The sequence below is a fragment of the Bacillus sp. HY001 genome (genome assembly GCF_007558965.1).
Lineage (GTDB): Bacteria > Bacillota > Bacilli > Bacillales > Bacillaceae_G > Bacillus_A > Bacillus_A mobilis.
Map to the genome: position 1 here is coordinate 55,636 of NZ_VLTE01000045.1, position 40,895 is coordinate 96,530.

The window sequence follows — 40,895 nt, forward strand, 5'->3', positions numbered from 1 at the left end:
TCCATTTTCTTTTCACCCACACAATAATAAATAGGATTGGGATGTATACATAAATGAGCCAAAAACTAACCTTCGATGCATTACTAATAAAGTTATTAATATCGTGTCTGTTTGTTAAAAGTTGTGAAACAATGAGAGTGATAAAGAAAAAAGCGATTAAAACACCTCTTTGTTTTACACGGAATATTTCATGTGTTGCTCTTGTTGCTGCCCATAAGGGAAGGATAAAACTTGTAATGATAACAAGTGCATAGCCTGAGATTGCAATATATTCTAGCCTTTCTATGAAGGGTAATTGAATGACTTGGGTCATAGAAAGCTGCGACCATATTGTTTTTAGCAATTGTTTTTCACTAAAAAATGCAAAGGCTAAAAGGGTGCTAAATAAATATAGAAGATTTGAAAATAGTGCCCCGTATTGAGCGTATTTATGAGATTGCTTCGGATTTTTCACAAACGGATAAATCATGAGATACACTTCAAATCCTGTCATGCTATATATGGAAAGATGAGCGGATTTTAAAATATCTGAAAAAGAATGTGTGAATATAGGCAGTAAATTCTCCCAATGTGAGTATTTCAAAACGAATAAGCTTAAAAATAAATATCCTAGTGTACCACCAACAGAGATGACGCAAATACCAGTAATGACACGAAATCCAGAAGAAATAATGTAATAGCTAACTAAGCACAAAAAGAGTGTTAACATAAAGGTGGAAGCAGTTGGGAACATCCATACTTGAATAATTTCAACATACGTTCGAATGACGGAAATACTGAGAGTTAAAAAATAAGCTGCAAAAATGATATTAAAGACGTTCCCTATCCATTTTCCGAACGTTTGTCGTTGTAAATCAATTAAATTTCCGTTTGTTTCTTTTAATAAAAAATACATCATCCATATAAGGAGATGGATACAGAGTCCTGTGATTAGAACACCCATCCATCCGTCGTATCCAGCGGCCTTAGCGGTGATTCGAGCGAAGCCGAGAACGCCAGCTCCAAACTGTGCACCGTGAATTAAGAAGAAAACAAAGACAGGAGATATTTGATATTTTTCTTGAACTTTACTCATCAATGCACCTCATTCCTTAATCATCAAAATCCGATCTGTGTTTTGTTGAAATCCCTTTTGCTGATTTTTTTACATGTTGTGGCCTTGCTTGTACATCCCTTGTATCAATCATCGTTAAAGGAAAACGAATCCAAGAGTCCTTAACCGATTGTTGTCTCGTCGGATAAAACAAAGCGTACGGCTTGCGTAAGGAAGTAAGTCTAAATAGATGAGTAAATAAGAAGATAAATCCAAGAGAAATCCCGAACAATCCGCCTATTTCTGCAAACATAAGAAACGGGAATCGTAGTAATCGAACAGCATTACCCATTTTATAAATAGGTGTAATAAAGGAAGCGAGTGCTGATAAGGCAACGATAATTAATAAAATATTACTCGTTAAACCAGCTTGTACAGATGCCTGTCCGATTACGATACCGCCTACAATACCGAGCGTTTGACCAACTTTCATCGGTAACCTTGCGCCAGCCTCTCTTAATAAGTCGATTGCAAGTTCTAAAAAGAGTGCTTCAATTAAAGGTGGGAACGGTACTTGTGCCCTTGATAAAATCAAAGTTTCAAGTAAATCACTTGGAATAAGTTCATAATGATAATTTAAAACTGCAACGTATAACGGTGTAGCACAGATTGAAAATAGAACGGCGATTAACCTTAAAATCCTTGAAAATGTAGCATATAGCCAAGAGACGTTATAGTCTTCTGGTGAAATGAAAAAATCGAAATAGGATACAGGCGTTAGTAGAACGCTTGGAGAACCATCCACAAAAATAGCAATTTTCCCATCAATAAGTGCTTTTGTAACTCTATCAGTACGTTCTGTATTGATATAGAGAGGGAAAATTGACTTTTCACCCATTAATTCTTGTATATAAGCACTATCATTAATTTGATCATACTCAAGAGCACGTAATGACTCCTCGAGAAAATCCACATTATCTTTTTCAGCGAGGTTGTCTAAATACATCATGACAACTTTTGTTTTTGAAAACTCGCCGACAATCATTTCTTTTGTTTGTAAATCCAAAACAGGAAGACGTTTTCGAACTAAATTAATATTTGTATCAATGTCTTCTACGAAACCTTCTTGAGGACCGATAACAGTCGATTCGTTTAAAGGAGGAGTTGGTGCACGATAATTATCAATCGCGATGTTTGCAAGCATACATTTTTGATCTTGCTGGTTCAATTGAATAATCGCATGTCCTTTTAACACCATATCCTCAATTTTTTGTAAATCGTTCGTGATTGTAATGCCGCTCATCGGAATATGTTCTTTCAGCTCTTCTAGTGAAGCGTTAGGTCGTTCTAAAAGAGTAGGCATTAAATATTTTTGCAATTTCTCTCCATCAAGCGAAGGGCGATAGTAAGAAATCCAATAGGGCATCGTTTCATCATCAGATGTATGGTAATTAACAAAATCACTAGACTTTTTGAGCTTCTCTATTAAATCTTGTAGAGAATGAATACGGTCTTTTCCTGGTTTCGTAAAATCATAAATACTATTATTTCCAGAGCCTTGTTGTTGATCTTGCTCCAAGTTATCTTGTTTAGAGTTTTGCTGCTGATTTTGATCCGAGTTACCTTGTTTAGAGCTTTGCTGTTGATTTTGATCCGAGTTATCTTGTTTAGAGTTTTGCTGTTGATTTTGATCCGAGTTACCTTGTTTAGAGCTTTGCTGTTGATTTTGATCCGAGTTATCTTGTTTAGAGTTTTGCTGTTGATTTTGATCCGAGTTATCTTGTTTAGAGTTTTGCTGCTGATTTTGATCCGAGTTACCTTGTTTAGAGCTTTGCTGCTGATTTTGATCCGAGTTACCTTGTTTAGAGCTTTGTTGTTGATTTTGATCCGAGTTATCTTGTTTAGAGTTTTGTTGCTGATTCTGATCCGAGTCATCTTGTTTAGAGTGTTGTTGTTGATTCTGATCCGAGTCGTCTTGTTTAGAATGTTGTTGTTGATTCTGATTCGAGTCGTCTTGTTTAGAATGTTGCTGTTGCTGCTGACCCGAGTCGTCTTGTTTAGAGTGTTGTTGTTGATTCTGATCTGAGTCGTCTTGCTTAGAGTGTTGTTGTTGTTGATCCTGATTCGAGTGGTCTTGTTTAGAACTTTGCTGCTGATTCTGATCTGAGTCGTTTTGTTTAGAGTGTTGTTGTTGATCCTGAGAAGAATCCTTGTTTTCCTCTTTTTTTTGCGCGCCATTGCTAACTTTATTATGTTTCATACTTCTAGTTTGTTCTTTGTTATCATCCTCTGGATTGTTAGGTTGTTGCTCCAAGTTATCTGTTTCGTTTTTCTTTGTTGTATTTGATTTTTTTTTCTTACGTAGCCAATTCCAAATCATATGTATTCCCTCTTTGATTGTGTAATATAGTGCTATTTTGTGGCTAATTTTGTATATTATTCATTTATTTATGAAAAGAAGAAGGAGTTTGGTTTGCATAGAAAAAAACATGTAGTAAGCAGTTCATACTATAACGGGAAGAGGGAGAGTCTGTGCAAATTGTAAAAAAAGAGAAGTTTGTTTTAAGGGAGTTTACGTTTGAAAATGGTAGGGAAATTCCTGTTCAAATGGGGTATGAGACGTATGGTACTTTAAATAGAGAAAGGTCAAATGTGATTTTGGTATGCCATTATTTTAGTGCAACGAGTCACGCAGCAGGAAAATATACAGCGCATGATGAGGATTCTGGTTGGTGGGATGGTTTAATTGGACCTGGAAAAGCAATTGATACAAATAAATACTTTGTTATATGTACTGATAATCTTTGTAATGTGCAGGTGAAAAATCCTTATGTGTTTACAACAGGACCGAAATCAATTGATCCGAAAACTGGAGATGAATATGCGATGGATTTTCCGGTTTTTACATTTCTTGATGTAGCTCGTATGCAATATGAGTTAATAAAAGATATGGGAATCGCAAGGCTACATGCTGTAATGGGACCGTCAGCTGGCGGGATGATTGCGCAGCAATGGGCTGTTCATTATCCTCATATGGTAGAGCGGATGATTGGTGTTATTACGAACCCACAAAATCCAATTATTACGTCAGTAAATGTAGCGCAAAATGCTATTGAGGCCATTCAACTAGATCAAAGTTGGAGGGGCGGAAAATATGGAGAAGAGCAGCCAATGAAGGGGCTTCATTTGGCAAATAGAATGATGTTTATGAACGCGTTTGATGAGCATTTTTATGAAACAACATTCCCTCGTAATAGTATAGAAGTAGACCCTTATGAAAAGGTTTCTACATTGACGTCATTTGAGAAAGAAATAAATAAAGTGACATATAGAGGTATAGAGTTAGTAGATGCAAATTCATGGATATACACGGCGAAAGCAGTTTTATTACATGATATTGCGCATGGATTTTCGTCTTTAGAAGAGGCACTGTCTCATATAGAAGCAAATGTACTTATGATTCCGTGTAAACAAGATTTGCTTCAGCCGTCACGTTATAATTATAAAATGGTTGACATGTTGCAAAAACAAGGGAAGTATGCGGAAGTATATGAGATAGAAAGTATAAATGGGCATATGGCGGGAGCATTTGATATTCATTTATTTGAAAAAAAGGTTTATGAGTTTTTAAATCGGAAAGTATCTAGTTTTGTGTAGAAAATAAATGGTATGAAAAAGGTGCAATGTATGTGGTAGGCACCTTTTTTTACATGATTTGTAGACGGAAAATATATGTGGCAATTGCTATACCGAAGAACGCTATACTAAGTAATAGAAATAAGAATGATATTTCTTGTGGCGATTTTATCTTTTTATTATTTTTCATACTAAGAGCAATAATTGCAGCGATTAAGAAAATGATGCCGGTAATGAAAAGAAAAAGTGTCATTTTCATTGGCTCCTTTCATAAAACAAGTATATTGAGAATACAATGCACGAGTTATGTTTGTAAAGAATAAGTTTTGCGAGAAAATTGAGAAATAAATTTTGCATTCTTTGCGTTCTTTCTTTCGCATGCTAAAATTGATTAGACATGCTTTTTAAGGAAGAGACTAAAGGTTTTATTGTATATAAGGAGGAACGAAATATGACAGAAGTTAAAACAATCACTACAGAAGAAGTGCAAGAACGTTTAGAAAATGGTGAAACGTTATTTTTAGTAGACGTAAGGGAAGATGAAGAAGTAGCAGCAGGGAAAATTCCAGAAGCTGTACATATTAAAATGGGTGATATCCCAAATAAAGTAGATTTCTTTGATAAAGAGAATGAATATATCTTTATTTGTCGCTCGGGAATGCGCAGTGAAAATGTATGCCACTATTTAAATGAGCAAGGATTTAAAACAATGAACATGGTTGGCGGCATGCTTCAATATGAAGGTGAAACGAAATAAGTAGCTTAAAAAAACTTGAAACGTGTTTGTTTCAAGTTTTTTTATTTTGCATACAGTGTACAAAAGGGGGATAGGTAAATGGGGATTAACTTGCGGAAAGTAAAAATTATTAATAATACAGGGGCTGTTAATGTCGGCGATTGTTATGATATCTCACCTTTAGCTGTAGCAAAAATATATGCAGGTGCTGGAGGATCGAGTGCGGCTATTTTTTTAAATGGGAAAAGACAGCCAGAAGCAGTGATTCGAACATCAGTGTTTCTTCCGCCATTAGCAACGAGTACACGTACATTAGGTTCATAGAGGAAAGGTAGAGTGTGATTATGCCTGCTCATATAAAAGAATTTGTTATTGTGAATAACACTGGTAATATATTTACCGGTGATAATTTGAGTGATACTTCATTTACTGCTACGAAATCGTATAGTGGTTCAATGGGGTGTACTTGGATTGATGTTGTTACAGTAATAGGAACGGAGACGAAGCTTTGTTTACAGCCTGGAGACTCGGTGACGACAACCTATACAAGGGGAACTCCTGCCGGTACTGTAACAGGAGCAAATATGGGGCAAAGTGTAAATGCATCGAGCATAGCACAAGCTGTCCCTAATACAGATAATATGGATTCAATTGCTGGACTCCCTTAAGAAATTAAGGGGTTTTTTATTATTTAAAATAAAAATAGTCTTTGAGTTTGTTTTTGAAAATACATATTAAGAAGAAGAGGTTTGTTTCATGTGAAAAAGATGGTTTGTAGGTGGTGAAAGTGTGAAAGAGCGTGATAAGAAAAGGCAACAACATTCGTTAAACTCTAATTTTCGAATTTCACCAAATCTTATTGGACCTACCTTTCCTCCCGTTCCAACGGGATTTACTGGCATTGGGATAACTGGTCCAACCGGTCCCCAAGGTCCAACAGGCCCTCAAGGACCAAGAGGATTACAAGGTCCGATGGGGGAGATGGGACCGACAGGACCTCAAGGAGTGCAAGGAATTCAAGGACCAGCTGGACAAATGGGGGCAACAGGACCAGAAGGACAGCAGGGACCACAAGGATTGAGGGGACCACAAGGAGAAACAGGAGTGACAGGACCGGGGGGAGTGCAAGGGTTACAAGGTCCAATTGGTCCAACCGGAGCGACTGGGGCACAAGGAGTACAGGGGATACAAGGATTACAGGGACCGATTGGAGCTACTGGACCAGAGGGAGCTCAAGGAATTCAAGGTGTGCAAGGATTACCTGGAGTAACTGGTCCACAAGGTATACAAGGAGTGCAGGGGATACAAGGCCCACAAGGACCGAGTGGAAGTACTGGTCCAACAGGAGCAACTGGTCAAGGGGTTACAGGTTCAACTGGCATAACAGGTCCAACAGGAATCACTGGCCCATCAGGAGGACCTCCTGGTCCGACGGGGCCAACTGGTGCGACAGGACCGGGTGGTGGACCGAGTGGAAGTACAGGAGCGACGGGAGCAACGGGAACTACAGGGGCAACAGGAAGTACAGGTGTAACTGGAGCAGCGGGAACTACAGGTCCAACTGGAAGCACAGGAGCACAGGGCTTGCAAGGAATACAAGGAGTTCAAGGGCCGATTGGACCAACCGGTCCAGAAGGTCCTCAAGGTATTCAAGGTATTCCTGGTCCGACGGGAGTAACTGGTGAGCAAGGGATCCAAGGGGTTCAGGGGATTCAAGGGATAACAGGTGCAACTGGAGATCAAGGTCCGCAAGGTATCCAGGGATCTATTGGACCTCAAGGTGTAACAGGAGCAACAGGTGATCAAGGTCCACAAGGAATACAAGGGGTACCAGGTCCAACAGGAGAAACAGGACCACAAGGAGTGCAAGGAATACAAGGGCCGATGGGAGATATAGGACCAACAGGACCAGAAGGACCAGAAGGACTTCAAGGTCCACAAGGAATCCAAGGTGTGCCAGGACCAGCTGGAGCAACAGGTCCAGAGGGCCCACAAGGAATCCAAGGAATTCAAGGGCCAGTAGGAGCGACAGGACCAGAAGGCCCGCAAGGAATTCAGGGAATACAAGGGATACAAGGTGTAACAGGAGCAACAGGAGCACAAGGAGCAACTGGAATTCAAGGGGTTCAAGGTACTCAAGGGGCAACAGGTCCAGAGGGTCCACAAGGAGTGCAAGGTACTCAAGGGGCGATAGGTCCAACAGGTCCAATGGGAGTGCAGGGAGTGCAAGGTATTCAAGGAATCCAAGGTCCGACGGGTGCGCAAGGAGTGCAAGGACCGCAGGGAATACAAGGGATCCAAGGTCCAACAGGAGTAACAGGGGATACGGGTGTAACCGGAGCGACAGGGGAAGGAACTACAGGACCGACAGGAGTAACAGGTCCAACCGGGATAACAGGTCCTTCTGGAGGACCAGCAGGACCGAGTGGTCCAACGGGGCCATCAGGTCCGACTGGAGTGACAGGTCCATCCGGTGGACCACCTGGACCAACAGGAGCAACAGGAGTGACAGGAGCAACTGGAGATACTGGGGCTACAGGCTTAACAGGAGTGACAGGAGCGACCGGAGAAACAGGGGCAACAGGGGTTACGGGTTTACAAGGCCCGCAAGGAATACAAGGAGTGCAAGGGATCCAAGGTCCAACAGGCGCGCAAGGAGTGCAAGGGCCTCAAGGGATACAAGGAGTAACTGGGGCGACAGGAGATCAAGGTCCACAGGGAATCCAAGGTCCCCAAGGAATTCAAGGTCCAACAGGTCCCCAAGGAATTCAAGGTGCACAAGGTCCCCAAGGGATACAAGGAGAAACCGGAGCCACGGGAGCACAAGGTCCACAGGGAATTCAAGGGATACAAGGAGTGCAGGGTCCGACAGGTCCACAAGGTCCAACTGGAATACAAGGTGTTCAAGGTGACATAGGTCCAACAGGTCCGCAAGGCGTGCAAGGGTTACAAGGTCCGATTGGTCCAACAGGGGGCACTGGGGCAACCGGAGTACAAGGCCCGCAAGGAATACAAGGTCCAACTGGAGTTACGGGAGCAACCGGAGCGACAGGTCCCCAAGGAATTCAAGGTCCAACAGGCCCGACTGGAGCGGGAGTAACCGGGGCTACAGGGGCAACGGGTGTGACCGGGGTTAGTACAACTGCAACATACTCATTTGCGAATAACACATCAGGAACTGCTATTTCTGTTCTATTAGGTGGTACGAATGTACCGTTACCGAACAATCAAAATATTGGTCCAGGGATCACTGTTAATGGTACGAATACTGTATTTACAGTTGCAAATGCCGGGAACTATTATATAGCTTATACAATTAATATAACGGCAGCTTTACTCGTAAGTTCACGTATAACTGTAAATGGGGTTCAACTTGCAGGAACCGTTAATTCACCAGCAGTAGCCACAGGTTCATTTAATGCGACAATAATTGCTAATTTGCCTGCTGGAGCTGCTATTAGTTTGCAGTTATTTGGATTACTTGCAATAGCTACATTATCTACGACAACGCCAGGAGCTACTTTAACTATTATTAGATTAAGTTAATAAGAAGAGAACCTTGGAGCTTTTATGCTTCAAGGTTTTTTGTCCCCACTGATTAGAATTTCACTTTATCTCGTTATTTGTAGGCGGTCTAATTGGTTAGGAAAGTTTTACTTTATTCACTTGAGCAAAAACATCGCAGTTCGAAAATATATTATAATAGAATGAAAAGAGAGAAATTTGGCAGAAAGGGAGGGTGGCGATGCAGGAGATGGTTACAGATTTTTTTGAACGCCCACTTCAAGATTTGCGCATATCTGTCATTGATCGTTGCAATTTTAGATGTACATATTGTATGCCAGCGGAAGTTTTTGGGCCAGATTATGCTTTTTTGAAAGATGAGTTTTTATTGACGTTTGATGAAATTGAGCGTTTGGCAAAACTATTTGTTAGCATCGGTGTACGAAAAATTAGACTTACTGGTGGCGAGCCGCTGCTTCGTAAAGATTTAACAAAGCTTATTGCACGTCTCGTGAAAATTGACGGGCTAGTAGATATAGGGTTAACGACAAATGCGATTCATTTAACGAAACAAGCAAAAGTATTAAAAGAAGCTGGATTACATAGAGTAAATGTTAGTTTAGATGCAATAGATGATGATGTATTTAAGGGCATTAATGGCCGGAATATTAATACGAAACCTGTTATAAAGGGAATTATGGCTGCAAAAGAGGCCGGGCTTGATGTAAAGGTAAACATGGTTGTGAAAAAAGGGATGAACGACCATCAAGTACTTCCGATGGCTGCCTATTTTAAAGAACAAGGAATCACGCTTAGGTTTATTGAGTTTATGGATGTTGGTAGTACAAATGGATGGAACTTTGATCAAGTCGTTACAAAGCAAGAATTAATTGAAATGATTCATAGCGTGTATCCGCTTGAGCCGGCTGAAGTGCATTATTTCGGTGAAGTTGCGAAGCGATATCGTTACGTTGGAACAAATGTCGAAGTCGGTTTTATTACTTCTGTTTCTGAATCGTTTTGTTCCTCTTGTACGAGAGCGAGAATTTCGGCAGATGGAAAGTTTTATACTTGCTTATTTGCGACCGAAGGATTGGATATAAGGGAACTTCTTAGAGGGAATCTTTCGGATGATGAGTTAGTAAGTGTTATACAAGATGTATGGATGAATAGAAAAGATAGATATTCGGATGAACGGACAGAAGAAAGTGCAAAAAATCGTCCGAAAATTGAAATGTCTTATATAGGAGGATAAGAAAGGGGGCTATCGTATGCAGGAGCGATATTCAAGACAGATATTATTTGCTGGTGTTGGAGAAGAAGGACAGAAAAAAATTAGAGAGAAACATGTGCTTATTATTGGGGCTGGAGCTCTTGGTGCAGCAAATGCAGAAGCGATTGTGAGAGCAGGTGTTGGAAAAATAACAATTGCAGATCGTGATTATGTAGAATGGAGCAATTTACAAAGGCAACAATTATATACAGAAGAAGATGCAAAGCAGTATAAACCAAAGGCGGTAGCAGCAGCAGAACATTTAAAGGCGATTAATTCTGAGGTGGAAATAAATCCAGTTGTTACAGATGTAACGGTGCAAGAAATGGAAGAGCTAGTGAATGATGTAGATTTAATATTAGATGCGACAGATAATTTTGAAACGCGTCTTCTTATTAATGATATTTCACAAAAGTATAATATTCCGTGGATATATGGTGGTTGTGTAGGAAGTTACGGGGTAACGTATACAATTTTACCAGGAAAAACACCGTGTTTCCGCTGTTTAATGGAGCATCCGGCGAGCGGAGCAACATGTGATACGGCTGGCATTATACAACCGGCAGTACAATTAGTAGTTGCACATCAAATAACGGAAGCGCTGAAAATATTAGTAGAAGACTATGGAGCACTTCGCGAAACGATGTTATCGTTTGATCTTTGGAATAATCAACAGATGGCATTTAAAGTGAATAGGCAGAAAAAAGACACGTGTTTATCTTGTGGGAGATTACGTACATATCCGAGTTTAACATTTGAAGCACAAACGAAAACAGAAGTGTTATGTGGTCGGAATACAGTACAAATCCGTCCAGGTACGCGGAATGAATTTAATTTAGAGGAAATTAAAAAGCGCTTACAAAGAAGTGTGGATGTAAAAGCTACTCCGTATTTATTATCATTTCCGGTAGAGGAATTTCGTTTTGTTTTATTTACAGATGGCAGGGCATTTATTCATGGAACGAATGATATCAATGTGGCAAAACGTTTATATGCAAGATATATAGGTTGAATCTAAAGGAAACCCTTTAGATTCAACAGAGAGAAGATTAAGATTTTCTCGTATAATCTCCACTTTTTCCACCTGTTTTTTCAAGTAAGTACGTTTCGCCAATAATCATACCTTTATCAACAGCTTTACACATATCGTACACAGTAAGAGCAGTAGCGGAAGCTGCTGTTAAAGCTTCCATTTCAACACCGGTGCTACCTTCTGTCTTAACTTTTACTTCAATAAGTAATCGATATTGTTCTTCGGATTGTTTCCAATCGAAAGAAACGTCAACACCTTTTAATAATAAAGGATGGCACATTGGGATAATATCAGAAGTACGTTTCGCAGCCATAATACCTGCGATTTGTGCAACTGCTAATACATCACCTTTCCCGATTTCATTGTGAGAGATTTTATCGTAAATTTCTTTTGTAACGACAATGCTAGAGCACGCAATTGCAGTTCGAACGGTTGTTTTTTTGTCACTTATATCAACCATCTTCGCGCGTCCTTGGTCATTAAAGTGTGTGAATGAAGACATGGAATTCCTCCTTGAAGTAATTTCTATTTAATATATAAAGTTTAATCGAGATAAAAAAAATTGCAAATATGAGGTGAGAAACGATGGTAGAAAAACGAATTCCGATTCAAGTTGCTGAGGCAGTGGAGAGAGTAATGGAATATGCGAAGAATGGTGAAGTAGAAGAAGTTTCTATTACGGAAAGTTACGGGAGAATTCTTGGAGAGGATGTTGTCTCTGATCATGACGTTCCTCATTTTGATCGTTCTCCTTACGATGGTTTCGCAATTCGGGCAGAAGATACGAAAGAAGCAAATCAAGAGAATTCGATTGAGTTTGAAGTAATAGGAGAAATTGGGGCGGGATTTGTTTTTACAGGAGCAGTAGGGGCATTTCAGGCGGTTCGTATTATGACAGGAGCAGCTATTCCAGAGGGTTGTAATGCAGTCGTAATGCTAGAGCTGACAGAAGGTTTTGAGAAGAACGGAAAAGCATATATGAAGTTAAAGCGTCCTTTTCATAGTGGTGACAACGTGTCATTTAAAGGGGAAGATATAAAACAAAATCAAGTTCTCGTTAAGAAAGGTGTTGCAATTAATCCAGGTGTTGCGGCCTTATTAGCGACGTTTGGATATAATACTGTGAAGGTTGTAAAACAGCCTGTTGTTGGTATTGTGACGACAGGAAGTGAACTGTTAGAAGTACATGAGTCGTTACAGCCGGGGAAAATTAGAAATAGTAACTCGTATATGATTGCCGCTCAAATTATGAAAGCTGGAGGGAAAGTTCGTTATTATGGCCAACTTGCCGACGAGTTAGATTCATGTTTTACAGCCGTTCAATCAGCAATGAATGAGGTTGATATTTTAATTACGACAGGCGGTGTGTCGGTAGGAGATTATGACTACTTGCCGGCCATTTATGAAAGATTACAAGCGAATGTACTCTTTAATAAAATAGCGATGAGACCAGGTAGTGTAACGACAGTAGCTGAAGTTGATGGGAAGTTACTTTTCGGTTTATCAGGAAATCCTTCAGCTTGCTATGTAGGCTTTGAACTATTTGTGCATCCGGTTATAAAAACATATTTGTATGCGAAGGAGCCTCACGTATATAGAGCTGATGCCATTTTACAAAAAGATTTTCCAAAGCCAAATCCGTTTACTCGTTTTGTAAGAGCAAACGTGACAATCGTGGACGGGGCATTACAAGCGATGCCGGTTGGTTTAGATAAATCAAGTGCGGTATCTTCACTTGCTGATGCGAATGCTTTTATTGTGTTGCCTGGAGGAACGAGAGGATTTGAGGCAGGAATGAAAGTATCGGTATTATTGTTAGAGCACGCCGAGGGATGTGATTGGCCATGGGCAAAGCCCCTTCAATCTTACAAATAGTAGGGTATCAAAATAGCGGGAAAACAACGCTTGTTGAGAAAATAGTGCATGCGTTAGCTGAACGGAAAATGAAAGCTGCTACCATTAAACATCACGGGCACGGAGGTTTTCCAGAAGTAGCGCAAAAAGATAGTGAAAGGCACCGAAAGGCGGGTGCGGTTGTCAGTAGTGTAGAAGGTGCGGGATTACTTTCGCTGTCGTCATTAAAAGAGGAATGGTCCTTGCGAGAAATTATTCGCTTATATGAGTTTTTTGAAGTGGATACAATTTTAATAGAGGGCTATAAAAAAGAGAGCTATCCGAAAGTAGTGTTACTTCGTTCTGCCGAAGACGTTGAACTTTTACATAAAGTAGAAAATATAGTAGCGGTTATTACGTGGCATGATGCTCCCGCAAACTTACGAGAAGAATATAAAGTATTTCATATAACAGAAGAAGAGTTGTATATAGACTGGTTTGTACAAACGGTAAGGAGTCCGCAATGACAAATACTTATTATGAAGTAATTGATACCGAAATCTCAATTGAAGAGGTAGCGAAAAAAGTAATTCGCCGTGAATGCGGTGCCGTTACAACATTTATTGGAACGGTTAGAGAGTTTACGAAAGGGCGTCGTACATTATACTTAGAATACGTCGCTTATAAAACGATGGCAGAAAAGATGCTAGAGAAAATTGGCTTAGAAGTGAAAGCGAAGTGGCCAGGTACACACGTTGCGATTACACATCGCATCGGTACACTGCAAATTTCTGATATCGCGGTTGTTGTTGCTGTTTCAACACCGCATCGTAAAGCGGCTTATGAAGCGAATGAATATATTATGGAACGCATAAAACAAATTGTTCCAATTTGGAAAAAGGAGTTTTGGGAAGATGGAGACTCTTGGATTGGTGATCAATTAGAAAAAACGCCATATCCGGCGGGAGAGCCTGGGAAGGAGCTATAAGTATGATTCGAGTATTGTTATTTGCGCACTTGCAAGAGGAAGCAGGAACAAGTGAATTACAAATAGAGAAAGAAAATATTACGGTTGCAGAGTTAAAAGATGTTGTTGCTAAAGAATATAATGTGCCAGTGACAGAACCAATTATGGTTGCGATAAATGAAGAATATGCAAATGAAGATGACAAGATTCAATCTGGTGATATTGTTGCACTTATCCCACCGGTGAGCGGTGGTTAATATTGGATTTATTAAAACGACTTTCCTACATAGGGGAAGTCGTTTTTTTATGGCATTTTTGCGAACACTAATTTATAGAAAAAGGAGGGTATTATGAAAAAAATATGTGTAGTTATTACAATGATATGTTCGGTCTTTTTCTCTTCTCCAAGTGATTCTTTTGCGAAAGAATCAAGGGAACAGCTTTTAGAAAGTGCATTATCGAATAGGTACTATTCAATTATCAGACAAGTGACAGAAGATCAATATGAATGTGCTTCAGTTATAAATATAAAGCGTCTTGGCAAGAAAGATGAGTTCGTTCCTAGATTTGAAATTACGCTACAATTTCTCACATTCCAAGGTGCACATAATCCGCCAAATGATAAAGTTACACTTACTTTGGAAGATCATTTAGATCACGTAAAGATAAAGAAGGTGGAGCGAGAAAAGAATGTTTCTGGTGATGTTGCAGAAAAGGTTTGTGAACGCGAAAAAGAAAAAATAAAAGCTCACTCTAATGATTCAGAGTAATAATCCATGACATTTAGTAAAGAAAGGTAATGAGCGATGGACATACTTTTAGCGATTTTACCGGCTCTATTTTGGGGAAGTATTGTGCTATTTAACGTGAAACTGGGTGGAGGACCGTATAGTCAAACGCTCGGTACGACGCTTGGCGCACTTATTTTCTCGATTGTTGTTTATATTTTTGTGAAGCCAGTATTAACTCCTACTGTTATTGGAGTTGGGATTGTGTCAGGTTTATTTTGGGCACTTGGACAGGCGAATCAATTAAAAAGTATTGATTTAATGGGCGTTTCGAGAACAATGCCCATTTCGACAGGACTGCAATTAGTTGCGACGACTTTATTTGGAGTCATCGTATTTCATGAGTGGTCCACGACAATATCAGTCGTCCTTGGCGTTTTGGCACTCGTTTGTATTATTATCGGTGTTATTTTAACATCACTTCAAAGTGAGGAAGAAAAGAGTGCAGAGCAAGCGGGAAATTTTAAAAGAGGTATTATCATTTTATTGATTTCAACAGTCGGTTATTTAGTTTATGTAGTAGTAATTAGACTATTTAATGTAGATGGTTGGTCAGCTTTATTGCCACAAGCAGTTGGTATGGTGTTAGGAGGCATTTTGCTTACGTTCAAACATCATCCATTTAATAAATATGCGATACGAAATATTATTCCAGGATTAATTTGGGCAGCTGGAAATATGTTTTTATTCATTTCACAGCCGCGTGTTGGAGTGGCAACAAGTTTCTCGCTATCACAAATGGGAATTATTATTTCAACGCTTGGCGGGATTCTTATATTAGGTGAAAAGAAAACAAAACGCCAATTAATGGGAATTGTTGCCGGTATCGTTTTTATTATTGCAGCCGGAATTATGTTAGGTGTTGCAAAAAGTTAAAGGGGGTATGGAAATGTATAGTGATTTAGCAGGGAAAGTTGTCGTTATTACAGGATCGGCAACTGGTCTTGGAAGAGCGATGGGAGTAAGGTTTGCTAAGGAGAAAGCAAAAGTGGTTATTAACTATCGCTCACGAGAGTCAGAAGCGCATGATGTATTAGAAGAAATTAAAAAAGTAGGCGGAGAAGCGATTGCTGTAAAAGGAGATGTCACGAATGAATCTGATGTTGTGAATCTCATTCAATCTGCTGTGAAAGAGTTTGGTACACTTGACGTTATGATTAATAATGCAGGGATAGAAAATGCGGTACCATCGCATGAAATGCCGCTCGAAGATTGGAATAAAGTAATCAATACAAATTTAACAGGTGCTTTTTTGGGAAGCCGTGAGGCGATTAAATATTTTGTAGAACATGATATTAAAGGGTCTGTCATTAATATGTCGAGTGTTCATGAGAAAATTCCGTGGCCGCTATTTGTGCATTATGCGGCCAGTAAGGGTGGTATTAAACTGATGACAGAAACGTTAGCATTAGAATATGCACCAAAAGGTATTCGAGTAAATAATATTGGGCCAGGTGCAATAAATACGCCAATTAATGCAGAGAAGTTTGCTGATCCTAAAAAACGTGCTGACGTAGAAAGTATGATACCGATGGGTTATATCGGAAAACCGGAAGAAATTGCAGCTGTTGCAACGTGGCTCGCTTCATCAGAGGCAAGTTACGTAACTGGAATTACGTTATTTGCAGATGGTGGAATGACGTTATATCCATCGTTCCAAGCAGGACGTGGGTAATAGAAAAGGACAAAGAGTTTTAGCTCTTTGTCCTTTTTTCTGCAAAAAAAAAATAGCGGTCGGCTATTTTAAATTTAATGATTAATTGTATCTTGAAGATATTCTGTTGCTTGATGTTCAGAAACATTTTGTACGAGTGCAACTTCGCTAATCATCATTTTTCGGGCATTATCTAGCATTTGTTTTTCGCTCGCATTTAAAGCTCTCTCTTTATTACGGCGAAGTAAATCACGAACAACCTCTGCACTATCTTGCAGATTGCCGTTTTTCATTTTTTCCATATTCATTGTATATCTTTGTTTCCAGGAAAGTGATGTATCTGATTCCCCGTTTTGAAATTCAAGAAGTATATCATCTAACGTACCTTTATCTACGATATAACGAATACCTGATTTTTGTAATTGATCCATAGGAAGCATTACTTGCATATCTTTACTAATGATACGTATCACACAATATTGACGTATTGTTCCTAATATTTCTTTCTCTTCAATGGCTTCGATGACTCCTGCGCCGTTCATTGGATAAACGATTTTATCACCAATTTGAAACAAATCATCCACCTCCATATGTGGTAACCATCTTTAATGATAACATAAGTGAATAAAAATGTCAAATTTTATATAATACCATAATAATTATACCTGAGTCAATAAGTAAAAACTCTTTTTTTTTATATATTTTTTTGCTCTTACTTATCTATGATTTTTTTAGAAAAATAGTACAGGTGAAGAAAGAAGGCATATCCACTTATTTTTAAGCATAAAATGTAAAATCGCTAATACAATATACCTAAATCCGTTCTTTGCAAAGGAGGGAGAGAAGGTGGGGCGCACAATAAAAATTGATATTACAAATAAAGTTGTAGCTAAATTTAGACCAGATTGTTTGGAATTATATACGAGTAAATTTATGATAGGTAAGTTTTATGTCTATACTGAAGGTAAACAATATGTGTTAGAAGACGGATATATATATGAAGACGGAAAATTTTATCGCATCATAGATACGCACCGTGGCAATAATCAAGCGGCGGAGGGCTGCGATCTAGGATGGTGTTAACATGATTCGTGTGAAAGTGTTTGATGAAAGTCACGAAAAAGACTTAGAAGACGCTGTAAATGTGTTTTTGAAAAAGATTGATGATAGTAAATTTGTAGATATTAAGTACCAAGTTGGTGTTTCCATTAACGATGATGAGAACCAAATTTATTGTTTTTCAGCAATGATCGTTTATAAAGCATAAAAAAGAGCTGGGTGAGCCAGCTCTTTTTTATGCTTTATGTTGGGACAACGTGTGTCGGTAATACGTTCATAATAGATTGGGGTGTACCTAATTTCTTTGTCGTTAAAAGAGGCTCCCCAGTCTCATGGTTTTGGGCATCTGTACACATACCGAGGTGATAACGATCACCTAAAAATGGATCAATATAAAAACCGTTTTTGAATACTTTATCATTCGGATGTTTTTCGTGATGAATATCAGAGCAGTTAATGCAATAGAACATAGCTTTCATCCCCTTTTTATTTTTGTTTGAAAAAAGTGAGTCGGTAGTCATTTCGCTCCTAAGGAAATGTTGAGGAGAAGAGAAATAACTACCTACTCAAATGGTGGGCATATTCCTTCTGATTTTTTATATCTCGCGTAGTGTCCCCGAGGGAAGGAGGAGAGACGAAATACGCATGATATACGTAAGGCTCTTCTTTCAAGATGAATGATGGAGTTTCATGTTGAGAGAAGTTTTTATTTTTTGTTGCCTTTGTGAGTATCTTATGAAGGAATGCTGAGAGGGTGTTTGTCCTGTTGAAAAAATGTTGAGAATTTCTCAACAGTAAAAAGAATTAGCGTTGACATGAAACTAAAAGGTGTTATATTATCTAAATGTAACCAAAAGGTGTTATATTTTATCGCCGAATAAAGGAGAATGAGAATGGAACAACAAAATACATTAAATGATATTAAACAAACAATCGTTTTCAACGCGTCTATTCAAAAAGTATGGAATGTAGTATCAACTGCAGATGGAATCGCGTCATGGTTTATGCCAAATGATTTCGCATTAGAGGTAGGACATGAATTTCATGTGCAATCACCATTTGGACCATCACCATGTAAAGTGTTAGAAATCGATGAGCCAAACCACCTATCTTTCTCATGGGATACAGATGGCTGGGTCGTTTCATTTAATTTGAAAGACCTAGGAGATAATAAAACAGAATTTACGTTAATTCACGGCGGCTGGAAACATCCTGATGAAATCCTTCCAAAACCAAATGCGAAGAGCTCTATTATTCACGAAAGAATGAGCGGCGGCTGGGTAGCGATTGTAAATGAAAAACTGAAAAAGGTTGTCGAAGGCTAAGTGTCCTCATCGGCAGCGAAATACGATGTATTTCAAGCAATTGCTGATCCAACCCGCCGAGAAGTAATACGGTTATTAAGTGATAAAGAGTTACCGATTTCCAAAATAACGGATCATTTTCCGATGAGTCGTACTGCGGTTGTAAAGCACCTTCATATTCTTTCAGAAGCGAATTTAGTAAGCGGAAGAAAGAGCGGAAGAGAGAAGATATATCGCTTGCATCCGGAACCATTAGAGGAATTACAACAATGGCTCTCGTATTATGAACGTTTTTGGGATAATAAATTGTCCATGCTGAAACATATTGTGGAGAATGAAGAATAAAAGAGGATGACCATTTTGGTCATCCTCTTTATTATTGCTCACTTGTTTGTGTAGCTGGCTTTAATAAAAGCCAAGCTATAATTAATGTAAATACTGCTAATACGAAAGTACTCATATAAATGACGTGTACACTTGATGCTAATGCCTCTTGTGATTCGGTTACTACATTTGCTGTAGTTCCTCCGTGCCCGCCACCAGATACAAGATCAAGGTTTTTAATGCCACGTGCGTGAATCATCGTATTGAAGATTGTTCCAAAGATTGCAGCACCTAATGTTTGACTAAATGTATTAATAAATGTGTTTAAACCAACGGCTGTTCCGCGTGTATGAGCTGGTACGGCTGCTTGAATTGTTACCATGTAAATCGGTGTCACAAGCCCCATTCCTAACCCGAATAATCCGACTGCTACATAAATAAGGAACGATGGTGAATTTGTTGATAATGTAAATAATAAGAACGTAGCGACTGATAAAATGCTAGCTCCAAGTAAAATGATTTGTTTCGTTTTTAATTTGCCCACTAAGTTACCTGAGAACATGGCACCGAATGTCCACATAACAGGAATCGGCATTAAAATGAGTCCGGCTTCTGTCGCATTTTTTCCTAATACACCTTGGCTCCAGATTGGAAGGTATACTGTAATACTAATAATCATGGCACCGGCAATGAGAGTTAGTATGTTTATCGTAGATAATGTACGGTTAGAGAAAAGTGCTAACGGAATTAATGGTTCCGGAGATTTTTTCTCGATGAATAAGAAAAGAATGAATGAAACGACGGCGAAGATTAATAGGCCGATAATTGTTATGTCTCCCCAGTTTTGCTTACTGCTACCTGTTAATAATGCGTATAGTAAAGCGATTGTGCTTAATGAAAAGACTGTAGCACCAAGGTAGTCGATATGTTGCTTAGATGACTTAATAGATTCTTTGTAATAAATGGCGATCATTAAGCAAGCGATAATTCCGAATGGAACGTTTAAGAAGAAAATATAACGCCAAGAAAGAGAATCGACTAAAAATCCGCCGACTAACGGCCCGATAACGCCAGATACACCCCAAACGGCACTCATCCAGCCTTGTGCTTTCGCGCGGTCTCTTGCTTCGCTATATAAGTCGCCGATAATCGTCATTGTGATCGGCATAACAGCACCAGCACCAATACCTTGAAGAGCGCGGAAGAAGATTAATTGTTCCATTGATGTAACGACTCCGCAAAGTGCAGAACCAATTAAGAAGATTGTAGCTCCGATAAGTAAAACTTTTTTACGGCCGAATAAATCAGCGAGCTTTCCGTATATTGGAGTCGAAACAGCTGTTGCAAGCATATAAATTGCATATACCCAACTAACAAGTTCGACGCCTGACAAATCACTCGTTATACGAGGGATTGCTGTACTAACAATCGTTCCTTCTACCGCAGAAAGAAACGTCATTAGCATTAAAGACATCATGACTTTTTTTCTCATATTTTTTCCCCTTACCCTTTTTCAAATATTCAACAATATAAAATATAAAGGTACTAAGGTATATAAAGCAACAAAAAAGCAATGGGAAGTTAGGTGGAGCGTATATTTGTCGCTTCTTGTCGGTAAGTCGATATATTTGAAAAATCGCCGATATAAGTCGCAGAATCGCTGATATATTTGAGAAATCGCCGATATAAGTTGTAGAATCGTCGATATAACTTCATGTACCTATAAAAAAAGAAACAGGAATTCCTGTTTCTTTTTTTAATACTTCATTTTCGCGTTTTCTCCAGCTGTAGTCCCGGCAATTCTACCAGTAACGAGAGCAGATGTAATGTTATATCCGCCAGTATAACCGTGGATATCAAGAACTTCTCCGCAGAAATATACGCCGTTCGTGAATTTAGAAGACATTTCTTTCGGGTTAATTTCTTTAACGGATACACCGCCGCCAGTAACGAATGCTTTTTCAATTGACTGCGTACCATGTACATTCACAGTAAACTCTTTAAAGTCTTTCACAAGTGCACGAATCTTCTCGTGAGAAACTTGTCCAGCTTGTTCACTACCGTCAATTTCATTTTTTTCTAATAAGAATAGGAAGTAACGTTCAGGTACATAACCTTTTAAAACGTTTTTAATGCCTTTTTTCGGATCTTCTTTCATTTGTTTCAGCATGCGCTGGAATAGTTGTTCACTATTTTCTTCTGGCAATGCATCGATGCTCATTTGAATCGTATTCGTTTTAAACTTTTTCAGTGCTTTCACGACGAATTGGCTACAACGAAGAGCAGCTGGACCAGATAGGCCGAAATGAGTGAAGAGCATGTCCATTTTGTGAGAAATGATAGCTTTTCCTTTCGGGTTTAATACGCTTAAATTTACATCGCGTAAAGCAAGACCTTGTAAGGAGCGGTCACGAATAAATGGTTCGTTTGAAAGGATTGGTACTTCTGTTGGGAATAATTCTGTAATAGTATGCCCAGCCTTTTCAGCCCAAGCGTATCCGTCTCCAGTAGAACCAGTTTGAGGAACAGATTTTCCGCCAACAGCGATAACGACGTGATTCGTTTCTAACACTTCGCCAGTTTGCAGTACGACTGCTTTCGTTTGACCGTTCTCATATTCAATCGTTTCAACAGGTGTATTCGTACGGATTTTTACACCTAAGTCTCTTAATCGTGTTAAAAGTGCATCTACTACTGATTGTGCTTTATTTGAGACAGGGAACATGCGACCATGATCCTCTTCTTTCAGTTTTACACCGAGATTTTCGAAGAACGTAATAATATCTTCATTATTAAAAATAGAAAAAGCGCTGTATAAGAAGCGGCCATTTCCTGGTATATGTTTAACAATCTCATCAAGTGGTAGACGGTTCGTTACGTTACAACGGCCACCACCAGAAATCGCAAGTTTACGTCCTAGTTTATTTCCTTTATCAAGAAGTAAGACATTTGCGCCTTCTTCTGCAGCACCGATTGCAGCCATTAGCCCAGAAGGCCCGCCGCCGATGACAATAACATCATAATGCATAATATATCGACCTCATTTTCTACATTTCCTGCCTAAAAGAATAGCATGTTTTCCCTTAAAAGAAAAATAGAGTGAAGTACTGCTTAAGGAGAGAATTGTGGTACAATACAAAAGTTAGAGTTCAGCACTATCCTGCTATTTGTGGGCCATAAGACGAAAACCTTATGATGTAAGAGAAATAAAAAGGGATTTGATAGCCCGTAAATGCTCGAATAGTTCAACTAATTATAGTTTCACTTTATGTAGATGTAGGAGGATTTTTGTATGTCCGATTCGAAATTTCTGCGCGGAACGCTTATTGTTACGTTAGGGACATTTTTAGTAAAGTTCTTAGGCATGATTTACGTCTTTCCGTTTCATGCATTAGTAGGTACAGAAGGCGGAACGCTCTATACATATGGATACATTCCATATACGATCTTTTTAAGTATTGCAACGGCAGGGGTGCCGCTTGCTGTTTCAAAATTTGTTTCCAAATATAATGCGCTTGGCGATTATAAAACGAGCCGGAGAATGTTCCGCTCGGGAATGGTTATGATGATAGTAACAGGAGTCCTTTCGTTCCTAGTTCTATATATGTCGGCGCCATTGTTTGCAGAAGCAATGCTTGGTAAACAAAGTATACACAGTAATGTAGAAGAAGTTACGACGATTATTCGTCTTGTAAGTTTTGCACTTATTGTTGTACCAGCAGCGAGTTTAATTCGTGGTTATTTCCAAGGTCACCAATCTATGGGACCGACTACTGTTTCGCAAATTATTGAACAAATTATTCGTATCGTCTTTTTATTAGCGGGTAGTTTTATCGTTATTAAAGTACTTGGCGGTACAGTTGCAACAGCGGTTGGGGTAGCGACATTTGCTGCGTTCGTTTCAGCAGTTGGAGCACTCGGCGTATTAATTTGGTACTGGTTAAAACGTAAAAAACATTTGGATCAATATTTAATTGAACAAACTGTACCAGAATCGACAGTGAGTACTGTTCAGTTATTTAAAGAATTATTTGCATATGCGATTCCTTACGTTGTAATTGGGTTAACAATTCCTTTATATCAACAAATTGATACATTGACATTTAACTCAATTATGCAAGCGATTGGCCAAGGTGATATCGCAGAGCGAGCACTTGGTATTTTCACAATGTGGACGCATAAATTAATTATGATTCCTGTATCACTTGCAACAGCGTTTAGTTTAACGCTTGTACCAGCGATTACAAAATCATTTACTGAAAAACAATACCGTTATTTAAAGTTACAAATTACACAAACATTCCAGGCAAATATGTTCTTAACATTGCCAGCGGTTGTCGGTATTTCAACACTTGCATATCCAATTTACACTGCGTTCTATGACTCAGATCCATTAGGTGGACAAGTGTTAATGTGGTATGCACCGGTTGCGTTGTTATTCGCTTTATTTACAGTAACAGCAGCAATTCTACAAGGGATTAACCAACAAAAACATGCGATTGTCGCGCTTATTATGGGTGTTATTTTGAAATTCGTATGTAACGTAATCTTTATTCGTTATTTCGGTACAGTTGGAGCAATTTTAGCAACAGCAGTCGGATTCTTAGCTTCCGTATGGTATACGAATAGACAAATCAAAAAACATGTACACTATTCATTTGGTGTTGTATATAAGAGAACATTCCAAATTGCAGTATTAACACTTGTAATGGTCGTTGCTGTAAAGTTATCACAATGGATTCTATCCTTCATGATTTCGCCTGATGGACGAATGGGTGCTCTTATTACAGTTGTGATTTGTGCAGGTATTGGTGGTCTTGTGTACGGATTGTTAGCAATTCGTACAGGAGTACTGGAAAGAGTATTTGGCGGAGAAGCGTTAGAGAAAATCCAACGTAAACTTGGCAATAGATTCAAAATAAAGTTGAAATCAAAAGGGGCGTAATTACGTCCCCTTTTCTATGATAAACAAAGAAGGTGAAAAGCGTGAGATTAGATAAATTATTAGCAAATATGGGGTATGGAAGTAGAAAAGAAGTAAAGAAATTATTGAAAGACGGCGTTGTGAAAATTGATGGAACGCCAGTGAAAGATGCAAAGGTTCATGTAAATGTAGAAGAACAAGAAGTTATGATTCACGGTGAAGTTGTGGAATATAAAGAGTTTGTTTACTTAATGATGCATAAACCACAAGGCGTTATTTCAGCGACAGAAGATGATAATCATGAAACAGTAATAGATTTATTAGAGTTAGAAGATGCAATCTTTGATCCGTTCCCAGTTGGAAGACTTGATATTGATACGGAAGGTTTCTTATTGATAACAAATGACGGGAAGTTATCACATCAATTGTTATCTCCGAAAAAGCATGTGCCGAAAAAATATTATGCACACATTGCAGGAGTCGTAACAGAAGAGGATGTAAAAGAGTTTGCTAAAGGTGTTATTTTAGATGATGGCTATGAAACAAAGCCAGGTGCACTTACAATATTAAAAAGCGATGAGATTTCTGAAATCGAGCTTGTCATTACAGAAGGAAAGTTCCATCAAGTAAAGCGTATGTTTGAAGCGGTAGGGAAAAAAGTAGTCTACCTAAAGAGAACAGAGATGGGACCGTTAGTATTAGATGCAGAGTTAGAACTTGGAGAATACCGTGAGCTATCAGATGAAGAAGTAGAAATGTTAAAAACATATCAAGTAGATACTGAGAAATAGTGCTGTTTTTTGGCGCAGAAAAGACCCCTTTCTAATGAGTTAGAAAGGGGTATGTATTTATTTACATACAATTATTTTTTCATTATGAGGTCATTCTCACTTTCTTTCCTGTTGTTGTCCACTTACCGCGGCAAGGGCTATACACGAGTTCATTAAACTGCAACACATTTAGATCACGTTGTATCGTTCGCGGTGTGATCCCGAACTCATCTACAAGGTCTTTCGTCGTTACCGTTCCGTTTTCATTGATGTACATATAAATTGATTTAATGCGTGTTAGCATACGAGTAGTTGTAGGTTTCAAGAGAAAACCACTCCTCTACTAGTTTTTTTGACCCCATTCAGGAAAGAAGGTCGTTACTACCATTGTACTCTACATGATAAAATTCATGCTTTAATCTACTTAAATTTTACAAAAGTTTAACAAATATTCATATAGAAAAATATTGGTAGTTGACATTGTATATATGGTCAGTCAACTAACACATAAAATTCTACGTAAAACGCCAAATTCCTGCAAATTTTTTTGAAAAAATAAAAGAAAAACTAATGGGAAATATCTGAAATATTACAATTGTTCGGTATTTAAGTTTCGTGTATAGCATAAGAGATTTCGGTTTGTTATGATGAAAGAAACAATATAGTGAAGGATGGATGCGTGATGTCAGCGATTAATTGGACAGAAGAAGTTGCAAAACGAAAAGAAGATTTAATTCGTGATACACAACAATTTTTACAAATTAAAAGTGTATGGGAAGAAGAATCGGCGAAAGAGGGCGCACCATTCGGTGAAGGCGTAGAAAAAGCTTTATCTTTCATGTTGCATAAAGGAGAAGCTGAAGGTTTTACTTCTAAAAATTTAGAAGGATATGCAGGTCATCTTGAAATGGGACAAGGAGAAGAATTAGTAGGTATTCTTTGTCACGTTGATGTTGTACCTGAAGGAGACGGCTGGACGACTCCTGCATATAGTGCAGATATTCGCGACGGAAAGATTTTTGCACGTGGTGCAATTGACGATAAAGGCCCAACGATGGCAGCTTATTATGCAATGAAAATTGTGAAAGAATTAGGTTTACCTCTTTCAAAACGCGTTCGTATGATTTTAGGAACAGATGAGGAAAGCAATTGGAAATGTGTAGATCACTACTTTAAAAACGAAGAAATGCCAACAATCGGTTTTGCGCCAGACGCGGATTTTCCAATTATTAATGCAGAAAAAGGAATTTCTGATATACAAGTGGTGCAAAGTGGTAGTGAAGAGAAGAAAGGTACATATGAACTTGTTTCGTTTGAGTCAGGTCGTCGTTTAAATATGGTTCCTGATTTTGCAGAAGCAATTATTACAGGAGAAGATGTAAATGCACTTACAGTAGCATATGAAGAGTATTTACAAACTGCTAAAAAAATAGGTGAAGCAATTGTAGAAGGTAATACGGTGACGTTGCAAATTAAAGGGATTTCAGCTCACGGATCTACTCCAGAGAAGGGCGAGAATGCAGGTTTATTACTAGCAAACTTCTTAACGAAAGTCGCTCTTGATGGAAAAGGAGCTTCGTTTGCAACATTTGCAACAGAGACATTTACTGGTGATATTTATGGTGAAAAGGCTACTATCGCCTATAAAGATGAAGTTAGCGGTCCGTTAACAGTGAATGTTGGTCGTCTTTCTTATACGAAAGAGACTGGTGGTAATTTAGGATTAAATGTACGTTATCCAGTTACGACTAACTTTGAAGAGATGATTGCGAAGTTAAAAGAATACGTTGGTACTCATGGATTTGAAGTAGCGGATTATTCAAACTCTCGTCCGCATCACGTTGATAAAGACCACGTATTAATTCGTACGTTGCAGCGCGTATACGAAGAACAAACAGGTGAAAAAGCAGAACTATTAGCGATTGGCGGCGGTACTTACGCTCGTTCATTGGAAGCTGGCGTTGCGTTTGGTCCGTTGTTCCCTGGAAAAGAAGAACTTGCGCATCAAAAAGACGAGTACATTGAAATTGAAGACTTATTAAAAGCGACAGCAATTTATGCGCAAGCAATTCATGAATTAGCGAAGTAATAGATATATAAATAATAAAAGGCCGTCCCGATACATATTTTGGGACGGTTTTCTGTTACGTATCGTTTGTTGGTAAGGCGATATTCCTTGTGGAAATGTCGATATAATTTCATTTCGTATTACAATCTTAACTTGGTTAGACTGTTAAGAAAGTTTGATTCTTTTTCATTGAATGAGATACGAAAGAAAAGCAACAATAGAAAGAAGGAGAAGATGTACATGGAGCCGCATTATTTTGTCGCAATCACTTTACCAAATCATATAAAAGAAGTGCTGTCTAACTATAAAGAGGAAATGCAGGAGGAATTACCATTTCGTTCGTGGGTACATAAAGAAGACTATCATATTACCCTTTCATTTTTAGGGAGTGCGACAGAGGAACAAGTAGAAGGAATAAAGAATGGATTACAAACACTTACAGAAATAAAGGAACTATCCTTCACATTACAAGGATTTTCAACGTTTGGTATGGAAGATAGGCCGCGTATTTTTTGGTCGAAGGTAAGTGAGAATCACGATTTGTTCCAGTTACAAAAGCAAGTACACGCTATTTGTGAAGGGAATGGATTTTCTTTAGAAACGCGCCCGTATCATCCGCATATTACTGTAGCTCGTAAATGGGTAGGAGAAGAGAAGTTTGATTTAGAACATATAAAGGAAGTGCCAGAAATATCATTTCAAGCGGATACAATTACTTTATACGAATCTCACGTGAAGGAGACACCGAAGTATAAAGCGATTGCTGAAATAAAATTACAAAAATAGAATGTATGAAAACGTTTTTTATACAGGTGAATATACTATAAAGAATAATGTGTTACTGTATAGAGCTTTGCTGATAAGAAAAGCCTTATCATTTGCAGCTCGTTTCATTTTAACTTTAAGAATGATGGTGATTTTTTTATGTTGAAAGTAAAACGTCCATTTGATGCCTATTTAGATGAAATGAATAAAATTACAATTTTGCTCCCACATGCGTATGGAACAAGTCGGACATTTCGTTTGCAAGAAGGAAGTAACGTGAAAGATTTACCGATTGCTCATACAATTGCGCTTCCGGATGCAACGAAGTATGAGTGCTTTATAGAAGAGCCGCTAGATGTGGGGAAGTATTATACAGTACGAGATGAACGGAATGAAGAAACAGATTTACAAATAGGTGCTGTCATAAGAACAGCGATTTTCGATGAAAAGTATTATTACGAAGGTACCGATTTAGGGGCTGTGTATCAAAAAGAAGCAACGACATTTAAAGTGTGGGCTCCAACTGCGAGGCTTGCGAAAGTAAGGATTTATAAAAGTGATAAAGAATATACCGATCATGAAATGTACAGAGGAGAAAATGGAGTTTGGACTCATACATTACAAGGTGATTTAGCTAGAGCAAAGTATACATTTCTTGTTTGTATTAATTTAATATGGAATGAAGCGGTGGACCCTTACGTAAAGTCAGTGACTGTAAATGGGAAGTACGGCGTTGTTATCGATTTAGAAAAGACAAATGTAACGAAGAAAGAGCAATTACCACCATTACAGGCAATGACAGATGCCATATTGTATGAACTGCATATTCGCGATGCTACTATTCATCAGGGCAGCGGAGTGAGTAAAAAAGGAACATATAAGGGGCTAATGGAAGAAGGAACAACAGGGCGAAATGGGACGTTAACAGGCTTGTCTCATATAAAAGATTTGGGTGTTACACATGTTGAATTATTACCTTTATATTGTTTCGGTGGTGTAGATGAGGCGAATCCTTCCTCTGCATATAATTGGGGTTACAATCCATTATATTACAATGCGCCAACGGGATATTATGCTACAGACCTCTCTGATCCGTATAACAGGATAGTAGAGTGTAAACAGTTAATCGAAACATTTCATGAGCATGGCATTAGGGTGATTGTAGATGTTGTATATAATCATGTGTATGAAAGAGAGCTATCATCATTTGAAAAACTTGTCCCAGGATATTATTTTCGTCATGGCGAAGATGGGATGCCTTCTAATGGGACGGGAGTCGGGAATGATATAGCATCTGAACGGAAAATGATGAGAAAATTTATTGTAGAGTCTATTTTATATTGGCTTACTGAATACAATGTTGACGGATTCCGATTCGACTTAATGGGAATTTTAGATGTCGATACAATGAATATAATAGAAAAAGAAGTGCGAAACATAAAGCGAGATGCATTGTTATTAGGAGAAGGGTGGGATTTACAAACACCACTTCCCGCTGAAGAGAAAGCGACTTTAAATAATGCAAAGAAAATGCCGTATATTGCGCAATTTAATGATCAATTTCGTGATGGAATAAAAGGGAGTACCTTTCATATAAATAAACGCGGTTTTGCATTTGGTGGGCATGTAGACTGTAATCATTTGCAGTATATAGCATCAGGAAGCCTCTTGAGTAGGAAAGAAACAGGTTTGTTCTTAGAGCCTGTGCAAAGCATTAACTATGTAGAATGTCATGACAATATGACGATGTGGGATAAACTAATGCGCAGTAATGAAGAGCCAGAAGAGATTCTAAAAAAACGTCACCTTCTAGCGAGCGCAATGGTAATTCTTTCGCAAGGTATTCCTTTCTTACATGCGGGGCAAGAGTTTTATCGTACGAAGCAAGGAAATGAAAATAGTTATAATGCAAATGATGAAATTAATCAATTAGATTGGGATCAAAAAGAGAACGAGATAGAGGCCGTTAACTATATAAAAGGTTTAATTGCGATTCGTAAAGAGCACGGAGCATTCCGATTACAAAACGCAGACCTTATAAAAAAGCACATGACTTTTTTGCAAACCTCTCCAGAAGTACTTGCATATCACCTAGTGCATGCAGAAGCGTTTGGGCCGTGGAAAGAGATTGTGGTTTTATTTAATAGCGGTTTAGAAGCTAAAACGGTGCAACTTCCGAAAGAAGAAACGTGGCATGTGTTAGTAAACGAAAAGCAAGCAAAAATAGAGCCAATTTCTTCATTTAGAGGAAAGGAACTTCAGTTGGCTCCAATTAGCACGTATATATTGACGATAATGTGACAAATCGCTACTTGACGATGAGAATGTAATAAATGTAGAATTGACAAAGGTGACGATTTTGATAAGTTGTCATTCTATGACTGGTTTTGTAAAATAAAATAGAGAGTTTTTGGCTTATGCCAAGTTTTCTTTTCATTTACAGTAAAATATATGAATCCACAACATGTGTAGAAATGTTGCGGTTTTTCTTTTCATAACTATAAAAGATAAGGATTTGTTAACGGGTAATGAATATGGAATGGTTGGAACAATTATTAGGAAAAGAGTGGAGTCTTGTACCGGCTGGTGGAGTAACGGGCGATGCATATATTGCGCAAAACGGACAACAGAAGTTATTTTTAAAGCGGAATACATCGCCCTTTTTAGCGGTATTGTCAGCAGAAGGAATTGTTCCAAAATTACTTTGGACAAGAAGGGTAACGAACGGTGATGTAATTTCTGCTCAAAAATGGCTTCCGGGACAGAAGCTAGAGCCAGAGGATATGAAACTAGAACGTGTTGCAAAACTTTTGAAGAAAATACACTCCTCTAAAGCGCTTGTACAGATGATTCAAAGACTTGGGAAGCAGCCGCTTCACGCACAAGAGTTATTACAACAACTGCAACTTGTTTTAAGAGGAGATATAAGGGATGATGAAGCAATTCAGGAAGGCCTTCAATATTTAATGGATTCATTAAAAGATATTGAACACAATGAATTCGTTGTATGCCATTGTGATGTAAACCATAACAACTGGCTATTGTCGGATGAAGATGAGCTGTTTTTAATTGATTGGGATGGAGCTGTAATTGCTGACCCAGCTCTAGACCTCGGTATGTTATTATATTGGTACATTCCGCGCCACGAATGGAGCGGGTGGCTCGAATATTATGATATTGAAATGGATGAATCGCTGCTTAGGCGTATGAGGTGGTATGTAATAGCGCAAACGATTTTGTCTATTCAATGGCACACAACAAAAAAGCAGCAAGCAGAAACTGAATATTGGCATCAATATTTACAGCAACTACTTGCTTCGGAGTAATACTTAAGAAAAATTGTCCATTCCAGCAATCCACTGAGTAAGTTGTTCTTGATTATTGGAAATGTGGTTGTCCAAATTAGAGGAAGATTTACCCGATTGACTATAAGAATATACATCGTTTAGCATTGCTTTAGCGTCACTACTTATACTATCGTTTGCGAGTAACGATTGAATGAGACGCTCTAATTGCTCGCATTCAGAAACTGTCCCGCAACAATCACTTTGGTGATTGACTAAAATATCTTTCAGCACTTCTAATTGATGTTGTTGATTAATTGGCATGAACGGATCATCCTTTCGATTGTTTTTCTCTCCCTAGAAATGTAAGAGAAAAAGCTGTTTCGTCATGGAATGTTTAATGCTGTATGTAGTTTTTATCAAAATGGTACATCTTATACTTGAAAGAAACGGACCGAGTGCTCGTACGTACTTGGTTTTTTGTTTGGTAGATTGATTAAAACAGAAAGAAGGAATTATTCCTTTAAAATAGCTATGTAAAGAGAGGGAAACATCTATGCGTTTAAGACATAAACCATATGCAATGGATCGAATTAATGAGTATTCACATATCGTAATCGGAAACCCAGAGGAGCGCGCTGGTAATTGGAAAGAAGTATTTGGAAATGAACAACCAATTCATATTGAAGTAGGTACAGGTCGTGGCCGCTTTATGTATGATATGGCAAAAGCAAATCCGCATATTAATTATATTGGAATTGAAAAATTCACAAGTGTTGTTGTAGATGCACTTGATAAATTAATTGAAGAAGAAGTACCGAACTTAAAGTTAATTAATAAAGATGCTGAAGATTTAACAGTTTTCTTTGCAAAAGGTGAGATTGATCGCGTTTATTTAAACTTCTCAGATCCATGGCCAAAGAAACGTCATACGAAGCGTCGTTTAACGTATAAAACATTTTTACGCAATTATGAAGAAGTGTTAGTAGAAGGCGGAGAAATTCATTTCAAAACTGATAACCAAGGTTTATTTGAATACTCTCTAATGAGTATGGCTGAGTATGGTATGTTATTAACTTACCTTAGCCTAGATCTTCATAATAGTGATTATGAAGGTAATATCATGACTGAATACGAAGAGAAATTCTCTAGTAAAGGTCATCGTATTTACCGAGTGGAAGCGAAATATCGTACAGAGCCTATGCAGTAATGCATAGGTTTTTTGTAGCTAAAACAATCAGAATTTTGTGTTAATATTAATGTAAAAGGGGGATGCGTAATGGAACAGTTACAAATTGGAGATATAAAAGTGACGTGGCTAAAAGGTGGGAACACACATTTAGACGGGGGAGCGATGTTTGGAGTTGTGCCGAAAGTACTTTGGTCACGTAAGTATAAACATAATGATACAAATCATATTTATTTACGAACAGATCCTTTACTTTTGCAAACGAAAGACGGGAATATGCTCATTGATTCTGGAATAGGAAACGGTAAATTGAATGAGAAGATGAAGCGAAATCAAGGTGTAACAGAAGAATCATCGGTTTATGAATCATTAGAAAAATTAGGATTAAAGCCTGAAGATATCCACTACGTTTTAATGACGCACCTTCATTTTGATCATGCATCTGGTTTAACAAAACGGAAAGATGATGGCCTTGTACCAGCTTTTCCGAATGCGAAAATTTACGTAAGCGAAACAGAATGGAATGAAATGAGGAACCCAAATATTAGATCACGTAATACATATTGGAAGGAAAATTGGGAGCCAATTGTAGATCAAGTTATTACGTTTGAGCAAGAAATAGAAATTACAGATGAAATAAAAATGGCGCATACAGGCGGTCATAGTGATGGACATGCAGTTATTGCTTTAGAAAGCAAAGGTGAAACGATGCTTCATTTAGCAGACCTATTGCCGACACATGCCCATCAAAATGTACTATGGGTAATGGCATACGATGATTATCCAATGACATCGATTGAAAATAAGCAAAAGTGGATGAAGTACGGCGCTGAAAACGATGCTTGGTTTACGTTTTATCATGACGCATATTACCGTGCCGTAAAGTGGAATGAGGAAGGGCATATCGTAGAAAAAATAGAGCGGAAAACGAGTATAGAAGCATAAACAGAGGAGGTTGTTCCAGAAGTCTGTTGGGGCAGCCTCCTATTTAGATATGCTATATAGATAATGAAGCATATCTCCATTATAATATTTAGTCGTGAATTCTTTTTCTTTAATCATACCAAGCTTCTTAGCAACCTTTTGTGAAGCGATATTGTCATGTTTAATAATTGAATAGACTTTTGATAGTCCTAACTCATTAAAAGCATATTCTTTAATACCTTTAGTAATTTCACTTGCGTAACCTTTATACCAAAATTCTTTTTTTAGCAAATAGCCAATTTCTATGACCTGTTCAATATCAGCATCCTGCATGCTTAAACCGGCATTTCCTATAAATTCATCAGTTTCTTTTAGGTATATCCCCCATAAGCCAAAGCCAAAATCTTTATATCGTTTTATATTTCTATCTAACCAGAATTGAACATCAGCATCAGAAAAATTATGTTCATAAGCATACATTACATCTGGATCTTGCAACATCATTTTTAAATCATCAAAATCATCTTGGTGCATTTCTTTTAGGTATAAGTATTCGGTTTCTAATATCATCTATCATCGATACTCCTTTTATTTCTTTTGCAATTAAAAAATAAGAGGTTCACCTAATGGGAACCCTCCTTTTTATGCTGCTATAACCTCTAAAACAGTACCTGTTTTAGCATCAACTAAAAATTCAAATCGTTCTTGTATATCATCTAACATCGTTGTAAGACCGCCGCGATAAACTTCATATGCGACATCATATTTTTCAAATGTCTCTGGAACCATATGTACCCAAGAGCCAGTAATTTCACCTTTATGACTTAATGCTTGTTTCACCATTTTCAATGCTTTTTCTGAAGAAATATGGGATTGTTCTTGGACTTTGTTTGCAACAAGATAACCAGCTGCAAATCCAACGCCAAGACCTGCTACTAAACCTTTCCAGCTCATATATTCACCTCAATTCTATAAAATAAAAATAGTGTACCAATAATAATTATAAAGCAAATACAGCTAAAAAAGAAGAAACTAGAAACATTTCGAAAATTTCGTTACAATAAAAGAGGTATTCTACTAAGGTTTGAAAGAAGGGGACTTCGTGAATAAAGAGACATTACAATTATTTCGTACGTTAACAGAATTACAAGGTGCATCAGGTTTCGAACATGATGTACGCCGTTTTATGAAGCAAGAATTAAGCAAATATGCGGATGAAATTGTGCAAGACGGTTTAGGTAGCGTATTTGGTCTGAAAAAAGGGGACGAAACTGGCCCACGTGTTCTTGTAGCAGGTCATATGGATGAAGTAGGTTTCATGGTTACGCAAATTACGAAAAACGGGATGCTTCGTTTTCAAACGTTAGGCGGCTGGTGGAGCCAAGTTCTATTAGCACAACGTGTACAAGTTATGACGAAGAATGGTCCTGTTATTGGGGTTGTTGGTTCTATTCCTCCTCATTTATTAAGTGACGCGCAACGTGCAAAACCGATGGATATAAAAAATATGTTAATTGATATAGGTGCAGACAGCTATGAAGATGCGATTGAAATTGGTATAAAACCAGGACAACAAATCGTGCCAATCTGCCCGTTTACGCCGATGGCAAACGAAAAGAAAATTATGGCGAAAGCTTGGGACAACCGTTACGGATGTGGCCTTGCAATCGAATTACTAAAAGAATTAAAAGACGAAACATTACCAAACAGATTATACTCTGGTGCGACTGTACAAGAAGAAGTTGGTCTTCGTGGTGCACAAACTGCTGCAAATATGATTCAACCAGACATTTTCTATGCGCTTGATGCAAGCCCAGCAAACGATGCATCTGGTGATAAAACGCAGTTCGGTCAATTAGGAAAAGGTGCTCTTCTTCGTATTTACGACCGTACGATGGTAACACATAGAGGAATGCGCGAATTTATTTTAGATACAGCAGAAACACACAATATTCCGTACCAATACTTTATTTCACAAGGTGGTACAGATGCGGGCCGTGTACATACAAGTAACTCAGGTATCCCATCAGCAGTAATTGGCGTTTGCGCGCGCTACATTCATACACATGCTTCTATTTTACATGTTGATGATTATGCGGCAGCGAAAGAGTTAATTACGAAGCTTGTAAGAGCAACGGATAAAACGACGTTAGAGACAATTAAGAATAACGCGTAAGGAGGAAGGGCTAAAAACCCTTCTTTTTTTAGGTTGAATAGATGACCTAGCGGTGTGTGGTGGCGGTCAGTGCTTAATGGATGCGCGAATGATGTATTAAAACCGCGAATAGGAAGAGGGAGGAAGGTTGTTTTGAGTTCGAGGTCGGCAATGTTGTGAGAAAAACCCTTCTTTTTTGGCGTGAATAGATGCCCCATCCATGTGTGGTGGCGGTCAGTGCCTAATTGGTGCTCGAATGGTGTATTAAGACACTAGGTAGGAAGGCTGTTTTGTGTTCGACGGCAATGGTGAGGGAATCCATCTTCTTTTTTAGGGTGAATAGATGCCCCGGTGATGTATGGTAGTGATTGATGTTTAATTTAAGTAGGGCGAAATGATGAATTTTTATAGAGGTGAATGAAATGAAAGTAGTAGTTGGATCGAAGAATAAAACGAAAGTTGGAGCTGTGGAGAAGGTTTGGAATGATGCTACAATTACGTCTCTTTCTGTTCCTTCAGGAGTAGCGAACCAGCCGTTTTCAGATGAAGAGACGATGCAAGGAGCGGTTAATAGAGCGAAGCGGGCTTTGCAAGAAGGAGAAGCTCAAATTGGTATTGGGCTAGAAGGCGGCGTAATGAAAACGGAGCACGGTTTATTTATGTGTAACTGGGGCGCGCTAGCAACAAGTGACGGTAAAACATTCGTTGCCGGCGGGGCGCGTATTAAGTTACCGGATGATTTTTTAGCACCTCTTGAAGATGGCAAAGAGTTAAGTGAAGTGATGGAAGAGTTTGTGCAGAGAAAAGATATTCGTAGTCACGAAGGTGCAATCGGTATTTTTACAGATGATTATGTCGACCGTACGGAATTATTTGTACACGTTGTTAAGTTACTTGTTGGGCAATATAAGTATGACGAAAAGCAAGCATAAACCTTGCACCGTGCGCGATGTATGGTAGTATAAAAGAAAGATTATAACATGAAAAAATGCACTCGTTAGAGGAGGAAATATAGATGAAATCATTAGAAAGCATGGAGCAATTCCAACAATTAAAAAATGAAGAGAATGTAGTCTTTATGTTCTCAGCAGAATGGTGCCCAGACTGCCGTTTTGTAGATCCATTTATGCCAGAAGTAGAAGAGAAATATAGTGATTTCTCATTTTACTATGTAGATCGTGATGAGTTTATTGATCTATGCGTAAAATTAGACGTATTTGGCATTCCGAGCTTTGTAGCGTACAATAAAGGTGAAGAAACAGGTCGCTATGTAAACAAAGACCGTAAAACACAAGAACAAATCGAAGAGTTTATTGAAGGTTTAAAATAAGGCAATTTGCCAATTGAATTGTAAAACAACCTCTACCTTCGCGGGGGAGGTTATTTTTTTGGAAGGGAGGAAAAAGAGATGAAGATGACAAGTAAAAAGATGAAAGACGAGTTAATGAAGAAATTATCTCGCCCGGAATGGGACTTTCAGTATGATAGCGAGAAAGAAGTTCTACGTATAGAGCAAAAAGACTCGAAAAAAGGTATTAACGTATCGCTTCCAGGAGTTGTGGCAAAATGGGAAGTGAATAAAGAAAAAGCAATTGAAGAGGTTGCTTATTACGTACAAGAAGCGTTAATTGCGATGCATAAAGAAGAAAATAGCGCGGCGAAAATTTTACCTGTTATTCGCTCTACTTCTTTCCCGAAACAAGCAGAAGAAGGAAATCCGTTTATTATGACGGATCATACGGCGGAAACACGTATTTACTACGCGTTAGATTCGAATAAAACGTATCGATTAATTGATGAACGTTTATTACAAAAATTAGGACTGACAGAGCAACAAGTGCGTGAAATGGCATTATTCAACGCTCGCTCATTAGGTTATGAATTTAAACAAGACACAGTAGCAGGGAATACATTCTACTTTTTAAACACAAATGATGGGTATGATGCGACGCGTATTTTAAACGAATCGTTACTACAATCGATGCGTGAAAAAATTTCTGGTGATATGGTTGTTGCTGTTCCTCACCAAGATGTATTAATTATTGCTGATATCGTCAACGAAATCGGTTATGATATTATTGCACAAATGACAATGAAATTTTTTGCCGAAGGGCATGTTCCGATTACATCACTTTCATTCGTATATGAAGATGGGGACTTTGAACCAATCTTTATTTTAGCGAAAAATCGGAAGAAGACAGATGGAAAAGAGAAAGGATGAACGAAGTGAACGTTTTTTACAACCTTGAAGGAATTGGTGACACTCTAATTGTTGCCTTACAAGATATTACTTTAGAGAACCGTACTTTTGATCGCAAAGGAGATGTTGCACGTGTATACGATCGTGAAAGCAACGAAACAGCAGGATTCAACATCTTTCATGCATCTTCTTACTTAGAAGTAAAAGAAACAGGTAACCTAACATTAACGAAAGAACTTGTAGAACAAATCAACGGAATTTTAGCGAAGAACGGCTTTGAAGAAACAGTAGAAGCAGATCTTTCTCCGAAATTTGTTGTAGGCTATGTAGCTGAAAAAGAGAAGCATCCAAATGCTGATAAGTTAAACATTTGTAAAGTAGAAATCGGTACAGAAACATTACAAATCGTATGTGGTGCACCGAACGTTGATGCAGGACAAAAAGTTGTCGTTGCAAAAATCGGCGCTGTAATGCCAAGCGGTATGTTAATTAAACCAGCTGAACTTCGCGGTGTTCCTTCTTCTGGAATGATTTGCTCAGCACGTGAATTAGAGCTTCCAGATGCTCCACAAGAAAAAGGTATTCTTGTATTAGAAGATAGCTTTGAAGTTGGACAAGAGTTCAAATTTTAATTGATGTAAGAAAAGAGAGGTTGTCCTTTTGGATAACCTCTCTTTTCTATTGAATCGTTGATATATTGTGAGTTGTGATAGATATATGTAGAAAATCGTTCATATTCATAAGGATGTCACCTTTTTTCTTAAAATCTATATTGTGTTTTATAAACAAAATAGTTAAAATTTAGAAAAATAGAAGGGGATAGACGTATGAAACAACAACTAAAAATCGCAGAACTTCTGAAACGAATTGAAACTTCAAAACAGCAAGATATCGAGTTAGGTTCCTATGAAATATATTTGTTTAGTGAAAATGAATTAGAAAAAGGACAAATCGGTTATCGATATGATAAACATAAAAATTCATTAATAAGTGAAGAACATGGAAAATGGAAAGAGGAATGGATTGTTATCGGATACGAAACAGATATGGGGGATCCGGTTTTCGTAAATGTGGCTGATGGTGCTTACCTAGTTTATACTGCAGAGCGTGGTACAGAGACGTGGCAACCTGTTCACATTGGAAATATGGATGAGATTATAAAACAATTATAAGAAAAACTTTGAGACCGGTGCAAAGTGATGGGAGAAAAATATGAAGTATATAAAAATAATGAGCATGATTGCATTCATTGGCATATATATGGGCGGTTGTTCGCAAGAAGAGCCGAAACAAGAAGTAACATCTTCTATGCAGGAAGCAAACAAAGATAACAAGGAAGACGCACCGGTAGAAAAGCAGCAAGAAGAACAAGAAAAGAAAGAAGAACCGCAAGCAGTTCAAACAACTGAGCAAGTGCCGACCGAGGAAAAGAAAGAGGAAGCTACGCCAGTGCAGCCAGCTGACCAACCGCTACAAAATAATGAACAAAAAGTAGAGAGTAATGAAAAGCAAGGAAAGTTTCTTGTCGTTATTGATCCGGGGCATCAACAAAAAGCGAATTTAAATTTAGAGCCGATTGGGCCAGGAGCAGCGACGCATAAATATAAAGTGACAGATGGTACAACGGGTGTTGTGACGAAAAAAAGAGAGGCTGTACTTGTATTAGAAATGGCTTTCGTATTAAAAGAAAAGTTAGAAGCAAAGGGAATACAAGTATTAATGACGAGAACGTCACAAGATGTGGATATAAGTAATAAAGAACGCGCGACATTTGCAAATGATCATAAGGCAAACTTGTTTTTACGTCTTCATGCAGATGGTTCTGAAAATCCGAATCAAAGTGGATTTGCTGTATTAACGCCGGCAGAGGGAAGTCCGTACACGAAAGAGATTTATGCTGAAAGTCTTCAAATCTCTCAAACGATTGTAAATAAAATGAGAGAGAATCAGCAAGTGAAAGTGAATGGAATTAAATTCAGGGATGATCTTTCTGGGTTTAATTGGTCCAAAGTACCTGGTGTACTATTAGAACTTGGGTTTATGTCAAATCCTGAAGAAGATAAAAAATTATCTGACTCGCAGTATGTAAATTCTTTATTGCAAAGTGTAACGGATAGTGTAGAGGAATATCGGAAGAGTAAAGCTTAAACGCAGTCTTATATGTAAGGGTGCGTTTTTCCATATGAAAATACGCGTAAATTAGAATGTTATGGATAAATATGACATGCTTAATTTTACCTGCACTTTTTGCCGAATGCTGATACAATAAAGGATGTTACTATTTAGTAGAAAGAGTGGTAAGCATGTTAGATTGGATGAAAAAGCTGTTTAACAAAGAGGAAGAACAAACAGCGATGAATAAAGAAGTACCGGAGCAAGTTGAAAGTCAGTCGAAAATTCCTCGTGTAAACCACTACACTGAAGCAAGAGAAGCACAAATGGCAAGTAGGAATGCAGGTAAATGCCGTTTTCCATTAGTACCGGATAATGGGTTCGATGAAGAGGATGTTATAGAAGCAGGGTATTTTGAAGAACAACCTGTTCAAGCTGTAACATATGAAGATCAGCCTATTCAAAGAGGAATCAAAGTGGAAAGAAGTAGAAGACAGTATGTGGAGAAGGTAGTTTCTACATATGAAGAGCCGGAAATGCAATATGAACCGGAGCGAGAGCCTGTCGTAAAGAAAGCATCTGCACCTACGCAAGAAAGTAACCGTAGACCATTTCGTCCAACAGAAATGATTTCGCCAATTTACGGATATAATCGTCCTTCAGTAGAGAAAAAGGTAGAAAAGCAGGAGGAAGAAAAGGAAAGAGAAGACCTTGAAATATCTGTAGAGGGCAAATCAGTCGTTGATGCATGGTTAGAGAAAAAAGGGTATGCATTATCTGATTTCTCAGAAGGACAAGCAACGAATTCTTCCAGTCATGAAGGAGTTGATCAGCAAGATCAACAAAATAAAAAGGAAGAAAAGTCAGTTGTCGATCAATGGCTAGAGAAAAACGGTTATGAAATTGAACGCCAAGAACCTATAGTAGAAGAAAAAGAAGTGGTTCAAGAAATTAGTGCACCGCTGGAACTTCCTGCGGCTGAATTACTTCATGAAACAATTGCTGAGAGCATGGAAGATGCTAAACAAGAAAGTGATGTAGTGGACCGAAACATTCTACAAGAGGAATCAGTAGATTCTAAAGTAGAGCACGAGGATACAATATTAACAGAAGAAATTAAGCGTAATACAGAAATAGAACAACCTACTATTGAAGTAGAAAAACAAGCACCAGAAGAATCAGTGATTGTTAAAGCAGAAGAGAAACTGGAAGAAACAATCATTGTGGAAATACCAGAAGAAGTGGAAGTAATTGCAGAAACGGAAGAGTCAGAAGAAGTGGAAGTAATTGCAGAAGCAGAAGAGTCAGAAGAAGTGGAAGTAATTGCAGAAGCAGAAGAGTCAGAAGAAGTGGAAGTAAT

General features: G+C 38.2%; 46 protein-coding genes and 1 pseudogene (2 of these 47 only partly in view). 34 read left to right on the top strand and 13 right to left on the bottom strand.

Annotated elements, in window-relative coordinates; genetic code table 11:
- Positions 1–5 carry the beginning of a spore germination protein GerHC gene (gene gerHC / locus FOT98_RS20620; RefSeq protein WP_063262127.1) on the bottom strand. Its footprint begins 1,075 nt before the window's first position, so only the first 5 of its 1,080 coding nucleotides appear in the window; the start codon lies at positions 3–5; the stop codon falls past the left edge of the window.
- Positions 1–1,075 carry the 5' portion of a spore germination protein gene (locus FOT98_RS20625; RefSeq protein ID WP_063262126.1) on the bottom strand. Its footprint begins 20 nt before the window's first position, so 1,075 of the gene's 1,095 nt are visible here — the first part of the coding sequence; it begins with the start codon at positions 1,073–1,075; the stop codon falls past the left edge of the window. Before FOT98_RS20625 ends, gerHC begins: the two co-directional genes overlap by 25 nt.
- A 16-nt stretch (positions 1,076–1,091) precedes the next feature.
- Entirely contained in the window at positions 1,092–3,413 is a 2,322-nt protein-coding gene (locus FOT98_RS20630; RefSeq protein WP_144291129.1) for a spore germination protein, read from the bottom strand.
- A 152-nt stretch (positions 3,414–3,565) separates the two neighbouring features.
- Here FOT98_RS20630 and FOT98_RS20635 point away from each other — a divergent pair, with 152 nt between their 5' ends.
- Complete coding sequence (locus tag FOT98_RS20635; protein ID WP_063262124.1) at positions 3,566–4,690, top strand: homoserine O-acetyltransferase family protein; 1,125 nt, start codon at positions 3,566–3,568, stop codon at positions 4,688–4,690.
- A 49-nt stretch (positions 4,691–4,739) separates the two neighbouring features.
- Here the strand turns inward: FOT98_RS20635 and FOT98_RS20640 are convergent, their stop codons facing one another.
- Entirely contained in the window at positions 4,740–4,922 is a 183-nt protein-coding gene (locus FOT98_RS20640; protein ID WP_016085879.1) for a hypothetical protein, read from the bottom strand.
- A 198-nt stretch (positions 4,923–5,120) separates the two neighbouring features.
- Between FOT98_RS20640 and FOT98_RS20645 the strand changes: the two genes are divergently transcribed.
- The 6 genes from FOT98_RS20645 (at position 5,121) to FOT98_RS20670 (ending at position 11,194) form a co-directional block, all read left to right on the top strand.
- Positions 5,121–5,426, top strand: a complete 306-nt coding sequence (locus FOT98_RS20645) for a rhodanese-like domain-containing protein (RefSeq protein WP_000141210.1) — start codon at positions 5,121–5,123, stop codon at positions 5,424–5,426.
- 78 nt (positions 5,427–5,504) lie between these two features.
- Entirely contained in the window at positions 5,505–5,729 is a 225-nt protein-coding gene (locus tag FOT98_RS20650; protein ID WP_000512461.1) for a spore germination protein, read from the top strand.
- A 20-nt stretch (positions 5,730–5,749) separates the two neighbouring features.
- Positions 5,750–6,073: a hypothetical protein gene (locus tag FOT98_RS20655; protein WP_001110860.1), complete on the top strand. Its 324-nt coding sequence runs from the start codon at positions 5,750–5,752 to the stop codon at positions 6,071–6,073.
- Positions 6,074–6,194: 121 nt separating this feature from the next.
- Positions 6,195–8,951, top strand: coding sequence for a BclA-related collagen-like exosporium protein (locus FOT98_RS20660; protein WP_063262123.1), 2,757 nt, complete (start codon positions 6,195–6,197; stop codon positions 8,949–8,951).
- 199 nt (positions 8,952–9,150) lie between these two features.
- Positions 9,151–10,164: a GTP 3',8-cyclase MoaA gene (gene moaA, locus FOT98_RS20665; protein ID WP_063262122.1), complete on the top strand. Its 1,014-nt coding sequence runs from the start codon at positions 9,151–9,153 to the stop codon at positions 10,162–10,164.
- A 16-nt stretch (positions 10,165–10,180) separates the two neighbouring features.
- Positions 10,181–11,194, top strand: coding sequence for a molybdopterin-synthase adenylyltransferase MoeB (locus FOT98_RS20670; RefSeq protein WP_061676797.1), 1,014 nt, complete (start codon positions 10,181–10,183; stop codon positions 11,192–11,194).
- 37 nt (positions 11,195–11,231) lie between these two features.
- Here FOT98_RS20670 and moaC read toward each other — a convergent pair whose 3' ends face one another.
- Entirely contained in the window at positions 11,232–11,717 is a 486-nt protein-coding gene (gene moaC, locus FOT98_RS20675) for a cyclic pyranopterin monophosphate synthase MoaC (RefSeq protein ID WP_063262121.1), read from the bottom strand.
- Positions 11,718–11,800: 83 nt separating this feature from the next.
- Between moaC and moeA the strand changes: the two genes are divergently transcribed.
- The 7 genes from moeA to FOT98_RS20710 all read left to right on the top strand — a co-directional run bounded on the left by moeA (position 11,801) and on the right by FOT98_RS20710 (position 16,478).
- Positions 11,801–13,090 (top strand): molybdopterin molybdotransferase MoeA, encoded by a 1,290-nt coding sequence (moeA, locus tag FOT98_RS20680; RefSeq protein WP_063262120.1) that lies wholly within the window; start codon positions 11,801–11,803, stop codon positions 13,088–13,090.
- Positions 13,060–13,575, top strand: coding sequence for a molybdopterin-guanine dinucleotide biosynthesis protein B (gene mobB / locus FOT98_RS20685; protein ID WP_063262119.1), 516 nt, complete (start codon positions 13,060–13,062; stop codon positions 13,573–13,575). The genes moeA and mobB overlap by 31 nt, the downstream gene beginning before the upstream one ends.
- The gene (gene moaE, locus FOT98_RS20690; RefSeq protein WP_063262118.1) at positions 13,572–14,036 is read left to right on the top strand and encodes a molybdopterin synthase catalytic subunit MoaE; all 465 of its coding nucleotides are present in this window, start codon (positions 13,572–13,574) and stop codon (positions 14,034–14,036) included. The genes mobB and moaE overlap by 4 nt, the downstream gene beginning before the upstream one ends.
- A gap of 2 nt (positions 14,037–14,038) precedes the next feature.
- The gene (gene moaD / locus FOT98_RS20695) at positions 14,039–14,272 is read left to right on the top strand and encodes a molybdopterin converting factor subunit 1 (protein WP_061676801.1); all 234 of its coding nucleotides are present in this window, start codon (positions 14,039–14,041) and stop codon (positions 14,270–14,272) included.
- Between the two features lie 93 nt (positions 14,273–14,365).
- Positions 14,366–14,785, top strand: coding sequence for a DUF3888 domain-containing protein (locus FOT98_RS20700; RefSeq protein ID WP_063262117.1), 420 nt, complete (start codon positions 14,366–14,368; stop codon positions 14,783–14,785).
- A gap of 36 nt (positions 14,786–14,821) precedes the next feature.
- Positions 14,822–15,679 carry a glucose uptake protein GlcU gene (gene glcU / locus FOT98_RS20705; RefSeq protein ID WP_063262116.1) on the top strand — a complete coding sequence of 286 codons (858 nt, stop codon included), beginning with the start codon at positions 14,822–14,824 and terminating at the stop codon, positions 15,677–15,679.
- Positions 15,680–15,692: 13 nt separating this feature from the next.
- Entirely contained in the window at positions 15,693–16,478 is a 786-nt protein-coding gene (locus FOT98_RS20710) for a glucose 1-dehydrogenase (protein ID WP_063262115.1), read from the top strand.
- A gap of 74 nt (positions 16,479–16,552) precedes the next feature.
- Here FOT98_RS20710 and FOT98_RS20715 read toward each other — a convergent pair whose 3' ends face one another.
- A complete protein-coding gene (locus FOT98_RS20715) occupies positions 16,553–17,047 on the bottom strand; it encodes a CarD family transcriptional regulator (protein WP_001998466.1) in 495 nt (164 codons plus the stop codon).
- Positions 17,048–17,303: 256 nt separating this feature from the next.
- Between FOT98_RS20715 and FOT98_RS20720 the strand changes: the two genes are divergently transcribed.
- Positions 17,304–17,540, top strand: a complete 237-nt coding sequence (locus FOT98_RS20720) for a DUF2553 family protein (RefSeq protein WP_000533797.1) — start codon at positions 17,304–17,306, stop codon at positions 17,538–17,540.
- A gap of 1 nt (position 17,541) precedes the next feature.
- Positions 17,542–17,724, top strand: coding sequence for a sporulation protein Cse60 (locus FOT98_RS20725; protein ID WP_000621750.1), 183 nt, complete (start codon positions 17,542–17,544; stop codon positions 17,722–17,724).
- A gap of 34 nt (positions 17,725–17,758) precedes the next feature.
- On the opposite strand, the gene FOT98_RS20730 is transcribed toward FOT98_RS20725, so the two are convergent.
- Entirely contained in the window at positions 17,759–17,986 is a 228-nt protein-coding gene (locus FOT98_RS20730; protein ID WP_033659785.1) for a DUF3973 domain-containing protein, read from the bottom strand.
- A gap of 423 nt (positions 17,987–18,409) precedes the next feature.
- Here FOT98_RS20730 and FOT98_RS20740 point away from each other — a divergent pair, with 423 nt between their 5' ends.
- Together FOT98_RS20740 and FOT98_RS20745 are read left to right on the top strand one after the other, a co-directional pair.
- Entirely contained in the window at positions 18,410–18,841 is a 432-nt protein-coding gene (locus FOT98_RS20740; protein ID WP_061676807.1) for an SRPBCC family protein, read from the top strand.
- A complete protein-coding gene (locus FOT98_RS20745; protein ID WP_000098837.1) occupies positions 18,842–19,165 on the top strand; it encodes an ArsR/SmtB family transcription factor in 324 nt (107 codons plus the stop codon). It abuts the gene before it with no gap.
- A 31-nt stretch (positions 19,166–19,196) separates the two neighbouring features.
- Here the strand turns inward: FOT98_RS20745 and FOT98_RS20750 are convergent, their stop codons facing one another.
- Together FOT98_RS20750 and FOT98_RS20755 are read right to left on the bottom strand one after the other, a co-directional pair.
- Positions 19,197–20,636 (bottom strand): MDR family MFS transporter, encoded by a 1,440-nt coding sequence (locus tag FOT98_RS20750; RefSeq protein WP_063262114.1) that lies wholly within the window; start codon positions 20,634–20,636, stop codon positions 19,197–19,199.
- A 264-nt stretch (positions 20,637–20,900) separates the two neighbouring features.
- Positions 20,901–22,172 carry a BaiN/RdsA family NAD(P)/FAD-dependent oxidoreductase gene (locus tag FOT98_RS20755; RefSeq protein ID WP_063262113.1) on the bottom strand — a complete coding sequence of 424 codons (1,272 nt, stop codon included), beginning with the start codon at positions 22,170–22,172 and terminating at the stop codon, positions 20,901–20,903.
- Positions 22,173–22,436: 264 nt separating this feature from the next.
- On the opposite strand from FOT98_RS20755, the gene FOT98_RS20760 reads away from it, so the two are divergent.
- Positions 22,437–24,089: a putative polysaccharide biosynthesis protein gene (locus FOT98_RS20760; RefSeq protein ID WP_063262112.1), complete on the top strand. Its 1,653-nt coding sequence runs from the start codon at positions 22,437–22,439 to the stop codon at positions 24,087–24,089.
- A gap of 41 nt (positions 24,090–24,130) precedes the next feature.
- Positions 24,131–24,859 carry a pseudouridine synthase gene (locus FOT98_RS20765; RefSeq protein ID WP_001234945.1) on the top strand — a complete coding sequence of 243 codons (729 nt, stop codon included), beginning with the start codon at positions 24,131–24,133 and terminating at the stop codon, positions 24,857–24,859.
- A gap of 82 nt (positions 24,860–24,941) precedes the next feature.
- Here the strand turns inward: FOT98_RS20765 and FOT98_RS20770 are convergent, their stop codons facing one another.
- The gene (locus FOT98_RS20770) at positions 24,942–25,163 is read right to left on the bottom strand and encodes a DeoR family transcriptional regulator (protein WP_000805512.1); all 222 of its coding nucleotides are present in this window, start codon (positions 25,161–25,163) and stop codon (positions 24,942–24,944) included.
- A gap of 357 nt (positions 25,164–25,520) precedes the next feature.
- On the opposite strand from FOT98_RS20770, the gene pepV reads away from it, so the two are divergent.
- The 4 genes from pepV to FOT98_RS20790 all read left to right on the top strand — a co-directional run bounded on the left by pepV (position 25,521) and on the right by FOT98_RS20790 (position 30,997).
- On the top strand, positions 25,521–26,927 hold the full coding sequence (gene pepV / locus FOT98_RS20775) for a dipeptidase PepV (RefSeq protein ID WP_061676812.1): 1,407 nt from the start codon (positions 25,521–25,523) through the stop codon (positions 26,925–26,927).
- A 219-nt stretch (positions 26,928–27,146) separates the two neighbouring features.
- A complete protein-coding gene (gene thpR / locus FOT98_RS20780) occupies positions 27,147–27,692 on the top strand; it encodes an RNA 2',3'-cyclic phosphodiesterase (protein ID WP_063262111.1) in 546 nt (181 codons plus the stop codon).
- Positions 27,693–27,830: 138 nt separating this feature from the next.
- The gene (pulA, locus tag FOT98_RS20785) at positions 27,831–29,972 is read left to right on the top strand and encodes a type I pullulanase (RefSeq protein WP_063262110.1); all 2,142 of its coding nucleotides are present in this window, start codon (positions 27,831–27,833) and stop codon (positions 29,970–29,972) included.
- A 227-nt stretch (positions 29,973–30,199) separates the two neighbouring features.
- A complete protein-coding gene (locus tag FOT98_RS20790) occupies positions 30,200–30,997 on the top strand; it encodes a phosphotransferase family protein (RefSeq protein WP_063262109.1) in 798 nt (265 codons plus the stop codon).
- 3 nt (positions 30,998–31,000) lie between these two features.
- Here FOT98_RS20790 and FOT98_RS20795 read toward each other — a convergent pair whose 3' ends face one another.
- Positions 31,001–31,279 (bottom strand): YtzH-like family protein, encoded by a 279-nt coding sequence (locus tag FOT98_RS20795; RefSeq protein WP_001122236.1) that lies wholly within the window; start codon positions 31,277–31,279, stop codon positions 31,001–31,003.
- 232 nt (positions 31,280–31,511) lie between these two features.
- Between FOT98_RS20795 and trmB the strand changes: the two genes are divergently transcribed.
- Positions 31,512–32,165 carry a tRNA (guanosine(46)-N7)-methyltransferase TrmB gene (trmB, locus tag FOT98_RS20800; RefSeq protein WP_063262108.1) on the top strand — a complete coding sequence of 218 codons (654 nt, stop codon included), beginning with the start codon at positions 31,512–31,514 and terminating at the stop codon, positions 32,163–32,165.
- A gap of 69 nt (positions 32,166–32,234) precedes the next feature.
- A complete protein-coding gene (locus tag FOT98_RS20805) occupies positions 32,235–33,089 on the top strand; it encodes a YtnP family quorum-quenching lactonase (protein WP_063262107.1) in 855 nt (284 codons plus the stop codon).
- Positions 33,090–33,128: 39 nt separating this feature from the next.
- Here FOT98_RS20805 and FOT98_RS20810 read toward each other — a convergent pair whose 3' ends face one another.
- Positions 33,129–33,638 carry a GNAT family N-acetyltransferase gene (locus FOT98_RS20810; RefSeq protein WP_063262106.1) on the bottom strand — a complete coding sequence of 170 codons (510 nt, stop codon included), beginning with the start codon at positions 33,636–33,638 and terminating at the stop codon, positions 33,129–33,131.
- Positions 33,639–33,710: 72 nt separating this feature from the next.
- Positions 33,711–34,022: a PepSY domain-containing protein gene (locus tag FOT98_RS20815; RefSeq protein ID WP_000118541.1), complete on the bottom strand. Its 312-nt coding sequence runs from the start codon at positions 34,020–34,022 to the stop codon at positions 33,711–33,713.
- A 148-nt stretch (positions 34,023–34,170) separates the two neighbouring features.
- Between FOT98_RS20815 and FOT98_RS20820 the strand changes: the two genes are divergently transcribed.
- From FOT98_RS20820 to FOT98_RS20860, 8 genes and pseudogenes are all read left to right on the top strand, one after another.
- Positions 34,171–35,244 carry a M42 family metallopeptidase gene (locus FOT98_RS20820; protein WP_144291130.1) on the top strand — a complete coding sequence of 358 codons (1,074 nt, stop codon included), beginning with the start codon at positions 34,171–34,173 and terminating at the stop codon, positions 35,242–35,244.
- 401 nt (positions 35,245–35,645) lie between these two features.
- Positions 35,646–36,155 (top strand): DUF84 family protein, encoded by a 510-nt coding sequence (locus FOT98_RS20830; protein WP_063262105.1) that lies wholly within the window; start codon positions 35,646–35,648, stop codon positions 36,153–36,155.
- A gap of 83 nt (positions 36,156–36,238) precedes the next feature.
- A complete protein-coding gene (locus FOT98_RS20835) occupies positions 36,239–36,553 on the top strand; it encodes a thioredoxin family protein (protein WP_000838193.1) in 315 nt (104 codons plus the stop codon).
- Positions 36,554–36,631: 78 nt separating this feature from the next.
- The gene (locus FOT98_RS20840) at positions 36,632–37,444 is read left to right on the top strand and encodes a DUF1444 domain-containing protein (RefSeq protein WP_000784603.1); all 813 of its coding nucleotides are present in this window, start codon (positions 36,632–36,634) and stop codon (positions 37,442–37,444) included.
- The gene (gene ytpR, locus FOT98_RS20845) at positions 37,441–38,055 is read left to right on the top strand and encodes a YtpR family tRNA-binding protein (protein ID WP_061676819.1); all 615 of its coding nucleotides are present in this window, start codon (positions 37,441–37,443) and stop codon (positions 38,053–38,055) included. The genes FOT98_RS20840 and ytpR overlap by 4 nt, the downstream gene beginning before the upstream one ends.
- Before the next feature lie 195 nt (positions 38,056–38,250).
- Positions 38,251–38,595 (top strand): hypothetical protein, encoded by a 345-nt coding sequence (locus tag FOT98_RS20850; RefSeq protein ID WP_063262104.1) that lies wholly within the window; start codon positions 38,251–38,253, stop codon positions 38,593–38,595.
- Positions 38,596–38,635: 40 nt separating this feature from the next.
- Complete coding sequence (locus tag FOT98_RS20855; protein ID WP_063262103.1) at positions 38,636–39,571, top strand: N-acetylmuramoyl-L-alanine amidase; 936 nt, start codon at positions 38,636–38,638, stop codon at positions 39,569–39,571.
- A 155-nt stretch (positions 39,572–39,726) separates the two neighbouring features.
- Positions 39,727–40,895: pseudogene (locus FOT98_RS20860) on the top strand (DNA translocase FtsK); the annotation flags it as partial.

Coding starts and splice junctions, on each gene's coding strand:
- FOT98_RS20630 (WP_144291129.1), bottom strand. CDS start 3,413: ATGATTTGGAATTGGCTACGTAAGAAAAAAAAATCAAATACAACAAAG.
- FOT98_RS20640 (WP_016085879.1), bottom strand. CDS start 4,922: ATGACACTTTTTCTTTTCATTACCGGCATCATTTTCTTAATCGCTGCA.
- FOT98_RS20645 (WP_000141210.1), top strand. CDS start 5,121: ATGACAGAAGTTAAAACAATCACTACAGAAGAAGTGCAAGAACGTTTA.
- FOT98_RS20650 (WP_000512461.1), top strand. CDS start 5,505: ATGGGGATTAACTTGCGGAAAGTAAAAATTATTAATAATACAGGGGCT.
- FOT98_RS20655 (WP_001110860.1), top strand. CDS start 5,750: ATGCCTGCTCATATAAAAGAATTTGTTATTGTGAATAACACTGGTAAT.
- moaA (WP_063262122.1), top strand. CDS start 9,151: ATGCAGGAGATGGTTACAGATTTTTTTGAACGCCCACTTCAAGATTTG.
- FOT98_RS20670 (WP_061676797.1), top strand. CDS start 10,181: ATGCAGGAGCGATATTCAAGACAGATATTATTTGCTGGTGTTGGAGAA.
- moaC (WP_063262121.1), bottom strand. CDS start 11,717: ATGTCTTCATTCACACACTTTAATGACCAAGGACGCGCGAAGATGGTT.
- moeA (WP_063262120.1), top strand. CDS start 11,801: ATGGTAGAAAAACGAATTCCGATTCAAGTTGCTGAGGCAGTGGAGAGA.
- mobB (WP_063262119.1), top strand. CDS start 13,060: ATGGGCAAAGCCCCTTCAATCTTACAAATAGTAGGGTATCAAAATAGC.
- moaE (WP_063262118.1), top strand. CDS start 13,572: ATGACAAATACTTATTATGAAGTAATTGATACCGAAATCTCAATTGAA.
- moaD (WP_061676801.1), top strand. CDS start 14,039: ATGATTCGAGTATTGTTATTTGCGCACTTGCAAGAGGAAGCAGGAACA.
- FOT98_RS20700 (WP_063262117.1), top strand. CDS start 14,366: ATGAAAAAAATATGTGTAGTTATTACAATGATATGTTCGGTCTTTTTC.
- glcU (WP_063262116.1), top strand. CDS start 14,822: ATGGACATACTTTTAGCGATTTTACCGGCTCTATTTTGGGGAAGTATT.
- FOT98_RS20710 (WP_063262115.1), top strand. CDS start 15,693: ATGTATAGTGATTTAGCAGGGAAAGTTGTCGTTATTACAGGATCGGCA.
- FOT98_RS20715 (WP_001998466.1), bottom strand. CDS start 17,047: ATGGAGGTGGATGATTTGTTTCAAATTGGTGATAAAATCGTTTATCCA.
- FOT98_RS20725 (WP_000621750.1), top strand. CDS start 17,542: ATGATTCGTGTGAAAGTGTTTGATGAAAGTCACGAAAAAGACTTAGAA.
- FOT98_RS20730 (WP_033659785.1), bottom strand. CDS start 17,986: ATGTTCTATTGCATTAACTGCTCTGATATTCATCACGAAAAACATCCG.
- FOT98_RS20740 (WP_061676807.1), top strand. CDS start 18,410: ATGGAACAACAAAATACATTAAATGATATTAAACAAACAATCGTTTTC.
- FOT98_RS20750 (WP_063262114.1), bottom strand. CDS start 20,636: ATGAGAAAAAAAGTCATGATGTCTTTAATGCTAATGACGTTTCTTTCT.
- FOT98_RS20755 (WP_063262113.1), bottom strand. CDS start 22,172: ATGCATTATGATGTTATTGTCATCGGCGGCGGGCCTTCTGGGCTAATG.
- FOT98_RS20760 (WP_063262112.1), top strand. CDS start 22,437: ATGTCCGATTCGAAATTTCTGCGCGGAACGCTTATTGTTACGTTAGGG.
- pepV (WP_061676812.1), top strand. CDS start 25,521: ATGTCAGCGATTAATTGGACAGAAGAAGTTGCAAAACGAAAAGAAGAT.
- thpR (WP_063262111.1), top strand. CDS start 27,147: ATGGAGCCGCATTATTTTGTCGCAATCACTTTACCAAATCATATAAAA.
- pulA (WP_063262110.1), top strand. CDS start 27,831: ATGTTGAAAGTAAAACGTCCATTTGATGCCTATTTAGATGAAATGAAT.
- FOT98_RS20790 (WP_063262109.1), top strand. CDS start 30,200: ATGAATATGGAATGGTTGGAACAATTATTAGGAAAAGAGTGGAGTCTT.
- FOT98_RS20795 (WP_001122236.1), bottom strand. CDS start 31,279: ATGCCAATTAATCAACAACATCAATTAGAAGTGCTGAAAGATATTTTA.
- trmB (WP_063262108.1), top strand. CDS start 31,512: ATGCGTTTAAGACATAAACCATATGCAATGGATCGAATTAATGAGTAT.
- FOT98_RS20805 (WP_063262107.1), top strand. CDS start 32,235: ATGGAACAGTTACAAATTGGAGATATAAAAGTGACGTGGCTAAAAGGT.
- FOT98_RS20810 (WP_063262106.1), bottom strand. CDS start 33,638: ATGATATTAGAAACCGAATACTTATACCTAAAAGAAATGCACCAAGAT.
- FOT98_RS20815 (WP_000118541.1), bottom strand. CDS start 34,022: ATGAGCTGGAAAGGTTTAGTAGCAGGTCTTGGCGTTGGATTTGCAGCT.
- FOT98_RS20830 (WP_063262105.1), top strand. CDS start 35,646: ATGAAAGTAGTAGTTGGATCGAAGAATAAAACGAAAGTTGGAGCTGTG.
- FOT98_RS20835 (WP_000838193.1), top strand. CDS start 36,239: ATGAAATCATTAGAAAGCATGGAGCAATTCCAACAATTAAAAAATGAA.
- FOT98_RS20840 (WP_000784603.1), top strand. CDS start 36,632: ATGAAGATGACAAGTAAAAAGATGAAAGACGAGTTAATGAAGAAATTA.
- ytpR (WP_061676819.1), top strand. CDS start 37,441: ATGAACGAAGTGAACGTTTTTTACAACCTTGAAGGAATTGGTGACACT.
- FOT98_RS20850 (WP_063262104.1), top strand. CDS start 38,251: ATGAAACAACAACTAAAAATCGCAGAACTTCTGAAACGAATTGAAACT.
- FOT98_RS20855 (WP_063262103.1), top strand. CDS start 38,636: ATGAAGTATATAAAAATAATGAGCATGATTGCATTCATTGGCATATAT.